This is a genomic window from Streptomyces sp. NPDC046349, from assembly GCF_055587885.1.
In genome coordinates this window covers 740639-798309 of the sequence record NZ_JBVJFK010000001.1, presented here as the reverse complement: position 1 = coordinate 798309, position 57671 = coordinate 740639, and the positions used below count along the sequence as shown (strand labels likewise).

Sequence of the window (57671 nt, the reverse complement as noted above, 5' to 3'; positions counted from 1 at the left end):
GACGGCTTCGAGGACGGCTCGTACGAGGTCGTTTTTCTCCGCGTCGGTGGTGGTGGGCGACTCACCGGTGGTGCCGTTGACGATCAGGCCGTCGTTGCCTGCGTCCACCAGGTGGACGGCGAGCTGCTGCGCGCCGTCGAGGTCGAGTGCGCCATCCGCCGTAAACGGCGTGATCATGGCGGTGAGGACCCGCCCGAAGGGGGTCTGCGGAGTCGAGATCGGAGCCATGGGTAACACGCTACTCGCTGCCATGCTCGCGGTGTCCCCTCGGGGGACGTCAACGGGGTGTTGGACGCCGGCACTGCCTGCTCGGGGGTTCAAGCAGTGCCGGGTCCGTTTGATCAGCCTAGATGAAGTTTACGAAACGTCGCAATACGGACACCTAGGACTTGACTCCGTACATCTGTACGCCACGGGTGTAACGGCCCTTACGGGGCAACGCGCCCGTTGCTGTTGTACGCCGCGTACGTCAGCGGCATGAGCTTGGCCCAGTGCTGCTCCATCTTCTCGCCGACCATCTCGATCTCCCGCTGCGGGAAGGACGGGACGGCCGCGAGCTCGTGCTGGGTGCGCAGGCCCAGGAAGTGCATCAGCGAGCGGGCGTTGCAGGTGGCGTACATCGAGGAGAAGAGGCCGACCGGCAGGACCGAACGGGCGACCTCCCGGGCCACGCCCGCGGCCAGCATCTCCCGGTAGGCCTCGTACGCCTGCACGTAGGAGTCCTCCATGACGCGGGCGGTCAGCTCCTGCTGCGCCTGGGTGCCCTCGACGAAGACGTACTTGCCGGGACGGCCCTCCTGGACGAGCTTGCGCTCGGCGTCCGGCACGTAGAAGACCGGCTCGAGCTCCCTGTAGCGGCCCGATTCCTCGTTGTACGACCAGCCCACGCGGTGACGCATGAACTCCCGGAAGACGAAGATCGGGGCGCTGATGAAGAAGGTCATCGAGTTGTGCTCGAACGGGCTGCCGTGGCGGTCCCGCATCAGGTAGTTGATGAGGCCCTTGGAGCGCTCCGGGTCCTTCTGCAGCTCCTCCAGGGACTGCTCGCCGGCCGTGGAGACGCGGGCCGCCCACAGCACGTCGGAGTCGGCGGCGGAGTGCTTCACCAGCTCCACCGTCACGTCGCTGCGGAAGCTGGGTTTCAGATCTGAAGCGGCGGTCTCGCTCACCGGGGGTCCTTCCAAACGTGCGTCCTGGGGCGCGCCCACTCTACGGCGCCCCTCGCGGGTCCCCGCGCATGCTCACCTGCCGCCGGGGCACTCGCACAGCTGACGCACAGCCACGAATTTTGGTTAATGTCCCGAAATCCGGCACGGATTGGGCGGCCCGTGCGTCCTACAGACAGAACGCACCCGCATCGAGCCCGAGGAGATTCCCTCTCATGTTTCGCCGGCGCGAACCCGTTCCGTTCGCCTTCGTCGCCGAGGCCGACCGTTTCCGCAGCAATGTCACTCCACCGCCGCGCGAGCGCTTGGGCAAGGCCCAGTTGGCCGCCCGTAGTCTGGTCGGGCTGACCGTGGTCGCGGGACTCGCCGGCTCGCTGCTCTTCGGCATACCGGCGCTGCAGCCGAACAAGGCACCGGAGAAGTCGCAGCAGTCGACCGCGTCCGAGGGGCGGTAGCCTCACGGGCACAGCCCAACCGAACGTGCATGTGAGTGAGGTCCAGCCGTGCCCCTGTCCTTCCTGACGGCCGACGGCGCATCCGATGCGGATGACGATGTCGACGAGGTCCTGGCCCACGCCGATCACGACCGCTGGCGGCGGCCCTACCGGCCCGGCCCCTGGCGCGTGGCCATCTCCGCGGTGCTGCTCCTGCTGTCCGCCTTCATGCTCCTGGCCACCATGATCGTCGCCTTCGCCGGCGGGGGCTGGGCCGGGGCGGGCGCCTGCCTGGTCGCCGCCCTGGCCGTCCTCGCGTCGGCGCTGCAGATGCTGCGGGTCGGCGTGTGGGTCAGCCGCACGGGTCTGCGCAGGGTCGGCTTCTTCGTGACCCGGACGATCGCCTGGAACGAGGTCACCGAGATCCGCACGGTGCAGCAGCCGGTGCGCTGGCTCGGGCTGCCGCGGACCGTGCAGGGGCAGGCGCTGACGGTGTCCGCCCGGGGCGTCGACGAGCAGCCGGTGCTGCTGACCGACCACAACGCCGACTTCCTGTCGCGGCCGGAGGCATTCGACCGGGCGGCGGACACGGTCGAGGCCTGGGCCGAGGAGTACCGGCCCGTGCCCGCCTGACACCCGGGTCGCCGGGTACGACGGGACGCGCCTCGAGGAGCCCGTACAGGTGTCAGACCTGTACGGGCTTCTTGTCGTGCAGGGCGATCGCCCGCTGCATGGCCTTGCGCGCCCGCGGGGTGTCCCGTGCGTCGTGGTAGGCGACGGCGAGCCGGAACCAGCTGCGCCAGTCCCCCGGTGCGTCCTCGGTCTCGGCCTTGCGGCGTGCGAAGACCTCGTCGGCGGAGTCCCGCAGGATCCGGCCGTACTGGTCGCGCTCCAGCTCGTCCACGGGCAGGCCCCCCTCGGCCTCGAGCTCGCCGGCGAGCTGGTTGGCCCTGGTGACGAACTGCGTGTTCTTCCAGAGGAACCAGATGCCGATGAGCGGCAGGACGAGCACGGCCACCCCGAAGGTGACGGTGAGCAGGGTTCCCTGCTGGATCAGCAGCAGGCCCCGGCTGCCGACCAGGACGAAGTAGACGACCAGGACGGCGGCCGTGATGAAGTACGTGATCTTCGCGCGCATCGTGAATCAGTCCGGTCAGCCCAGGTCGAGGAAGTTTTCCAGGCCGAAGGTGAGGCCCGGGGTCTGCGTCACGCGGCGCGCGCCGAGCAGGATGCCCGGCATGAAGCTGCTGTGATGCAGGGAATCGTGACGGATGGTCAGGGTCTCGCCCTCGCCGCCGAGGAGGACCTCCTGGTGCGCGAGCAGACCGCGCAGGCGGACGGCGTGCACCGGGACGCCGTCGACGTCGGCGCCGCGCGCGCCGTCGAGGGCGGTGGCGGTGGCGTCGGGCTGCGCGCCGAGGCCGGCCTCGGCGCGGGCGGCCGCGATGAGCTGCGCGGTACGGGTCGCGGTGCCGGAGGGGGCGTCGACCTTGTTCGGGTGGTGCAGCTCGACGACCTCGACGGACTCGAAGTAGCGGGCGGCCTGGGCGGCGAACTTCATGGTGAGGACGGCGCCGATGGAGAAGTTCGGCGCGATGAGCACACCGGTCTTGGGGGAGGCGGCGAGCCAGGTGTCGAGCTGGGCGAGGCGGTCCTCGGTCCAGCCGGTGGTGCCGACCACACCGTGGATGCCGTTGCGGACGAGGAACTCGAGGTTCTCCATGACCGAGGCGGGGGTGGTCAGCTCGACGGCGACCTGGGCGCCGGCCTCGGCCAGCGTCTCCAGCTTGTCGCCGCGGCCGAGCGCCGCGACGAGTTCCATGTCCTCCGCGGCCTCGACCGCCTTGACCGCCTCGGAGCCGATACGGCCCTGGGCGCCGAGGACTGCCACGCGCAGCTTGCTCATAGTTGCTTCCTAACGTGTGTACGGAACTAGGCGACGACCTCGTCGAGGCGGGCGGCCTGCTTCTCCTTCAGCGGGCCGATCACCGCCAGCGAGGGCCGCTGGGCCAGTACATCCTGTGCGACCGAGCGGACGTCGTCCGGGGTGACCGCGGCGATCCGGGCGAGCATCTCGTCGACCGACATCTGGTCGCCCCAGCACAGCTCGCTCTTGCCGATGCGGTTCATGAGCGCGCCGGTGTCCTCGAGGCCCAGGACGGTCGAGCCGGAGAGCTGGCCGATGGCCCGCTTGATCTCGTCGTCCGCGAGGCCCTCCGTCGCGACCTTGTCGAGCTCGTCGCGGCAGATGCGCAGGACGTCGTGGACCTGGTTGGGCCGGCAGCCCGCGTACACGCCGAAGAGGCCGGTGTCGGCGAAGCCCGAGGTGTACGAGTAGACGCTGTAGGCGAGGCCGCGCTTCTCCCGGACCTCCTGGAACAGGCGGGAGGACATGCCGCCGCCGAGAGCCGTGTTCAGCACGCCGAGCGCCCAGCGGCGCTCGTCCGTGCGGGCGAGGCCGGGCATGCCGAGGACCACGTGGGCCTGCTCGGTCTTGCGGCTCACCAGGTCGACACGGCCGGAGGTGCGGATGCGCCGGGTACCGGTGCGCGGGCCGATCGGCTCGGCGTCGGTGCGGGTGAGGGCGCCGGCCTTCTCGAAGGCGGCGCGGACCTGGCGTACGACCTTGTCGTGTTCGACGTTTCCGGCTGCGGCCACGACGAGGTGGGTCGGGTCGTAGTGCTTCTTGTAGAAGCGGCGGATCCGGTCGGCGCCGAGGGCGTTGATCGTGTCGACGGTGCCGAGGACGGGGCGGCCGAGCGGGGTGTCCCCGTACATGGTCTGGGCGAACAGGTCGTGGACCATGTCGCCCGGGTCGTCCTCGGTCATCGCGATCTCTTCGAGGATGACCCCGCGCTCGGCGTCGACGTCCTCCTCGCGGATCAGCGAGCCGGTGAGCATGTCGCACACCACGTCGATGGCGAGCGGCAGGTCGGTGTCGAGCACCCGCGCGTAGTAGCAGGTGTACTCCTTCGCCGTGAAGGCGTTCATCTCGCCGCCGACCGCGTCGATCGCGGAGGAGATGTCGAGGGCGCTGCGCCGTCGCGTGCCCTTGAAGAGGAGGTGCTCCAGGTAGTGCGTGGCGCCGTTCAGCGTGGGCGTCTCGTCGCGGGAGCCGACATGGGCCCAGATGCCGAAGGTGGCGGAGCGGACGGAGGGCAGCGTCTCGGTGACGACGCGCAGTCCGCCGGGCAGGACGGTGCGGCGGACGGTGCCGATGCCGTTCTGCCCCTTGAGCAGGGTTTGGGTACGGGCGACGGCCCGCCCCTCCGAAGAGGGGCGGGCCGTCACACGGGAACTACGCGACGTCACTTGTCGGAGTCGTCCTTGTCAGCGTCGTCGCCGGCGGCCTCGCCGTCGATCACGGGGATCAGGGAGAGCTTGCCGCGCTGGTCGATCTCGGCGATCTCGACCTGGACCTTGGTGCCGACCGCGAGCACGTCCTCGACGTTCTCCACACGCTTGCCACCGGCGAGCTTGCGGATCTGCGAGATGTGCAGCAGGCCGTCCTTGCCGGGGAGCAGGGAGACGAAGGCACCGAAGGTGGTGGTCTTGACGACCGTACCCAGGTAGCGCTCGCCGACCTCCGGCATGGTCGGGTTGGCGATGCCGTTGATCGTGGCGCGGGCGGCCTCGGCGGCCGGGCCGTCGGCGGCACCGATGTAGATGGTGCCGTCGTCCTCGATCGTGATCTCGGCGCCGGTGTCCTCCTGGATCTGGTTGATCATCTTGCCCTTGGGGCCGATGACCTCACCGATCTTGTCCACCGGGATCTTGACGGTGATGATCCGCGGGGCGTTGGGGGACATCTCGTCCGGCGTGTCGATCGCTTCCATCATCACGTCGAGGATGTGGAGGCGGGCGTCGCGGGCCTGCTTGAGGGCGGCGGCCAGGACGGAGGCCGGGATGCCGTCGAGCTTGGTGTCCAGCTGGAGCGCGGTGACGAACTCCTTGGTGCCGGCGACCTTGAAGTCCATGTCGCCGAAGGCGTCCTCCGCACCGAGGATGTCGGTGAGGGCGACGTAGTGGGTCTTGCCGTCGATCTCCTGGGAGATCAGGCCCATGGCGATACCGGCGACGGGGGCCTTGAGGGGCACACCGGCGTTCAGCAGGGACATGGTGGAGGCGCAGACCGAGCCCATGGACGTCGAACCGTTGGAGCCGAGGGCCTCGGACACCTGGCGGATCGCGTAGGGGAACTCCTCGCGGGTCGGGAGGACCGGCACGATCGCGCGCTCGGCGAGCGCGCCGTGGCCGATCTCGCGGCGCTTCGGCGAACCGACGCGGCCGGTCTCGCCGACGGAGTACGGCGGGAAGTTGTAGTTGTGCATGTAGCGCTTGCGGGTCACCGGGGAGAGGGTGTCCAGCTGCTGCTCCATGCGGAGCATGTTGAGGGTGGTGACGCCCAGGATCTGGGTCTCGCCACGCTCGAACAGCGCCGAGCCGTGCACGCGCGGGATGGCCTCGACCTCGGCGGCGAGGGTGCGGATGTCCGTGATCCCGCGGCCGTCGATGCGGACCTTGTCCTTGATGACGCGCTCGCGCACCAGGGCCTTGGTCAGGCTGCGGTACGCGGCCGAGATCTCCTTCTCGCGGCCTTCGAAGGCCGGGAGGAGCTTGTCGGCGGCGAGCTCCTTGACGCGGTCCAGCTCGGCCTCGCGGTCCTGCTTGCCGGCGATGGTCAGCGCCTGGGAGAGCTCGCCCTTGACGGCGGTCGCGAGGGCCTCGTACACGTCGTCCTGGTAGTCCAGGAAGACCGGGAACTCGCCCTCGGGCTTGGCGGCCTTGGCCGCCAGGTCCGCCTGGGCCTTGCAGAGGACCTTGATGAACGGCTTCGCGGCGTCGAGGCCCGCGGCGACGATCTCCTCGGTCGGCGCCTCGGCGCCGCCCTTGACGAGGGCGATGGTCTTCTCGGTGGCCTCGGCCTCGACCATCATGATCGCGACGTCGCCGTCCTCGAGGGTGCGACCCGCGACGACCATGTCGAAGACCGCGTCCTCGAGCTCGGTGTGCGTCGGGAAGGCGACCCACTGGCCGCGGATCAGCGCGACGCGGACGCCGCCGATCGGACCGGAGAAGGGCAGGCCGGCGAGCTGGGTGGACGCGGACGCGGCGTTGATCGCGATGACGTCGTACAGGTGGTCCGGGTTGAGCGCCATGACCGTGGCGACGACCTGGATCTCGTTGCGCAGCCCCTTCTTGAAGGACGGGCGCAGCGGGCGGTCGATCAGGCGGCAGGTGAGGATCGCGTCCTCGGAGGGCCGGCCCTCACGGCGGAAGAAGGAGCCGGGGATCTTGCCGGCCGCGTACTGCCGCTCCTCGACGTCCACCGTCAGGGGGAAGAAGTCGAGCTGGTCCTTGGGCTTCTTCGACGCGGTGGTGGCGGAAAGCACCATCGTGTCGTCGTCCAGGTAGGCAACGGCGGAGCCGGCGGCCTGGCGGGCCAGACGGCCCGTCTCGAAGCGGATGGTGCGGGTGCCGAAGGAACCGTTGTCAATGACGGCCTCGGCGTAGTGGGTCTCGTTCTCCACTAGCGTTTTCTCCATTTTCGTCGTCTCCGTCCGCCGCCCGTGTGGCGGAGGACGGTTGCGGAGAAGCGCTCCTGGGGTGCTGGCCGGTCTTCGATCGAAGCACCCGGTTCGTTGCCCGTGGGGCATTCCGGGTGCCACTACCGAGGACCGGCGGCGTGGGAGGGCGCTCCTCCTCTTCAGTTGTGCACGTCTCGTCGTCGGACGTACACGTGCGTCCGTTCCAGACTACAAAGGGACCGGTCCGTATCGCACGTACAGCAAAGGGAGCGGCCCCCGGATGTGGGAACCGCTCCCTTCACGGCGTCTTACTTGGCGCCGGCCGCACCGCGGCGGATGCCGAGGCGCTCGACCAGCGTACGGAAGCGCTGGATGTCCTTCTTGGCCAGGTACTGCAGCAGGCGGCGACGCTGGCCGACCAGGATCAGCAGACCACGACGGGAGTGGTGGTCGTGCTTGTGGGTCTTGAGGTGCTCGGTCAGGTCCGAGATGCGGCGGGAGAGCATCGCAACCTGGACCTCGGGGGAGCCGGTGTCGCCCTCCTTGGCACCGAATTCGGTGATGATCTGCTTCTTCGTAGCGGCGTCGAGCGGCACGCGTACTCCTCGTTCAGGTCTTCGTTGCCACCGAGTGCCCCAGGTCTGAGTCTCTGGGGAGCTTCCGTTACTCGGGAGGCGGGGTCCGCTGAGCGCAGTCCACAGACCCTTCGAAAGGAATCCGGGGACGCGTACACAAACGGCCGTCACACAGCGTACCAGGCTGCCGCTCCGCCCCGTCTCAGCTGGTGAGAGCGCGGGCCCGGGCATACACGTCGAGCACGGCCAGGGTCAGGGGCACCAGGCTGAGCAGGACCGCCGCCTCGGTGAGGTCGAGCAGCCTTCCCCAGAAGGGTGACAGGCCCTTGCGGGGGATGACAAGCGCAATTCCCGCGAGGAGCGCCGCGCCGGCGCCGACGGCGGCGGTGAGCCAGATCGTACGGAGGTCCAGGCCGCTGCGGTCCTGCTCCACGACGAGGGCTTCGAGCAGCGCCTGCGGCGGGTGCAGGGACAGGCCGAGGATCAGCAGCGCGACGGCGGCGAGGCCTGCGGCCAGGGCGCAGACCACTTGGGAGGTGTAGCGGAAGAGGCGGGCGCGCAGCAGCATGGCGAGCCCGGTGGCCAGGGCCAGGAGGCGGCCCCAGGTGTTGTCGGAGAAGCCCAGGACGGCGGCGGCGGCCACGGCGACCGCGGCGCAGCCGCCGACCAGGCCCAGCAGCATCTCGTGCCCGCGGCGGGCCTGGGCGGCGATCGCCTCGGCGTCCAGCGGGGCGCCCTGCTCGTGCTGCTCGGCGTCGGCCTGGTCGCCGTACGGGGCGGTCTCGTAGCGGTCCGGGGTCTCGTAGTCCTCGGTGGCGCTCTGCGGGGCCGCGTAGCCGATGGGCAGGCGGGCGAAGCGTGCGGAGAGGCCGGGCAGGAAGGCGACGAGGCCGATGGCGACGGGCGCGCAGACGGCTGCGGTGTAGGTCGCGGAGGCCTCGGTGGCGATTGCGGCGAAGGTGGCGAGAGTGCCGGTGGCGGCGACGAAGGTGGCCGCGACGAAGGGGGCGTCGCCGCTGGGGGTGAGCGCGACCAGCGCGACGGAGGCGACCAGGACGCAGACGCAGCCGAGGAGGAACTGGAGTCGGCCGGGTCCGTGGCCGACGGCGGGGCCGATGATCCCGGATCCTGCGATCAGCAGGTGCGGGAGGGCTCCCAGGCCCAGGGCCACGGCGGACAGACGGTCCCGGTAGACGCGGGCGCGCACCCCCGCCACGGCGGTGAGCAGGATCCCGACGGCGCCCGCGATGATTCCGGGCAGGCCGTGCATGTCGTGGCGGACGGGGTCGGCGTACCAGAGGACGAAGCCCAGCATCACGAGCAGCACGGCGGAGCCGGCGAGGCCCGCGCCGCGCAGCATGTCGTCGCTCCAGCGGTGCCGGTCGCGGACGACGGCGGAGGCGACCGCGTCGGAGACGTCGTCGAAGACGGCCGGCGGCAGGGACTCGGCGAAGGGGCGCAGGCTCAGCACCTCGCCGTCGAGGACCTGCTGGGCGGCGAGGGTGCGGGCCCCGTCGAGGACGGTCCCGGACCGGCGGACGAGGTGGAAGCCGGTCGGGGCGCCGACGGGCTGGGTCTGGCCGGTGAGGCGCAGCAGCTCGGGGTAGACGTCGGCGACGGCGATGTCCTCGGGGAGGGCGACGTCGATGCGGCTGTCGGGGGCCACGACGGTGACCCTGCAGAAACCCGTCGTCCCGGCCGTACTCACCTGCGTGACCCCCTTGGTTGGTGTCCGCGCCCGTGCTCGATTCGCGGATGCGCATGCTGCGCGCGACACCCTACCGGGCGTATGAGCGACAGTCGGCAAGTAGGATCACCGTCGCGCTGGGGATACCCCCTGCGCGCCCGGGACTTGGGGGCGCCGGTTGCGACGTCCCGTCCGTTTTCGAGGGATTGATGCTCCGGTGAGCCAGATCGTCGTCAAACGCCCGCCGCGGTCCCTGCCGCCCGAGGTTCCCTCGGAGGAGCTGAGGCTGGAGGCTCCTCCCGAACTTCCGCGCGGGCAGCAGGAGGGCATGCTGATGCAGCTCCTGCCGATGCTCGGCATGGGCTCCTCCGTCGTCTTCTTCTTCATGCCGGGCGCGGCCCCTTTCATGCGCATCATGGGTGTGCTGATGCTGGCCTCGACGGTGGGCATGGTCGTGGTGCAGCTCGTGCGCTACCGGCGCGGTACGCAGGGGCAAATGGCCGATGTGCGCCGGGACTACCTCAAGTACCTCGCCCAGACGCGCCGTCAGGTGCGGCGGACCGCGCGGACGCAGCGCGACGCGCAGCTGTACCTGCACCCGTCCCCGGAGCAGTTGTGGTCGGTGGTGGCGGACGGTTCGCGGCTGTGGGAGCGGCGGATCGGCGACCCGGACTTCGGGCAGGCCCGGCTGGGGCTGGGTGCGCAGCGCCTGGCGACCCCGCTGGTGGCGCCCGAGACGGCGCCGGTGGACGAGCTGGAGCCGCTGACTGCGGGCGCGATGCAGCGCTTCCTGAAGGTGCACTCCTCGTTGGACGGGCTGCCGATGGCGGTGTCCTTGCGCGCCTTCTACCACGTGGCGGTGTCCGGGGAGCCGGAGTCGGCGCGCAGCGCGGCGCGGGCGATGGTCGCGCAGCTGGTGACGCTGCACTCCCCCGAGGACCTGATGGTGGCCGTGGTGGCCGCGCCGGGTGCGGTGCCGTCGTGGGACTGGACGAAGTGGCTGCCGCACACGCAGCTCCCCGGGCAGGTCGACGGGGCCGGCACCAAGCGGCTGTTCGGCGACGACCTGGCCGAGCTGGAGGGGATGCTGGCGTCCCGGCTGGAGGGGCGGCCGCGGTTCAGCCGCGACGTGTCCCCGGTGCTGGACCAACCGCACCTGGTGGTGGTGCTGGACGGTGGCATGGTCCCCCCGGACTCGGTGTTCGCGGCGGCCGAGGGCCTGCAGGGCGTCACCATCATCGAGGTGGTCGCGGGCGAGCTCGACGAGCCGCGCGGCGGTCTGTCGGTCGTGGTGCGTCCGGGCCGGCTGCGTCTGGAATCCGGCGGCGGGGTGGCGTACGAGGGTGTCCCGGACACCCTGTCGCTGCCCGCGGCGGAGGCTCTGGCGCGGCAGCTGGCGCCGCTGCGCACGGGCGGCGGGGACGACGACGAGCCGCTGCTGGCGAACCTGGACTTCACGGACCTGCTGAACCTGGGCGACGCGGCCGCCGTCGACGTGGCGCGGACCTGGCGGCCGCGGTCCGCCGGTGAGAGGCTGCGCGTGCCGATCGGCGTGGGCGAGGACGGCGGCCCGGTGATGCTGGACCTGAAGGAGGCCGCGCAGGAGGGCATGGGCCCGCACGGCCTGTGCGTGGGTGCGACCGGTTCCGGCAAGTCGGAGCTGCTGCGCACGCTGGTGCTGGGTCTGGCGGTCACGCACACCTCGGAGACGCTGAACTTCGTGCTCGCCGACTTCAAGGGCGGTGCGACCTTCACGGGCATGGGCCAGATGCCGCACGTCGCTGCTGTCATCACGAACCTGGCGGACGACCTGACGCTCGTGGACCGCATGGGCGACTCGATCCGCGGCGAGCTGCAGCGCCGGCAGGAGCTGCTGCGTTCGGCGGGCAACTACGCGAACATCCACGACTACGAGAAGGCCCGCGCGGCCGGCGCACCGCTGGAGCCGCTGGCGTCGCTGGTGCTGGTCATCGACGAGTTCAGCGAGCTGCTGACGGCGAAGCCCGACTTCATCGACATGTTCATCCAGATCGGCCGCATCGGCCGTTCGCTGGGCGTGCACCTGCTGCTGGCCTCGCAGCGGCTGGAGGAGGGCAAGCTGCGCGGCCTGGACACGTACCTGTCGTACCGGATCGGTCTGCGGACCTTCTCCGCGGCGGAGTCGCGGACGGCGATCGGTGTGCCGGACGCCTACCACCTGCCGTCGGTGCCCGGTTCGGGCTATCTGAAGTTCGGCACGGACGAGATGGTGCGCTTCAAGGCAGCGTACGTCTCGGGCACCTACCGCTCGGGCGGTCCGGACCTGTCGGTGGGGCAGTTCCCGGTGGAGCGGCGGCCCGCGCTGTTCACGGCGGCGCCGGTGCCGGTGGTGTACGCGGCCCCGGACCCGGCGTACCTGGCGGCGCGGTCGGGGCGGGAGGACGACGCGCTCGCGGACACCGTGCTGGACGTGATCGTGAGCCGGCTGGAGGGCCAGGGGGTGCCGGCGCACCAGGTGTGGCTGCCGCCCCTCGACCAGGCTCCGCCGCTGGACCAGCTGCTTCCGGCGCTGGCGCCGAGTGCGGAGCGCGGGCTGCACGCGGAGGGCTACACGCGGCCCGGCGGGCTGATCGTGCCGCTCGGCCTCATCGACAAGCCGTTCGAGCAGCGGCGCGAGGTGCTGTACCGCGACTTCTCGGGTGCGGCCGGCCACCTGATGGTGGTGGGCGGTCCGCAGTCGGGCAAGTCGACGCTGATGCGGACGCTGGTGTCGTCCTTCGCGCTGACGCACACCCCGCGCGAGGTGCAGTTCTACGGGCTGGACTTCGGTGGCGGAAGCCTTTCGGCGATCGCCGACCTGCCGCACGTGGGCGGTGTCGCCTCGCGTCTGGACCCGGAGCGGGTGCGGCGCACGGTCGCGGAGGTGGGGGGCATCCTCAACCGCCGCGAGGAGTTCTTCCGCGCGAACAACATCGACTCGATCGGAACGTACCGGCGCCGGCGGGCGGCGGGCGACCTGCCGCACGAGCCGTGGGGCGACGTGTTCCTGATCGTCGACGGCTGGGGCAACTTCCGCGGCGAGTACGAGGTCCTGGAGCAGATCGTCACGGACATCGCCTCCCGCGGTCTGGGCTACGGCATCCACGTGGTGATCACCGCTGCGCGGTACATGGAGGTGCGGGCCGCGCTCAAGGACCAGATGCTGGGCCGGCTGGAGCTGCGGCTCGGCGACACCATGGACTCCGAGTTCGACCGGAAGGTCGCCGCGAACGTCCCGCAGGGGATGCCGGGCCGCGGCCAGGTGCCGGAGAAGCTGCACTTCCTGGGCGCGCTGCCGCGGATCGACGGCTCTCATGAGGCCGCCGACCTGTCGGAGGCCACGACGGCCTTCGTGGAGGCGGTCCGGCAGAACTGGACGGGGCCGGCGGCTCCGGGCGTACGGCTGCTGCCGCGGCTGCTCCATTCCGACCAGCTGCCCAAGGGCGGGGAGTTCCCCGAGCGCGGGATCTCGATCGGCATCGACGAGACCGATCTGGAGCCGGTGTTCGTCGACTTCGAGACCGATCCCTTCCTGCTGGTCTTCGGCGAGAGCGAGTCGGGCAAGACGAACCTGCTGCGGCTCATCGCCAAGCAGATCGCGGAGCGGTACACGCCCGAGCAGGCGCGGCTGGTCGTGGGCGACTACCGGCGGACCCTGCTGGGGGCGCTGCCGGAGGAGCACCTGTTGGAGTACGCCCCGATGGCGAGCTCCCTGCAGATGCACATGGAGGCACTGGGCGGGGTGTTCTCGAGGCGGCAGCCCCCGCAGGACGTCACTCCCCAGCAGCTGCGCGACCGCAGCTGGTGGACGGGTCCGGACGTGTTCATCATCATCGACGACTTCGACCTGGTGGCCACGAGCCAGGGCAATCCGCTGGCGCCGCTGGTGGAGTACCTCCCGTTCGCCCGCGACACGGGGGTGCGCTTCATCATCGCGCGCAGCTCGGCGGGTGCCTCTCGCTCGATGTACGAGTCGTTCATGCAGCGGATCAAGGAGCTGGGTGCGCAGGGCGTCGTCCTGTCGGGCGATCCCGCCGAGGGTGATCTGGTCGGCACGGTCCGGCCGCGTCCGATGCCGCCGGGCCGGGGCTACTTCGTCTCGCGCCGGCGGGGCACGTCGCTGGTCCAGCTCGGCAGGATGCCGGGCGGTATGTGAGCTCCGGGGGCGTCGTGCGTCGGCCGGATCGGCTGGAAAGCCGTCCCGGCCGGCGGCGCCTCCCCGATAATCGGCGGGGAAGACCGCAGCACCGAGGGAAAGGCCGCTCATGGGCACCCAGCAGGAGAAGGACGAGCTGTACGCGCTCGACATCAGCGGCGTGGAGTGGGAAGGGCCGCCGGGGACCAGCCCGGACGAGGAGCGGGTGGAGATCGCGCGGCTGCCCGACGGGGCGGTGGCGATGCGGTCCTCGCTGGACCGGGAGACGGTGCTGCGCTACACGGCCGCCGAGTGGGAGGCCTTCGTACTCGGCGCCAGGGACGGCGAGTTCGACCTGGACCGCCAGCAGCCCTGAGGCGCGGGGCGGCAGCGGACGCCGAGGGGGCGCGCCCGGTACGGGCGCGCCCCCTCGGCGTCTCGGGCCCCGGGCCACCGGGGCCCCGGCGGGCTCAGTAGGCCTCGGTGAACAGGGTCGACGCCCGCTTGTCGGTGGCCCGGTAGTCGTCCTTGCCGCGCTCGATGAGCTTGGCGACCTTCTCGAGCTCGGCGTGCATGATGTCGGCCTTGGCCTTGTACCTCTTCTGCAGGTTGACGTACTCCTGGTGCGCCTCACCGTCCCAGGTGTCCGTGACCACCTTCACGGCCTGCTCCATCTGGTCCAGGTCCTTGAGGATGTTCCCGGAGACGATCCGGATGCGGTCCGCCATCTGCTGAACGGTCTCGTACCGGACCCGGGTCCCGTCGTTCGCCGTCATGTTCTTCTCCTTCTCGCTGCGGCCGAAGTGGATGAGGTGCGTCGATCAGACGCCGTCGAGGGCCGAACGGGGCCCGGGGGCCGGCGCCGACGAGGCCTGGACGGCCTGGTTGAACGCGGCGAGCACCTCGTCGTCCTGGGCGTTGGTGAGGTTCTTGGTCTGCGCCACCGCGTGGTGCAGGACGTTGAGCAGCCGCCGGATCTCGTCGTGGCTGTCGTTGAGCGTCGTCTGGGCCTTGACGAAGCCCGAGGCGCCCACACCGGTCCAGCCGGCGCTCACGGTGGCGATGATGTCGGCCAGCTCGCGCGCCTGCTTGGAGACGGCGGTTCCCGTCTCCTGGATCTTGTTCTTCGCCTGGACGACCGGATCGTCTGCAAGTCCGAAGGTGTTCGTGCTCATCGAAGCTCCTCACTTCTCAATTCGCCGGCAGAACCGGCGGATTGCGCAGCGGGGCGGGCGTGCCTGGTGCGGATGTGAGTCACGCGCTCCGGACCGTCCCCCTCCGCTTCACGCGATCCCCCGATCACACTCGTGAAGCCTGGGGCCACTCTAGTCAGTTCACGGAGCGGCCCCAACACCGGTGGGCCGCTTCCGTGGACGAACTGTGACTGTTCACTGCAAACGGCGTCGGCGGCTGCGTGCGTCCCGGATGACCGTCGCTGTCCCCGCGATGACGGCAATCAGCACGGCAGCGATACCGAGAGCGTACGTACCGTAGCGCTCCTGCCGCTCCTGGGCCGTCTCGGTGAGCTGGAGGGGCGCGGCCTGCGGTGCCGTCGCCGGGGGCGGGCCCGGGTCCGGGACGGGCGCCTTCGGGGGCTGTTGGTCCTGGCTGAGGGCGCGCACCGGGTCGACGATTCCCCAACCCACGTAGTCGTCACGGCCTTTGACGGTGCGTTCGGCCGTGTTCTGGATCTGCCAGACGATCTGCTGGGCGGACCAGTCCTTGTGCTCGGCGCGCAGCAGGGCCGCGACCCCGGCGACGTAGGGCGCGGAGAAGCTGGTGCCGTGGTCGATGCACTGGCCGAAGCCGGGGACGGTGGAGACCATGTCCACTCCGGGAGCGGCGACTCCGATGAAGTCGCCCGGCTGGGAGAAGGCGGCCCGCTCGTTGTTGCGGTCGGAGGCGCCCACGGCGAGGACGCCGGGGAAGGCGGCCGGATAGGTCCTGCGCTTCTGGCCGTTCATGCCGTCGTTGCCCGCCGAGGCGACGACGACGATGTCGGCCGCGACGGCCTTCTGGACCGACTTGCCCAGCTCGGAGTCCGCGGACAGCTGGACGTCGGTGTCCTGCGAGATGTTGATGACCTGGGCGCCCTTGGCCACCGCGTGGTCGATCGCCTGGCTCAGGGAGAGGGCGTTGCCCTTGCCCTGCCCGTCGTTCTGCCGGATGGGGATGATCGTGGCGTCCGGGGCCAGGCCGACGAAGCCCGTGCCCGCCTGGGGGCGGGCCGCGATCAACCCGGCGACCTTGGTGCCGTGGCCGACGGTGTCGGTCGTGCCGTCACCACCCTTGGGGTCGACGAAGTCCTTGCCCGCACTGACATCGAGGGCGCCACTGAGCTGCGGGTTCGCCCGGTCCACACCGGTGTCGATGACGGCCACCCGGACGCTCGCGCCGCTCTTGTCCTTGCCCTTGGTCTGCGCCCAGAGCTCGTCGAGGAGGAGCCGCTGGAGCGCCCAGGGGCGGTCCTCGATCTGCTTCTTCATGGGGAAGGTGCACTCCCCCGCCCCATCGGGGCGCAGCTCGTACGGAGGGCGCGGCGCCGCGGTCCGGGCCGGGTCGGCCTCGGCCGCGGAGGCGGCCCCCGCCGTACCCGCCGCGCCGCCGGCGGCCAGGGCGAGGGCGAGGGCGCCTGCGAGGAGCGGGCGCCGGGGACTGCGGTTCTGGGGCATCGGCGGCTTCCTCACGAACCCTGGGGTTGACGGGCGGAGTTGGTGTCCAGCCGGGGCCCCTTGGAGAGGAACTCCGACCACGCGATGGGCACCATGGCCGGCGTGACGCCGCCGTAGCCGAGCCTGACCTGCGCCTGGCTGGCCTCGGGGCGGCCGTCCCCGCCCGTCTTGGACTGGTCGGGAGCGCCGATCCTGGACTGCTCGGAGTCGCTGTCGCCGTTGGCCTGGACGGCGTACCGCAGGCCGGTGTCGGTGACCAGGAAGAGGGAGCCGCCGGCGGTGGTCTGCTTGCCCTGCACCTGGGTGTAGAGCAGGCCCGAGCCGGGGGTGACGTAGGCGCTCGTGCCGCTGGCGGTGATGTCGATGGGGTAGCCGGTGCCGGCCCACGTGCTCAGCGTCTGGTTGCCCTGGCCGTCGACCGAGCGCAGGACGTTGCAGACGGTGTCGCGGTTGTTGGAACCGCCGGCCTGGGTTCCGGCGGGCGGCGTCGTCTGGTTGATCCGCTCGGTCTTCCTCTGCGGCCACTTGACGTCGCCGGCGAACGGGGCGGCGTCCGGATCGAGGGACTGCAGGTCCACCTCGCGGGCCTTGCCGTGCATGTTGAGGCCGTCGGTCGCCGGCGCCGAGATCAGCAGCCAGGCGACGAAGTCGGAGACCGGTGCGACCTTGCCGGGGAGGACCACGTAGTGCTGGGCGCCGGAGCCGGTCTGGGCCTTGAGCACCATGCCGACCTTGTTGTCCGCGGTCGTCAGGCCCTTGACGTCGGCGGCCGCCCCGGCCTTGCCCGGGATGGTCGGGAACGCGAGGTCGTCGCCGGAGTTGAGGGTGCCGAGCCATTCCGGGCTGACCTGCTGCGGGGTGGCTCCGGTGCCGACCAGGGCGTTGGTCATCGTTCCGGCGGCCGGAGTGCCTTCGGGGAACTTGTACTTCGTGCCGGTCGCGTCGACCAGGTACCGCTCCTTGCCCGGGCCGTTGCTCTCCACGTACAGCGACTGGGTGTCGGCCAGCCGGCGGGCGTCGTCCGTCACGGACGCCTCGCGGTCCGCGAGGACGAAGGTGGCGGTCTGCACGCCGCGGCCGTTGCCGCCGGGCTGCTGGCAGACCGCCCAGCGCTTGGCCTTGCCGGCTTCGGGCTTGGAGGGGAGCCGGTCGGGGGCGTAGGGAATGCCGATGATGGGGCCGCGCGGCGGCCTGCCCGCGTCCAGGACCTTGTCCTCGACCTGCACCACCTTGAACTTCTGCGGATCCAGCAGGAGTCGGGCGGAGGCGAGGTTCAGCACCGGGTGCAGGCGCGTCTGGTCCTTGCCGCCCACCTTCGTCGTCAGGACCACGTAGCGGGTCGTCGAGTCCTTGCCGACGATGACCCTCGTTCCGGGCTCGTCCCAGCCTTTGGGGGCGGTCGGCTTGAACATGCCCCAGGCACCGAACCCGGCGAGCACGAGAGCCCCGACGATCAAGCCCGGCAGGACCGCCCGCAGGGGGCGGGGCGCGCCCTCCTCGGTACCCGTGGCGGAGGGCTGGAGGAACGCGGCCACCGTCCGCCGCTTCGCAAAGGTGTACGCGTTGAGCTCATCACGTCGTGATGCCATGACCGTCTGCTTCTCCCCGCACGGCCCGGCCGGTGAGTACGGTCCCCGGGCCTCGATAGTCGGACCGGGCACCTACTATGCCTCTTGACGGACGGTATGCAGGGGCCGGGTAGGGTGAGGCAGCCGCTCAGGGCCTTCCACACCGGGGTAATCAGGGCTTGTTGGGGTGGATTGGGGAGATTCCGGAGCCCCGCGACGGGTGTCGCGCAGCGCCGGAACTCATGATGTCTGGCCCGTGAGAGGGGAAGTGCGCGAGTGATGGCCACGGCGACGGAGCCGCAGACCGGCGCGCCCGCACCCGCACGCGGCGGGGTGACACCGCACCCCAAGTCGAGCCCGGGCCGCTTCGGCCCGTTCCGACTGCAACAACTCGTACTGCTCCAGGTCGCGTCGGCCGGGCTGCTCGTGGCGTGGGTGGTCGAACCCCTGCTCCTGGTCCCCGTCGGCGTGCTGGCGCTCGTGCTGGTGGTGCTCGCGGTCGTGCGCCGCCACCAGCGTTCCCTGCCGGAGTGGATCGGCAGCGCGCTCGCGCTGCGCGCGCGCCGCCGCCGGGCCGCGTCCTTCGCCGTGCCCGCGGGCACGGAACCGGGGCTGGCACCGCTGGTCGAGGCCGATCCGGCCCTGCGCACCCTGACGTTCAGCGACCGCGACCGGCGTCCGGTCGGGATGATCGGCGACGGGACCTTCCTGACCGCCGTGGTCCAGGTGGACACGGACGTCACCGCGCTGCGGCCCGACCGGGCCGCGCGACCCCTGCCGCTCGGCGTCGTACGGGACATCCTCGAAGTGGACGGCATCCGGCTGGAGTCGGCGCAGTTGGTGCAGCACACCCAGCCGGCGCCCGCCCCGCACCTGCCGGCCCAGTCGATGGCCGCACGCAACTACGCCCCGCTGCAGGCCCGGACGGGCACGCCCGCGGTGCGGCTGACGTGGATCGCGCTCAAGCTCGACCCGGAGCTGTGCCCCGAGGCGGTGACCGCACGCGGCGGTGGCCTGGCGGGCGCCCAGCGGTGCGTGGTGCGGGCTGCGGACCAGTTGGCGAGCCGGCTGGCCGGGGCCGGGTTCAAGGCCACCGTCCTGACCGAGCAGGAGCTGACGGCGGCGCTGGCCACCTCCTCGTGCGCGAATCCGATGGCGATCACCCAGGCCGGACGGTCGGCCAGCACCGGGCGGCGCACCGAGGAGACCTCGCGGATCTGGCGCTGTGACGACCGCCGGCACACGACGTACTGGATAGGCCGCTGGCCCCAGCTGGGCGGCGCGGGGACGGCGGCGCTGCCGCAGTTCGTGGCGCTGCTGACCTCCCTGCCCGCGCTCGCCACGAACTTCAGCCTGACGATGGCCCCGGCGGAGCGGCAGGGCGTGACCCTGACCGGACACGTACGGGTGACAGGGCGCAGCGACGAGGAACTGATCGCGGCGCGGCGGGAGTTGGAGAGGACGGCGCGGGGCGTGAAGACCGGGCTGGTCCGGCTCGACCGCGAACAGGTGCCGGGGCTGCTGGCTTCGCTGCCGCTGGGAGGCGCGCGATGAGGGGCGGTTTCGGGCTGGTCGGCCCGCGGCGGGAGCGGCATGTGGTGCCCGCGGCGGACCTGGACGCGCTGGCGGTGCCCGTCGGGGACGACGGGGTCGTCATTGGCGTGGACGCCGAAGGGCGGTCGGCGGTGCTCGGCATCAACCGGCCGACGCCGTACGAGGTGACGCTGATCGGCGGCCTGTGGACGGCGCAGGTGCTGGCGCTGCGCGCGGCCGCGACGGGTGCGCGCGTCGCGGTGGAGACCGGGCGCGGGCAGGTGTGGTCCGGGCTGGCCCAGGCCGCGGGCGGCGGGCAGCAGTGCGTGACCCTGCACGAGGTGGGGCGGATCCCCCCGCAGGGCGCGTCCGCGGGCAGCCCGGTGCTGGTGGTCCGCGACTGCGGGATGCGGCCGCCGCGCGGCCGCGTGGTGGCCGGGCCGTGGCAGTCGGTGCTGACCCTGCTGCCGTACCTGAGCCCGGCGGCACCGCGGTTGCTCCAGCAGGCTTCGCTGGTGGGCGTGCAGCGGGTGTCCCCGGACGAGGCCGAGCAGATCGGCCGCCTGATGCGGCTGCCCCGCCAGGCCGTGGCCTCCCTGCCGACCCTGGGTGACGGGGTGACCCTGTGGTGCACCCCGCGGGACCGGCAGTTCGTGATGACGCAGGGGACCGAGGCGGAGACCGGGCTGCTGGGCCCGGCCCGCCGCATCGACTGACGCGGCGCGCGCCCCGGGCCGGCCGCCCGCCCTCTCCGTGGAGCGGTACGCGGCGGACAGGGGCGACGTGCCCCGATTAGGCTGGACGCCGGCGCGGCGTGGGTGGGCGCCGGAGCAGTGTTCGACATACCAGGAGGACCAGTGAGCGGCGATCGGAACGAGAGGCGCGGCGGGACGTGGGACGTCCCGACGGACGATCAGTCCGACGCGGAGCCCGAGATGACGGGCGAGTTCACCATCGACTACACACCGCCGGCCTGGTACACGCAGAGTGCGCCGCCGGCCGGGGCCGCGCAGGTGCCGGGGCTCCCCGAGGGGAGCGGCTTCGAGCCGCACCGCCCCTCGGACCTGGAGTCGCCCTCGACGATGCGGATCGCTCCGCCGGCGCCGCGGACCCCGTCGGACGGTACGGGTACGCCCCCGCCGTTCCCGCTCGCCGGCCCGGCCGAGACGACCCCTGCGGCGCCCGAGCCGATCGTGGCGCCGGACCTGCCCTACCCGGCTCCGGCTGCGCATGCCGCGCCCGCTCCGCTCTCGGCTCCGGATCCGGTCGAGCCCGCTCCTGCGGCGCCCGAATCCCCTGCCCCGCTGCAGGCACCGGCACCGGCACCGATCCAGGTGCCCGAGCTGCCGTTCGCGGCTGCGGCCCAGGCGGCCTCCCCGGTCGGGCCCGCTCCTGCGGCGCCCGAATCCCCTGCCCCGGTTCAGGCTCCCGAGCCGCCGTACTCCGCTCCGGCCCCGGCGCCTGCCGCGGCGGAGGCTGCTCCTGCGGCGTCCGAGGCTCCGGCGTCCTTCGCGGCGGCCTCGCCCGACCCCGCCCCGTTCGACGCCGCGCCTGCGGCTCCCGAAGCCCCGGCGCCGCCCCCGGCGTTCGCGGCCCGGGCCGAGGAGGCCGCCCCGGAGCCGGCCGACGCCGTTCCCGCGCCGTCCGCGGCTCCGGTGGCGTCGGCTCCCGTGGACGAGGCCCCGTCGTACCCCGCTCCGGCGCCCGCCGCGGAGCCGGTGCCCGCCGCTACCCCGGCCGAGGGGACGCCCGTGGCGCCCGTCGCGGAGCAGGCCGCCGGGGAGAGCCCCTTCGGAGCGCCCGCCGGTGAACTGCCGCCGCTGCCGCCCCCGTACGCGACGCAGGGCTCCTACGGCTTCCCGCCGCCGGCGCCCGCGCCGCAGCAGCCCCAGCCCCCTCAGCCGCAGCAGCCCCAGCCTCCTCAGCCGCAGCCGCAGCCGCAGTACGACCCCCGCACTGCCGGACAGTGGCCCGTCGGCCCCGGCCAGCAGCCGCCTCAACCCAATCCGCAGCCGCAGCCGCACGACCCGCGGTACGCGGCCGGACCCACCGGCGCAGGCGCGCCGCTCGGCTACACCGCCGCCGTCGAGCTGTCCTCGGACCGGCTGCTGCGCAACAAGCAGAAGCCCAAGAGCAACAACGGCGGCGGGGGCGGCGGCCTGTTCCGCTTCGGCGGCAAGGCGGCCGAAGCGGAGCGGCGCCGCAAGCTGGAGCTGATCCGGACCCCGGTCATGTCCTGCTACCGCATCGCCGTCATCAGCCTCAAGGGCGGCGTCGGCAAGACCACGACCACCACCGCGCTCGGCGCCACCCTCGCCACGGAGCGCCAGGACAAGATCCTGGCCATCGACGCGAACCCCGACGCGGGCACGCTCGGCCGCCGTGTCCGCCGCGAGACGGGCGCGACGATCCGGGACCTCGTCCAGGCGATCCCGTATCTGAATTCGTACATGGACATCCGCCGCTTCACCTCGCAGGCCCCCTCCGGTCTGGAGATCATCGCCAACGACGTGGACCCGGCCGTCTCCACGACCTTCAACGACGAGGACTACCGCCGCGTCATCGAGACGCTGGGCCGCCAGTACCCGATCATCCTCACCGACTCCGGCACCGGCCTGCTGTACTCCGCCATGCGCGGCGTCCTGGACCTGGCCGATCAGCTGATCATCATCTCGACCCCGTCCGTGGACGGCGCCAGCAGCGCCAGCACCACCCTCGACTGGCTCTCCGCCCACGGGTACGCGGACCTCGTCTCCCGCTCCATCACCGTCATCTCCGGAGTCCGCGAGACGGCCAAGATGATCAAGATCGAGGACATCGTGCAGCACTTCGAGACCCGCTGCCGCGGCGTCGTCGTGGTGCCCTTCGACGAGCACCTCGCGGCCGGCGCCGAGGTGGACCTCGACATGATGCGGCCCAAGACCCGCGAGGCGTACTTCAACCTCTCCGCCCTCGTGGCCGAGGACTTCCTCCGCGCCCAGCAGCAGGCCCCCCAGAACCACTGGGGAGCGCCGCAGCAGCCCCACCAGCCCCACCCCCAGCAGCCGCAGCACCACCCCCAGCCCCAGCCCCAGCCCCAGCCCCAGCCGTACGGTCAGCCCCAGGGCCAGCCCCCGTACCAGCAGCCGCCGCAGCAGCCGGGTCCCTACGGCCAGCCCTATCCGCAGCAGCCGCAGCCGGGCCCGCCCTGGCAGCAGCCGCCGGCCGCCCCGCCCCAGCAGCCGCAGCAGCCGCCGCGCGACCCGCGCCTCGGCTGACGGCCGCACCGACCGCACCGACCGCAACAGGAAGGGCCCGTACCGCCCCGGATTCCGGGGCGGTACGGGCCCTCGCCCGTTCCCGCGTCAGCGCTTCGTGTCGTACGTGTCGGTCAGCACCCGCGCCCGCTTCACGTCGTCGGCGATCGCCTCCAGCAGCCCGTCCAGCGACTCGAACCTGGCCATCCCCCGCACGTACGCGAGGAAGTCGACGGCCACGTGCTTCCCGTACAGGTCCAGCCCGACCCGGTCGATCGCGTACGCCTCCACCGTCCGCTCGGTCGCGTCGAACTGCACGTTCGTCCCGACCGAGATCGCCGCGGGCATCCGCTCGCCGTCCGCCGTCAGCCATCCCGCGTAGACGCCGTCCGCCGGGATCGCGGTGTGCGGCTGCGTCTCCACGTTCGCGGTCGGGTAGCCGAGTTCACGCCCGCGCTGCGCTCCGCGCACCACCACGCCCTCGACCCGGTGCGGGCGCCCCAGGACCTCCGCCGCACCGTCCATGTCGCCCTCGGCGACGAGCCGGCGCGCCAGCGTCGAGGAGAACGGCACGCCGCCGCCGGCCTCGCCGCGCTCCACGAGGTCCACGACCTCGACCCGGTAGTCGTAGGTGGATCCCAGCTCGCGCAGGAAGTCGACGTTCCCGGCGGCCCGGTGGCCGAATCGGAAGTTGGGGCCTTCGATGACGGCCAGGGCGTGCAGCTTGTCGACGAGCACCTTCACGATGAAGTCGGCCGGGGACAGCTGCGAGAACTCCGCGGTGAACGGCAGGATCAGCAGCGCGTCCACACCCAGTCCGGCCATCAGCTCGGCGCGCCGGTCGTAGGGGGCCAGGATCGGCGGGTGGCTGCCGGGGCGGACGACCTCGCTCGGGTGGGGGTCGAAAGTGACGACGACGGAGGGGACGCCGAGCTCGCGCGCCGTGGCCACGGCCCGTCCGATGATCAGCTGGTGTCCCCGGTGCACGCCGTCGTAGGAGCCGATGGTGACGACGCTGCGTCCCCAGTCCTGGGGGATGTCCTCCAAGCCACGCCACCGCTGCACTGTGACCGCTCCTCGCCCGAACCCGGTTGGTCCTTGAACTGATTGCCGATTGCAGGTCTAAGACTGCCATGCCGCGGGCCGGTGGCCCGCATCGGCATCCGGGCGGGAGGGGCCCGGCGGGCCGCGGGCGGGCATCCTCATCTCACATCCGCGGCGGCCCTGCCGAGGGTCTCCACCGTCCGCCGGGCGCCGGGCCCCAGGAGGGCCGCGGCCTCCGTGGCCGCCTGCGCCAGCCGGCGGGCCACGAGCGCTGCGAAGGCCGGCTGGGCGTGCGCCAGCTCCACCGTGCGCCGCTCGAAGACCGCGGGCCCGCCGGGTGCCCGCAGCAGCTGCCGCCCGGTACGGCGCAGCAGCTCCCGGGTACGGTCCTCCGGGCGCGCCGCAGCACCCGCCGCGACAGCCCCGAGGAACGCGTCCAGCACCTGCGGGTCCCTTTCCTCGCGCAGCAGTACGCCGGCCAGCTCGGCGCGCAGCGCGTACGAGGGCTCCCCACCCGGCGCGCCCAGTACGGCGGCGAGCTCGGCCCGCACCCCGGCGGGCGCGGTCCGCAGCAGGTCCAGCACGACCGGGCGCAGCGCGGGGCCGGCGGCCGGCCCCTGCTCCAGCCGCCGGTCCACGAACGCCGCGGCGTGCGGCGCGTCCCCGGGGCTGCGCGCGAGGTGCTCCCGTACGAGCCCGGCCGCGCGTCGGGCCAGCCCCGGCGTGTTCAGCGCGGCCAGGGAGCGCAGCACCCCCCGTCGGCGCGATCCCGCAGGGCGGCGAACACCGAGTCCTGCTCCGGCAGTACGGGCAGGGCCGCGACCAGCGCGTCGGCGGGGAGCCGGGAGCCGGGCTCGGCGTCGCGGAAGGACGCGAGGGCGTCGGGCAGGTAGCCGGCGCGGACCTGCGGGTCGCGCAGCAGCACGGCCCGGGCGCTGCCGTGCAGGGTGACGTCGGCGGGGCGGGCCAGCAGCGCCCGGGCTGCGTCGCGCAGCAGCTCCCGGTCGGCGGGAGTGCGCACATGCGGGGCGGTGGCGGCGCCGTAGGCGGCGGCAGCGACCCTGCGCGGGGGGCGTGCGTCGCGTGCCCAGCGGTCCACGGCCCGGCAGCGGACGGAGGGCTCCTCTTCCGCGAGTACGGCGAGCAACTCGTCGGCGCGGGGATGCGCGGCGGCAACGAGCGCCTCGGTGAGCTCGTCCGGCGCGAGGCGGCGGTGGGTGTGCAGCAGGGCCTGCGCGGCCGTGGCGACGGTGGCCCCCGGGCGGCCGCGCAGCCGGCGGTCGTCGGCGAACCAGGCGCAGAGCAGCGGCTGGACCCGCCGGGGGTCCCGGGCCAGTCGGCGGGCCACGGCGTCGAGGTAGCGGTCACCGGGGACCGCCTCGGCGGGGTCGGCGGGCAGGAGCCGGCGCAGCAGGCCGAGGCGGTCGGGCTCGGCCAGCCGGAGCCGGTTCCGGAACCGGCCGCCGAACCCACCCGGGCCGGCTCGGGCCACGTGTTCGGCGAGGGCGTGCAGGACGGGGAGGTGCGGGTGCGCATCGGGGAGGCTCGGCAGGGTCTCGCCCAGCAGCCGGGCGGCCCACCAGGCGCGGTCGGCGTCACCGTCGCCGGCGGGGGCGGGGGCGGGGGCTTCGGCGAAGCCGTTGAGCGCGTCGACCAGCCGGGCCAGTTCCTCGCGGAGCCGGTCCGGGGGAGTCGGCGCAGGGCTTCCAGGACGGGCCCGATCCGGTGCCGGGGCACGGGCAGCCCGGGCCGGGCGGGGCCGTGCACGAGGACGCCGAGCGCCGTCGGGACGTCGAGGTGGCCTGCCTGGATCCAGTCGGACAGCTCCTCGTGGGCGAAGCGGTAGCCGGACCCGGCGGGCACCAGCAGCCCCTCGGCGAGGACGGCGGAGGCCCAGCCGGTGCGCCACGGGAACGGTTCCTCGAAGGAGGCTCGGTCCAGCTGTCCCCGCCTCGGTCCCAGGCAGCGCCTGGCGGCCTCGTGCACGCGGCCGGCGACGCGGGCGGCGAGCCGCCTGACACCGGGCCCGTGCACGCGGGCGCGCCCGGCGTCGGTGCAGGCGGCGGCGAATGCGGACCGCGCTGCGCAGGCACAGCAGGTCGAGATGGGCGGCGAAGACCTCGTCCCGGCCGGGGCGGCCGGCGGTGACCCCCGCGGCGCGGATCCCGGCAAGCAGGTGCAGGGTGAGCGGGTGCCGGGCGTCGGCCTCGCGAACGGCGTCGGCGGGGATGCCGAGGCGGGCCCGGAGGGCGGCGAGGGGGCCCTCCGGGTCGGAGTCGGCCGCCGCCCGCAAGGCCACCGCGAAGCCGCCGGAGCGGTGCTCCGCGCGCAGAGCGGTGCCCAGTACCGCGAGCACCGCCCCGGTGGCGGCGTCGAGAACCGGCGCCCCGCAGGCCTCCCCGCCCTGCGCGAGCGCGTCGCGGCCGTCCGTGCCGATCGCCAGTTCCACCGCGGTCCCCGCGGGCAGCGCGTACAGCCCGCCGCCCGCCCGGTACGCGACCTGAGCGCCCGCGCCTGCCGCCAACCCCGCGCGGGCAGCCGTACGTAGGTCCCCGGATCGATCACTTCGCGCTGGGCCATCGGCAGCGGCCGCACCCCGAGTCCGTCCGTGCGGACGAGGGCCAGCGCCAGGCCGGGCAGCACGGTCACGTCGGCCGCCTCGGCCGGCCAGGTCCGCCCGGGGGCGTGCAGCACCAACCGGGTCAGGCCGTCGACGGCCTCGTGAGCGGTGACGACCGTCCCGCGGTCGTCCGCGACGAACCCGCTGCCGCGCTCCCGCCCGGCCGGATCGCAGATTTTGACGAGTTCCGCCATGGCCGCACCACTCCCCGCAACGCCCCGTGTTCACGACGGTGGGCAGGTGAAGATCAGCACGAAAAGCACACGTGGCGAACGCGCCCCCTTACGCTCCCTCCATTCACTCCGAGCGCCTGCTCGGACGGGTGAATAGCGGCGTCCGGATGGATAGAGACCTACCCGAGGGGGGTCGTGGAGCGGTGAGCGGCACGGCATGTGCGCTCACCGCTCCACGTCGACGATCAGACGAAGACCGCGAGGGACTTGGCCTTTCCGTTCTTGCTTTCGACGAGCCCGAGGAGCTGGCCCTGCGGCCCGAAGACCGCGACGGTGCGGCCGTCCCCGTACTCCTGCGGCATGTCGATCCGCACGCCGTTGGCGAGCAGCGAAGCCCGCCGGGCGTCCAGGTCCCAGCGCGGGAAGGCCGCGGCGGCGGCCTCACCGATCGGCATGACGGTCAGCTCCTCCTGGAGCTGGTCCAGGGTGCGCGCGCGGTCCAGCTTGTACGGGCCCACCCGTGTGCGGCGCAGCGCGGTCAGGTGTCCGCCGACGCCGAGGTCGGCGCCCAGATCCCGGGCGAGTGCGCGGATGTAGGTGCCGCTGGAGCAGACGACGGAGACGACGAGGTCGACGACCTTGGTGCCGTCCTCGGCCTCCGCCTCCCGCATGTCGTACACCTGGAAGGACGAGACGGTCACCGGCCGTGCCGGGATGTCGAAGTCCTCGCCGTCGCGGGCGCGCTTGTAGGAGCGCACGCCCTTGATCTTGATGGCGCTGACCTTGGACGGGACCTGCATGATGTCGCCCGACAGCTTGGCGACGCCCGCGTCCACGGCGTCCCGGGTGACCCCGGTGGCGTCCGTGGAGGAGGTGATCTCGCCCTCGGCGTCGTCCGTCAGGGTGTTCTGGCCCAGGCGGATCGTGCCGAGGTACTCCTTCTCCGTGAGCGCGAGGTGGCCGAGGAGCTTGGTGGCCTTCTCCACGCCGAGGACCAGCACGCCCGTCGCCATCGGGTCGAGCGTGCCGGCGTGGCCGACGCGGCGGGTCCTGGCGATCCCGCGCATCTTGGCGACCACGTCGTGCGAAGTGAAGCCGGACGGCTTGTCGACGATGACAAGGCCGTCCGGAGTCTTCCCTGCATTGGTGCTCATTGCGCGGCTGCGTCCTCGTCGTCGTCCTCGCCGGGCTTCTTGTACGGGTCGGCGTCGCCGGCGTACTGGGCGCCGGAGGACACTTCGCGCACCTGGGCGTCGGAGGTCCGCGCCTTCTCCAGGAGGTCCTCGATGGTCTTGGCGTTCTCCGGGAGGGCGTCCGCGACGAAGGTCAGGGTGGGCGTGAACTTGGTCCCCGCCGCCCGGCCCACCGCGGAGCGCAGGACGCCCTTGGCGCTCTCCAGACCCGCCGCCGCACTGGCGCGGTCCTCGTCGTCGCCGTAGACCGTGTAGAAGACCGTGGCCTCCCGCAGGTCGCCGGTGACGCGGGTGTCCGTGATGGTCACGTGCGTACCGAGGCGGGGGTCCTTGACACCGCGCTGCAGCTTCTCCGCCACCACCTCCCGGATGAGGTCCGCCAGCTTCTTCGCCCGCGCATTGTCGGCCACTGGTCCGTCTCCTTCTTTTCTTGCAGACAAGCAATCAGTCTTCATCACCGTGGAAGCGCCGTCGTACCGACAGCAGCTCCACTTCCGGACGTGCCGCGACCAGCCGCTCGCAGCGGTCCAGTACGTCCGAGAGGAACCCCGCGTCCCCACTCACCAGCGCGACCCCTATGCGGGCCCTGCGGTGCAGATCCTGGTCGCCCACCTCGGCCGCGCTCACGGAAAACTTTCGCTGGAGCTCGGCGACGATGGGCCGGACGACGGAGCGTTTCTCCTTCAGCGAGTGGACGTCGCCGAGGAGCAGGTCGAAGGACAGAGTCCCCACGTACATGCAGTTCCGGATATCCCGCCGGTGCGGGTTCGGTGGCCTGCCGGGCCGTCGCCCGGCAGGATCACCCGGCGCTCGCGCGGCCGGGTCACCAGAACCGTACACGCAACGGCCGGGGCCGATCGACGGATATTCCGCCGACCGGCCCCGGTGTGACGAGTTACGACACGGTGCGAACCGCCTCGCGCTTACGCGCGGGGCTTCTCGCGCATCTCGTACGTCGCGATGACGTCGTCGATCTTGATGTCGTTGAAGGAGCCGAGGTTGATACCGCCCTCGAAGCCTTCGCGGATCTCGGTGACGTCGTCCTTGAAGCGGCGCAGACCGGAGATGGTGAGGTTCTCCGCGATGACCTTGCCATCGCGCAGCAGGCGCGCCTTGGTGTTGCGCTTGACCTCGCCGGACCGGATGAGGACACCGGCGATGTTGCCCAGCTTGGACGAGCGGAAGATCTCGCGGACCTCCGCCGTACCGAGCTCGACCTCTTCGTACTCCGGCTTGAGGAGACCCTTCAGGGCCGCCTCGATCTCCTCGATGGCCTGGTAGATCACCGAGTAGTAGCGGACGTCGACGCCCTCGCGGTCCGCCATCTGCGCGGCGCGGCCGGCAGCACGGACGTTGTAGCCGATGACGATGGCGTCGGAGCCCATCGCCAGGGCGATGTCGGACTCGGTGACCGCACCCACACCGCGGTGCAGGACCCGGATGTCGACCTCTTCACCGACGTCGAGCTGGAGCAGCGAGGACTCGAGAGCCTCGACCGCACCGGACGCGTCGCCCTTGATGATGAGGTTGAGTTCCTGGACCAGACCGGCCTTGAGCACGGAGTCGAGGTCCTCGAGGGACACGCGACGGACGCGCTTGGCGAAGTTGGCGTTGCGCTCGCGCGCAGCACGCTTCTCGGCGATCTGGCGGGCCGTGCGGTCCTCGTCGACGACGAGGAAGTTGTCGCCGGCGCCGGGGACGTTGGTGAGACCCAGGACCAGGACGGGGGTCGACGGACCCGCTTCCTCGACGTTGTTGCCCTTGTCGTCGAGCATGGCGCGCACTCGGCCGTAGGCGTCGCCCACGACCATCGTGTCGCCGACGCGGAGGGTACCGCGCTGGACGAGGACGGTGGCGACGGCGCCGCGGCCGCGGTCGAGGTGGGACTCGATCGCAATACCCTGAGCGTCCTGCTCCGGGTTGGCGCGCAGGTCGAGCGAGGCGTCGGCGGTGAGGACGACGGCCTCGAGCAGGGAGTCGATGTGCAGACCCTGCTTGGCGGAGATGTCGACGAACATCGTGTCGCCGCCGTACTCCTCGGCGACCAGACCGAACTCGGTGAGCTGACCGCGCACCTTGGTCGGGTCGGCACCCTCGACGTCGATCTTGTTGACCGCGACGACGATCGGGACGCCGGCGGCCTTGGCGTGGTTGAGCGCCTCGATCGTCTGCGGCATGACGCCGTCGTTGGCCGCCACCACGAGGATCGCGATGTCGGTCGACTTGGCACCACGGGCACGCATGGCGGTGAACGCCTCGTGACCGGGGGTGTCGATGAAGGTGATGCGACGCTCTTCGTCGTTGACCTCGGTGGAGACCTGGTACGCACCGATGTGCTGCGTGATGCCGCCGGCCTCGCCCGCGACGACGTTCGTCTTGCGGATGGCGTCGAGCAGTCGGGTCTTACCGTGGTCGACGTGACCCATGACGGTCACGACCGGCGGACGCGGCAGGAGGTACTCCTCGCCGCCCTCGTCCTCGCCGAACTCGATGTCGAAGGTCTCGAGGAGCTCGCGGTCCTCCTCCTCCGGGCTGACGATCTGAACCTGGTAGTTCATCTCGCCCGCGAGGAGCTGGAGGGTCTCGTCGGAGACGGACTGCGTGGCAGTGACCATCTCGCCGAGGTTCATCATGACCGCGACCAGCGACGCCGGGTTGGCGTTGATCTTCTCCGCGAAGTCGGTGAGGGACGCACCGCGCGACAGGCGAACGGTCTCGCCGTTGCCGCGGGGCAGCATCACGCCGCCGACGGACGGGGCCTGCATGGCCTCGTACTCCTGGCGCCTCTGACGCTTCGACTTGCGGCCGCGACGGGCCGGACCGCCGGGGCGGCCGAAGGCACCCTGCGTACCACCACGGGCACCGGGACCGCCGGGACGACCGCCGAAGCCGGGACGACCGCCGCCACCGGCGCCGGCCGGGCCGCCGCCGAAGCCGCCGCCACCCGGACGGGGACCGCCGAAGCCGCCGCCGCCCGCGGGACGCGAGCCGGGACCGGCCGGACGGCCGGCGAAGCCGCCGCCGCCGGGACGACCGGCGCCACCGGGACGGGGACCGCCCGCACCGGGACCACGGCCACCGGGGCCGCCGCCGGGACGGGGACCGGGACCGCCGGCAGCGGGACGCTGCGGCATCATGCCCGGGTTGGGACGGTTACCGCCGGGAGCACCGCCCGGACGCGGAGCGCCGCCCTGCGGACGGGGCATGCCGCCCGGGGTCGGACGGGCGCCGCCGGGACCCTGCGGACGCGGAGCGCCGCCGGGACCGCCCTGCGGGCGGGGAGCACCCTGGCCGCCGGCGCCGGGGGCACCGGGACGCGGGGCGCCGGCCGGACGGGGCGCCTGCGGGCGCGCCATGCCGGTGGAGCCACCAGAGGTGAACGGGTTGTTGCCCGGACGGGGACCGGCCGGACGGGAGCCCTGCGGACGCGGTGCCTGGGCACCGGGGGTGCCGGCGGGGCGCGCCGGGGCACCGGGGGTGGCACCGGCCGGACGCGGGGCGCCGGGACGGGCACCGCCCTGACCCGGGCCGGCCGGACGCTGCTGCGCCGGACGGGGGCCGGGGGCCGCGGCGGGACGCGCCGGGGCGGCGGGGGCCGCCGGAGGCGCGGAGAACTCGGTCGCCACGGGCGCCGCCGGAGCGGGCTTCGGGGCGGCCGGAGCCTTCGGGCCGGGACGCGGGCCGGGGGCGGCGGGCGTCACGGGGGCTGCGGCCGGGGCCTCGGCTGCGGCCGGCTTGGGGGCCGGTGCGCCGGGCTTCGGGGCAGCAGGACGTGCCGCAGCGGCCGGGGACGGCGCTGCGGGCTTGGCGGGCGCGGCCTTGCGGGGCGCGCCGGGCTTTGCAGCGGACTTGCCGGCGTTGCCGCCGGGCCCCTGCAGTGCGTCAGTCAACTTGCGTACAACCGGCGCCTCGATCGTCGAGGACGCCGAACGGACGAATTCACCGAGTTCTTGGAGCTTGGCCATGACGACCTTGCTCTCGACCCCGAACTCCTTGGCGAGTTCGTATACCCGGACCTTAGCCACTTCGCTCCTTTTAGGTCCGGGTTACGCCGGACCGTCGCTACTTCATGGGCGTACTCATCGCGTACTCATCGAGTGCTCATCGCAATCTCGACCTACTTCCAACTCGCGAGGTACCTGACCGCACGGGGTATCCGTGCCGTACTACTTCATTACGCCGTGGTCCCGGCTTTCCCGGCCACGGCATTGCGCAGGTTCGCCGTGTCGAGCGCTCCGGCGGACCGTAGGGCCCGGGGGAACGCCCGGCGGCGAACCGCCTGGTCGAGGCAGACCACGGCGGGGTGCACGTACGCACCCCGGCCGGGCAGCGTACCGCGAGGATCGGGGACGCATTCGTCCTCGATCGCCACGATCCGCAGCAGATCGCTCTTGGCCGCTCGCTCCCGACACCCCACACAGGTGCGTTCGGGGCATGCGCGGGCTTGCGTCCGGCCAGACACGCCTAAGTCTACCTCCCCGCACCGACCTCTCCCCCGACAAGTGCGGTGGGAAAGATCGAACGGCTGTCGTGTTGTCTTGATCCGCTGCCTGGGCAGCGGCCGTGTGGACCCTGTCTACCGTCGGGACAGCCCCGGCGGGTACCGGTTTTATTCCCCGCCCCGGTCCCGGTCCGCGTCCGGGGACGCCTCGGTGTCGGGGCGGATGTCGATGCGCCAGCCGGTGAGCCGCGCGGCGAGGCGGGCGTTCTGGCCCTCCTTGCCGATGGCCAGGGACAGCTGGTAGTCGGGCACGGTCACCCGGGCGGACCGGGAGTCCCAGTCGACGACCTCGACCTCGCTCACCCGGGCGGGTGACAGCGCGTTCGCGACCATCTCCGCCGGGTCGTCCGACCAGTCGACGATGTCGATCTTCTCGCCGTGCAGCTCGGCCATGACGTTGCGCACGCGGCTGCCCATCGGGCCGATGCAGGCGCCCTTGGGGTTCAGGCCCGAACGGGTGGACCGGACGGCGATCTTGGTGCGGTGACCGGCCTCACGGGCGATCGCCGAGATCTCGACGCTGCCGTCGGCGATCTCCGGGACCTCCAGCGAGAACAGCTTCTTCACCAGGTTCGGGTGGGTGCGCGAGAGGGTCACGGACGGGCCGCGGACACCCTTCGCCACGCGCACGACATACGCCTTCAGGCGCAGGCCGTGCGGGTACTCCTCGCCGGGGACCTGCTCCTGCACCGGCAGGATGGCCTCCAGCTTGCCGATGTCGACGAGGACGTTCTTGGGGTCCTTGCCCTGCTGTACGACGCCGGTGATGACGTCGCCCTCCCGGCCGGCGAACTCGCCGAAGGTCAGGTCGTCCTCGGCGTCGCGCAGACGCTGGAGGATCACCTGCTTGGCCGTCGTCGCGGCGATCCGGCCGAAGTCCGACGGCGTGTCGTCGAACTCCTTGGGCTCCTGGCCCTCTTCGAGATCCCTCGGGTCTTCCGTCGCCCACACGACCACGTGACCGTTGGTGCGGTCCAGCACGACGCGGGCGCGGCGGAAGCTCCCCTCGGTCCGGTGGTACGCGATGAGGAGGGCCGACTCGATCGCCTCGACGAGCAGGTCGAAGGAGATCTCCTTCTCCCGGACCAGACCCCGCAGGGCACTCATGTCGATGTCCACGGCTACGCCTCCTCTTCCTTCTTGTCCTTGCGGTTGAACTCGATCTCGACACGCGCCTTGGCGATGTCGGTGAAAGCGATGCGGCGGGCGGTCGCCTTGCGGCCCTTCACGCCCGGTACTTCGAGGTCCATGCCCTCGTCGTCGACGTCGAGGATCCGGGCGACCAGTTCCCCGGCACCCTTCCCGTCCTCGGCGGACAGCTGGAACTTCACGAGACGGCCGACGGCCCGTACGTAGTGGCGGTGCTCGGTCAGCGGGCGGTCGGCGCCCGGGGAGCTCACCTCGAGGACGTACTCGTCCTCGCCCATCACGTCGGATTCGTCGAGCTGGTCGGAGACCTCACGGCTCAGCTCGGCACACGCGTCCAGCTCCACGCCCTCGTCGGAGTCCACGATGATCCGCAGCATCCGGCGCTTGCCCGCCCGCGACAGCTCGATCTCTTCGAGGTCCAGGCCCTTGGCGGCGACGAGCGGCTCCAGCAGTCCGCGCAGCCTGTCGCTCTGGGTGGTGCTCATCCGGGTGACTCCTCGGCCGCGTGTGCTGTTGTGGTTTCCGTCGTGTGTCAGGTCAAAGGGTATCCGGTGTCGGAGGGTGTTGCCGTCCGCCCTGCGACCAGGGCCCCGGGTACCGTGATCACACCCTGCCCCGCCCCCCACCACGAGGACGTCGCCGTGCCCTGGACCCCGCCTTCCAGACCTTCGCGCAGGAGCCTGCTCGTCGGTGCCGCCGGCGCGGCCGGTGCCGCGCTGCTGCCCGGGTGCACCGTCGGCCGTCCCGCGGACGCCGATCCGGTGATGTCACTCGAACGGCGGATGCGGGAAGCGGCCGCTCGTGACAGCGACCGACTGCTGGAACGTTACGACGCCACGGCCGCCGCCCATCCGGACCTGGCCGCGCGGCTCGCTCCGCTCCGCGCCGCCGTCGCCGCGCACACGGCCGCCCTCTCCCCCGCCGCTTCGGACTCGCCGTCCCCCACGGCGTCGCCGTCCGGCGGTACGGGGGCCGCCGCGCCCACGGCGAGCGCTGAGCCGGTGCCCGCGAAGCCCGCCGAGGCCCTGACCGCGCTCGCCGACGCCGAGCGGAGCCTGTCCGAGGCCCGGACCATCGACCTGGCCGGGGCGCCGGGGGAGCTGGCCCGGTTGCTCGCCTCGGTGGCCGCCTGCGGCGCCGTGCACGTGCATCTTCTGACCTCGACCCCCGGAGCCACGCCGTGAAGCCCGAACCCTCCCCCGCCGGCCGGGCCCTGGAGGCCGCGCAGGCGGCCCTCGCCGCCGAGCACGCGGCCGCCTACGGATACGGGGTGATCGGCGCACGGACCACCGGCGCACGTGCCACCGAGGCCCGGGAGGCGTACGGCGGTCACCTCGCGCGGCGCGACGCGCTGGCCCGGACCGTGCGCGAGCTGGGCGGCGCGCCCCGGCCCTCGGAGGCGGCGTACGCCCTGCCGTTCGAGGTGCGCAGCCCCGCCGACGCCGAGCGGCTGGCCGCGGTGATCGAGGACCGGGTGGCCGGCGCGTACTCCGATCTGGTGCGGGCGGCGGAGGGCCCGCTGCGCCGCGAGGCGGCCGACGCGCTCAGCGCCGCAGCGGTGCGCGCGGCACGCTGGCGCGGTGTCGGCGTAGCCTTCCCTGGGCTCACGGAACGCGCATAGCGAGCCCTCACCAGCTGAAAGGGACCACGCACGCATGGCTTTCGAACCGCCGCAGCGGCTTGTACGGGCGCTCGGCGAGCTGCCGGAGACGGCGCAGGACGCGGACTGGCTGGGGCAGTTGCCCGAGCTCACCGAGGCCGCGCTCGCCCGGCGGGGCGTACGGGCCCAGCGGGTGCAGGCCCCGGGCGGCCGCAGCAGTCTGGTCGTCCTCGTCGCCTACGCGGACGGCACCCCCGCCGCCCTGAAGCTGGCGCCCCCGCACGCCCGGCCCGACCGGGAGCTGGCCGCGCTGGCGCACTGGGGCGGTTTCGGCGCCGTACGGGTCCTCGACACCCGCCACCACGAGGAGGACGGGGCCCTGCTGCTGGAGCGGCTGCACGCGGAGGTATCGCTGCGGTCCCTGCCGGAGGCGAAGGCACTGCTGGAGGCCAGCGGCACGCTGCGGCGGCTGTGGGTGGCGCCGCCGGCCGGGCACGGTTGGGAGACGGCGGCCGAGCGCACCGCGCGGCAGTCACAAGCCCTGCGGGCGGCCCCGGCGGAGGCCCGGGCCCTCGCCGACACCGCCCTGGCGGCGCGGGAGGAGCTGGTGGCGGCCCCGCCGGAGGAACTGCTGCTGCACGGCAACTTCCGGCAGGGCAAGGTCCTGGCGGGCGAACGGGCACCCTGGCTGACGGTGGGCCCCGACCCGCTGGTCGGCGAGCGGGCGTACGACCTGGCGCGGCTGGTCCGGGACCGGCTGGAGGACCAGGTGGCCTCGTCGGCGGGAGCGGCGGGGGCCCGGCGCCGGGTGAACAAGCTGGCGGACGCGCTGGACGTGGACCGGGAGCGGCTGCGGGGCTGGACGCTCTTCCGGGCGGTGGAGTCGGGCAACCGCGCCCTGGCCGCCGGACGCCGCCGGGACGCGGAGCTCCTGCTGGAGTTCGCCTCCTGGCTGTAGGAGGTGTCCGGCGCAGCATGAGGTGTCCGGCGCTGTAGGAGGTGTCCGGCCTGATCGACCGGACACCGAGTGGGGCATACCGTAGAGAGGAAGGTATGTCCGGCAGGGGGCCGTCATGGTCGAAGAGCTGCTGACAGCGGTGGTCGCCGCAGGCGTGGGTGCCGCGGTCTACATGGGCGCCGCGGCCCGCGTGGTGAAGCAGTACGAGCGGGGCCTGGTCTTCCGCTTCGGCCGGCTGCGGGACGAGATTCGCCCTCCGGGCTTCACGGTGATCGTTCCCGTGATCGACCGGCTCCGCAAGGTCAACATGCAGATCGTGACGCTGCCGGTGCCCGCACAGGAGGGCATCACCCGGGACAACGTCACGGTGCGGGTGGACGCGGTCGTGTACTTCAAGGTCGTCGACCCGGCGAGCGCGGTGGTGGCGGTGGAGGACTACCGCTTCGCCGTCTCCCAGATGGCGCAGACCTCGCTCCGGTCGATCATCGGCAAGTCCGACCTCGACGACCTGCTCTCCAACCGGGAGATGCTCAACCAGGGCCTGGAGCTGATGATCGACAGCCCCGCGGTGGGCTGGGGGGTGCAGATCGACCGGGTCGAGATCAAGGACGTGTCCCTGCCGGAGACGATGAAGCGGTCGATGGCCCGGCAGGCGGAGGCCGACCGTGAGCGCCGGGCCCGTGTGATCAACGCGGACGCGGAGCTGCAGGCCTCGCACAAGCTCGCCGAGGCGGCGGAGGTCATGTCGGAGCAGCCCGCGGCGCTCCAGCTGCGCCTGCTGCACACGATCGTGGCGGTCGCCGCCGAGAAGAACTCCACGCTGGTACTGCCGTTCCCGGTGGAGCTGCTGCGCTTTCTGGAGCGCGCCGCCCCGCCGCCCCCGGCGGCGCCCGCGCGGGAGGAACCGGCCCCGGCCGGCCCGGCTTCCGAAGGCCCCGGGCCGGCCGAGGTCGACACCGCGGGGACGGACGGCCCTGCCGCCGTCGACCCGGCGGCGCGGGAGCCGGCCGAGGTCGAAACCGCGAGGACGGACGAGGCGGCGGCCCTGGACCGCGCGGCTGCGGAGCCGTCCCTGGGGGCCGCGGAGCCGGCGCCGTACCCGGACGAGTCCCCGCCGTAGCCCCCTTTGCCGCCGGGGCGCCGGAACCCGGCCCCGGCCGGCCCGGCTTCCGAAGGCCCCGGGCCGGCCGAGGTCGACACCGCGGGGACCGACGGCCCTGCCGCCGCTGCCCCGGCGGCGCGGACCCGGCCCAGGGACGGCGCGATCCGCACCACCGGACGAACCGCGGACGTAGCGGGGCGCCGGCGTACGCGGCGGGGCGGCGGGCGCCGAGGATCCGCCTGCTCACCCCGTTTGCCCCGGTAGCTGCCGCTGTGGACGCGGGCGGCCTCGTCGAAGCAGCGCAGCACGGCCCGGGCGGGAACGTCGACGCCCAACGCCCCGGACCGCAGCCCGACCCCCTTGTTGTCGTGGGCACAGCCGTGGCGCAGCTCCAGCAGGCGCAGCCGAACGGTCTCCCCATTGCCGGTGGAAGATCCGCCGGAAGGCGGTCGGCTCCGCCTCGAACGGTGCGCGCGCCTGCGCCGCACCCGCGGCGATGCGGGTGACGGCGGTCAGCAGGTCCTCGGGAGCGCTGCTGATGTACGAGGCGGTGAGGTCGAACCGCTGGGCCCCGCCCCCACCGTGCGGTCGGCCCAGCCGCGTCCGGACAGCGTCCAACGGGCGGTCAGGCCCGGCTGCTCGTCGCGGTGTTCGCCGGAGGGGACCACAGACGCGCGCCGGCGGTGTCAGGCCGTGGCCGTCAGGCGGGCGAGGGCCTCGGCCAGGGGGAGTTCCTCGCGGGTGCCGGACGCGCGGTCCTGGAGTTCGACCACCGACTCCGCAGAGCGCCGGCCCGCCACGAGGATCCACGGCACGCCGATCAGCTCCGCGTCCGTGAGCTTCACGCCCGGGGAGAGGCCCGCACGGTCGTCCAGCAGGACCCGGAGGCCGGAGCCCGCCAGGGCCTCGGCCGCCTCCTCCGCCAGGGCCAGCGGCACCGCCTTGCCCGCCGCCACCACGTGGACGTCGGCCGGGGCCACCGCCGCCGGCCAGCACAGCCCGCGCTCGTCCGCGGTCTGTTCGGCCAGGGCCGCCACCGCGCGGGAGACGCCGATGCCGTAGGAGCCCATGGTGACCCGCACCGGCTTGCCCTCGCGGCCCAGTACGTCCAGCCCGAAGGCGTCCGCGTACTTGCGGCCTAGCTGGAAGATGTGGCCGATCTCGATCGCGCGGTCGAGACGGAGCCCGGCCCCGCAGGAGGGGCAGGGGTCGCCCGGCTCCACGACCACCACGTCCAGGTAGCGGTCCACCTCGAAGTCACGGCCGCAGACCACGTTGCGGGCGTGCGTGTCCGGCCTGTTGGCGCCCGTCACCCAGGCGGTCCCCGGCGCGACCCGCGGGTCGGCCAGGTAGCGGACCTTCTCCAGGCCCTGCGGGCCCACGTAGCCGCGTACCAGGTCGGGCCGGTCCGTGAAGTCCTCGGCCGTGACGAGCTCGACGACCGCGGGCGCCAGGTGCTCGGCCAGCTTGCCGAGGTCGACCTCCCGGTCCCCCGGCACGCCCACGGCAACGATCTCGCCGTCGACCTTCACCAGGAGGTTCTTCAGCGTCGCCGAGGCGGGCACCCCCAGGTGCGCGGCGAGGGTCTCGATCGTCGGGGTGTCGGGGGTGTCGACCTCCTCCAGCGGCGGGTGCTCCGCGGCCACGGGGGTCAGCGCGAGGGTCACGGCCTCCGTGTTGGCCGCGTAGTCGCAGGAGGGGCAGTCCACGAAGGTGTCCTCGCCCGCCTCGGCCGGGGCCAGGAACTCCTCGGACGCCGATCCGCCCATGGCCCCCGACACCGCGGACACGATCCGGTGGTCCAGGCCCAGCCGCTCGAAGATGCGGACGTAGGCCTCGCGGTGGAGCCGGTAGGACTCCTCCAGCCCCTCGTCGGAGACGTCGAAGGAGTACGAGTCCTTCATCTGGAACTCCCGGCCCCGCAGTACGCCCGACCGGGGCCGCGCCTCGTCGCGGTACTTGGTCTGGATCTGGTACAGCATGACCGGCAGGTCCTTGTACGAGGTGCACTGGTCCTTCACCACCAGGGTGAAGATCTCCTCGTGGGTCGGGCCGAGCAGGTAGTCCGCGCCCTTGCGGTCCCTGAGCCGGAACAGCAGGTCCCCGTATTCCGACCAGCGTCCGCTGACCTCGTACGGCTCCTTGGGCAGCAGCGCCGGGAGCAGCACCTCCTGGGCGCCGATCGCGTCCATCTCCTCGCGGACGACGCGGCTGACGTTGTCCAGGACCCGCTTGCCGAGCGGCAGCCACGTCCACACCCCGGCCGAGCTGCGCCGGACGTAACCTGCGCGGACCAGGAGCCGATGGCTGAGGGTTTCGGCGTCGGCCGGGTCCTCGCGGAGGGTCTTGGCCATGAGGCGGGACATGCGCTGTACGTGATGTGTGGACATGCCGGGAGGTTACCGGGGCCCCGCCGGAGCCCGTTAACCCGTTTCAGGGCCTGTTCAGCGGCAGTGTGGCGCCCATGACGGCGTACGGGAGGCTCGCGCTCGGGAAGTGCACCTGGCGGGCGAGGTCGACGTAGCCGAGAGCCCGGTAGAGGCCCCGGGCGGGGCTCTCGGTGTCGATGGCGGAGAGGATCGAGCGGGGCTCGGCGGCGGCGTCGGTGAGGGCGGTGATCAGGGAGCGGCCGACGCCGTGGCCCTGGAAGCCGGGGTGCACGTGGAGTTCGGTGATGACGAATGAGCCGTCGAGCCAGTGCTCGTGGCCGCCGGCCCGCAGGTACGGCTCGACGATGGTGGACCACCAGTGCGTGCGGTCGTTCGGCATCCCGTACACGAATCCGGTGAGCGCGCCGTCCTCGGCGAAGGCCCCCAGGGCGCGAGCGCCCTTGCAGGTCATGTGGCGCTGGACGATGTAGCGCCGGATGCCGACCTCCTCCTCGCTGAGGCCGAAGGCGACGGCCTGCACGCGCAGGGCCTCGTCCACCCGGGCGGCGAGGTCGAGGGGGCCGATACGGACACCGGAAGGCAGCATGCGGTGACCTTACTTCGCGGTAAGGGTGTGCCGGAATGCCGCGACCCCGGTCTCCTGCCGGTTCAGAAGAGCACACTCATGAACGCGCCGACCTCACGGAAGCCGACGCGGCGGTACGCGGCCCGCGCGGCGGTGTTGAAGTCGTTCACGTAGAGGCTGACCACGGGTGCCACGTCGCGCAGCGCGTATTCGACGACGGCGGCTATCCCGGTCTCCGAGTGGCCGCGGCCGCGGAACTCGGGGGCCACCCAGACGCCCTGGATCTGGCAGGCGCGGGAGGTGGCGGCGCCGATCTCCGCCTTGAAGACGATCTTGCCGTCCTCGACGCGGGCGAAGGAGCGGCCGCCGGCGACGAGCTCGGCGACGCGGGCCTGGTACAGCAGACCGCCGTCGCCGGCCATCGGCGAGACGCCGACCTCCTCGGTGAACATGGCCACGCAGGCGGGCATGATCAGGTCCATCTCGTGCTTGCGGATCCGGCGGACCTGCGGGTCCGGTTCGACCGTGGTGGACGGGCGCTCGATGACCATGAGGGGCTGGTGGGCGCGGACCTCGCGGGCCGGGCCCCAGCTGGGCTCCAGGAGCTGCCACAGCTGCCGGGTTGGCTCGGCCGGACCCACGATGGAGGAGCAGCGGCGGCCGGTGCGGCGGGCCCGGTCGGCGAAGGCGCGTACGGCGTCGGGCTCGGCGCAGACGGGGACGAGGTTGGCTCCGGCGTAGCAGAGCGAACGGAGCTCGCCGTCGGCGTACCAGCCCCACATCTCGCCGCCCAGGCGCCAGGGGTCGAGTCCGGCGACCTGGACCCGGGAGGTGACGAAGGCGTTCTCGACCGGCTCGCGTCCGAGGATGTCGAGCGCGGCGTCGAGATCACTGGGCTCAAGGACCCGGGTCGTGGTCTGCGTCAACACTGGGGCCTCACCATGCAAGTCTGCTGATCTCCGCACTGTACCCGGCGGCGCAGGACGATGCCGCGTCCGCAGGTCACGAAAAGGCCCCGGCCCCGCTCCCGAACTGCGGGAACGGGGCCGGGGCCGGACGTCTGCGGCGCGCTCGGCAGAGACCGCGGGCGGCATTCCGGCGCGGCACGCGGCACCGGGGATGCCCTGCCTCGATCGCCGGCGGACGGGAAGGTTCCGGACCGTGCGCCGGACGGGGCGGTCAGACGCCGATGGCGACGGACGGCTCGCCGCTGGCGACGCCGTCGGCCTCCATCTGCGCGGCGATCTTCATGGCCTCTTCGATGAGGGTCTCGACGATCTTCGACTCGGGGACGGTCTTGATGACCTCGCCCTTCACGAAGATCTGGCCCTTGCCGTTGCCGGAGGCGACGCCGAGGTCGGCCTCGCGGGCCTCGCCGGGGCCGTTGACCACGCAGCCCATGACGGCGACGCGCAGCGGGACCTCCATGCCCTCCAGGCCCGCCGTGACCTCTTCGGCCAGCTTGTAGACGTCGACCTGGGCGCGGCCACAGGAGGGGCAGGAGACGATCTCCAGGCGGCGCGGCTTGAGGTTCAGGGACTCCAGGATCTGGATGCCGACCTTGACCTCCTCCGCCGGCGGGGCGGAGAGGGAGACGCGGATGGTGTCGCCGATGCCCTCGGAGAGCAGGGCGCCGAAGGCGACGGCGGACTTGATGGTGCCCTGGAAGGCGGGGCCGGCCTCGGTGACGCCCAGGTGCAGCGGGTAGTCGCAGGCCGCGGCCAGCTGGCGGTAGGCGTTGACCATGACGACGGGGTCGTTGTGCTTGACCGAGATCTTGATGTCGCTGAAGCCGTGCTCCTCGAAGAGGGAGGCCTCCCACAGCGCGGATTCGACGAGCGCCTCCGGGGTGGCCTTGCCGTACTTCTTCAGCAGGCGGGCGTCGAGGGAGCCGGCGTTGACGCCGATGCGGATCGGGGTGCCCGCGTCGTTCGCGGCCTTCGCGATCTCCTTGACCTTGTCGTCGAACTGCTTGATGTTGCCCGGGTTCACGCGGACGGCGGCGCAGCCGGCGTCGATCGCGGCGAACACGTACTTCGGCTGGAAGTGGATGTCGGCGATGACCGGGATCTGCGACTTCTTGGCGATCACGGCGAGGGCGTCGGCGTCGTCCTGCGTCGGGCAGGCGACGCGGACGATGTTGCAGCCGGAGGCGGTCAGCTCGGCGATCTGCTGGAGCGTGGCGCCGATGTCGGAGGTGCGGGTCGTGGTCATCGACTGCACCGAGATGGGCGCGTCACCGCCGACGGCCACGGAACCGACCTGGATCTTGCGGCTGACCCTGCGGTCGGCAAGCTTCGTCGGCACGGACGGCATTCCGAGAGAGATGGCAGTCATCTGCTGTGCAACCCCAAGGTGTGGATCAAGGTCCCGAGATCGGCGGGCTCCAGGCTTCGAGATTACGCCAACCACGGCACGCCCCGTGCATCCGAGGGGGCGTACCACCCGAACGTAGGGAGCCGGGCACGATGCGTGCCCGGCTCCCGTCGGTCCTGTGCGGATCTCCGTGGCGACTAGGTGATCTTGATGGGGTTCACCACGTCGGCGACCATCACCAGCAGGGTGAAGCAGATGAACAGGCCCGCGACCACGTACGCGACGGGCATCAGCTTCGCCACGTCGAACGGGCCGGGGTCGGGGCGGCGGAAGATCCGTGCCACGCCGCGCCGGACCGACTCCCACAGGGCGCCGGCGATGTGCCCGCCGTCGAGCGGGAGCAGCGGCAGCATGTTGAAGAGGAACAGCGAGAGGTTGAAGCCGGCGAGCAGGTTCAGGAAGAACACCAGCTGGTGCTGGGCGGGGATGTCGAGGGTGAAGATCTCACCGCTGACGCGCGCGGCGCCCACGACGCCCATCGGGCTGTCCTGCTTGCGTTCGGCCCCGTTGAAGGCCGCGTTCCACAGGTCCGGGACCTTGGACGGCAGGGCGACCAGCGACTGCACGCCGGCCTCCATCATCTCGCCCATGCGTTCGGCGGACTGGCCGAAGGACTGCGGTACGTAGCCGGAGGCGGGTGCGAAACCGAGGAAGCCCGCGGTGACGTACTCGTCCTTGACGTAGTTGCCGCTGCCGTCGGTCTTGGCGACCTTGTTCTCGATCAGGTTCGCCTTGAGGTCGAGGCGCTCGCCGGCGCGGACGACGGTGATCGTGGCGGGTCCGACGGTGGCGCGGATGTCCTTCTGCAGGGCGGACCAGTCGTCGACCGGGCGGCCGTTGAAGGCGACGATCCTGTCGCCCGCCTTGAGGCCCGCGGCCCGGGCGGGTGCGGCCGGATCGCCGGGCAGGCACTTGTCCCGCTTCTCGCTCTGCTGGATGACACAGTCCGAGACGGTGGCGACCGAGGTGGTCTGGGTGTTCAGCCCGAAGGTCATCAGGGTGGTGAGGAAGATCGCCACGGCCAGGACCAGGTTCATGAACGGGCCGGCGAACATCACGATCACGCGCTTCCACGGCTTGCGCGTGTAGAAGAGCCGGGTCTCGTCGCCGGGCTGTAGCTCCTCGTACGCCGCCGAGCGCGCGTCCTCGATCATCGACCGGAACGGCGAGGTGGACCGGGCCGTGACCTTGCCGTCCTCGCCGGGCGGGAACATCCCGATCATGCGGATGTAGCCGCCCATGGGGATGGCCTTGATCCCGTACTCGGTCTCGCCCTTCCTCCGCGACCAGATGGTCGGGCCGAAGCCCACCATGTACTGCGGCACGCGGATGCCGAACAGCTTGGCCGTGGAGAGGTGCCCCAGCTCGTGCCACGCGATGGAGACCAGCAGGCCGACCGCGAAGATCACGATTCCGAGCACCGTCATCAGAAGTGTCATGCGCGCGCCTCCGCGGCGGCCCGCGCCGCCATCTCCCGCGCCCGGGCCCGGGCCCAGGCCTCTGCTTCAAGGACGTCCTCGACGGTCAGGGAGGTTCCCGACTGCGGTGTCCCGTGCTCGTCGACCACGGCAGAGACCGTATCCATGATTGCTGTGAACGGCAGCCGACCGGCCAGGAACGCCTCGACGCACTCCTCGTTCGCTGCGTTGAACACGGCCGGGGCGGTGCCGCCGAGGGCGCCCACGTGCCGGGCGATGCCCACGGCGGGGAAGGCCTCGGTGTCCAGCGGGAAGAACTCCCAGGTGGAGGCCTTGGTCCAGTCGAAGGCCGGGGCCGCGTCCGGGATCCGCTGGGGCCAGCCGAGGCCGATCGCGATGGGGCCGCGCATGTCCGGCGGAGTGGCCTGGGCGAGCGTGGATCCGTCGGTGAACTCCACCATCGAGTGCACGTACGACTGCGGGTGGACCACGACCTCGATCTGCTCGAACGGGAGGTCGTAGAGCAGGTGCGCCTCGATGACCTCCAGACCCTTGTTGACCAGGGTCGCCGAGTTGACGGTGATCACCGGGCCCATGGCCCAGGTGGGGTGGGCGAGGGCGTCCTGGACGGTGACCTCGGCCAGCTCGGCGCGGGTGCGGCCGCGGAAGGGGCCGCCGGACGCGGTCACCACGAGCTTGCGGACGTCGGCGCGGGTGCCGGCGGCCAGCGCCTGGAAGAGCGCCGCGTGCTCGGAGTCCACGGGGATGATCTGGCCGGGCTTCGCGAGGGCCTTGACCAGCGGGCCGCCGACGATCAGCGACTCCTTGTTGGCCAGGGCCAGGGTGCGGCCGGCCCTCAGGGCGGCGAGGGTCGGCGCGAGGCCGATGGATCCGGTGATGCCGTTGAGGACGGTGTGGCAGGGGGAGGCGGCGAGTTCGGTCGCGGCGTCCGGCCCGGCCAGGATCTCGGGCAGTGCCTCGCCCGGACCGTACTGGGCGCTCAGCGCCTCTTTCAGGGCCGGCACCACGTCTTCGCGGGCGACGGCCACCTTCTCGACCCTCAGCAGCCGGGCCTGCTCGGCCAGCAGCGCCACCCGGCCGCCGGCGGCGGACAGGGCGGTGACCCGGAACCGGTCCGGGTTGCGCACGGCGAGGTCGATGGCCTGGGTGCCGATGGAGCCGGTGGCCCCCAGGATCACGATGTCCCGGCGGCCGGCCGCGGGGTCGAAGAGGAGGTGCGGGTCGGCGAGGGGGGCTGGACGGTCGCTCATGCCCCCATTGTTGCCGCAACTCAGGGGCGCCCCGACACGGAGCCCCCTTCCGTGACCCGCAGAAGGAGGTGCGGGAGCGTTCCGGCGAAGTCGGGGAGCGCGCGGGCGGTGCGCCACCAGGCCTCCGGGTCCTCTCCGAGGGCGACGGTGAGCAGCCGGTACGCCTCGGCGTGGGCGGCCAGGACGGCGCGGGGGTGGTCGTGCCGGTCGGGGTGGTCGACGTCGCCGAGCCAGTGGTCCTCGTCGAGGGCCCAGCAGGCCGGCAGCTTGTGCCGGATCACGTCGATGCCGGTGAGCAGGCCGCGGTCGAGGCAGTCGCGCACCCAGCGGATGTCCTCCTCCACGCTCTCCATGGGCACGGCGAGGCTCGCGAGGGCCAGTTCGCGCTCCACGCCGCCGGAGGGCTCGGCGGCCCTCGGGGTCAGGTGGCGCACGGCCCGGGCGAGTTCGGGCTCCGGCTCCCGCGAGGCGTCCGGTCCGGGCAGGGTGCCGTCGACGACGCCCGCCACGAGTGCGGGCAGCGGACCGGGGTGCCCGGGGGCGTGCCGCAGCAGCTCCGCCCACATCCTGGGGTCGTCCCCCAGCGGGCGCAGGGCCCGCATCACGGCGGTCTGCATGCCGGCCTGTTCGGGCAGGGTCCAGCGCAGGGCACGACGGCCGGAGAGGTGACCGAGGAGCAGTGTGTGGCGGGCGGGGGCGACGTGGGCGACGAGTTCCTCGTGCGTGAGCCGGCCCATCCGTACGGCGCGGACGGCGGGCCGGTGCCAGGAGCGGTCGTCCGCCGGCGCCGCGGCGGTGGTGAGCAGCCCGCAGACGGTCTCCCGTGGCAGGTCGGCGGCGAGCAGCAGGGCCTCGACGGAGCCGGCCGGCAGCGGCAGGCGGGCGTGCTCGGCGAGCAGCGCCCCGGGTTCGGCCCCGTGGGGCAGCGCAAGGATGTCCAGCGGGACCCGCGGTCCGCGCCTGCCGTGCCGGCGCAGCAGTCCGGCGAGCTCGGCGGCGGTGAGGGGCCGTTCCCCCGGGTCCCGGCCGAGTTCGGCGCGCAGGACGGGCAGCAGCTCGGGGGGTGTGCGGCGGCGGGCGTAGCGGGCCGGGCCGGGCAGGCCCGGCAGCGGCCTGCCCACGACGCGGGGGTTGCGGGCGATGTAACCGCGGTCGGCGGCGCCGCCGTGGCGCAGCAGCAGGGTCACGGTGGAGGCCGCCAGCCATTCGTCGCGGCAGAGGTACTTGAGGGCCGGCCCGTCGAGCCGGCGGGTCATGTCGACGACGACGTGGTCCGGTGCGTGGCGCAGCAGGTGCGCCACGCACCAGGCCAGCCGTCGGCTGGTGCGGTCCTGCTCGGCCGTCGGCATGGTTCGTCCGCCTCGTGCTGTGCTCGTACGCGTGCCGGGTCCGCACGCGTACTCATCCTCGTACGTCTGTCCGACGTGCGGCGATGATCGCAGGTCAGCTGATGGGACGGTGCACGTTTTTCCGGTTCGAGGGGCCGGGGGCGGCATCCGCGATCCAGGGGCCGTCGCCCGAGGGGTCGAGGACGCCCTCCTCGAGCCAGGCGTAGGTCCCGGACAGGACGCCGGCGACCACCTTGCGGTCGAGGTCGTCGGTGTTGGACCAGAGCCGTCCGAAGAGCTCCTCGACACGCAGCCGGGACTGCTCGCAGAAGGCGTCGGCGAGCTGGTACGCCTCACGGCCGTGCTCGCCCGCGGCCCGCAGGTGCTCGGCGCGGACGCAGGCCGCGCTCATCGCGAAGAGCTCGGCGCCGATGTCGACGATCCGGCCGAGGAAGCCCTGTTTGGTCTCCATGCGGCCCTGCCAGCGGGACATGGCGTAGAAGGTGGACCGGGCGAGTTTGCGGGCGCTGCGTTCCACATGGCGCAGGTGGGTGGAGAGGTCGGGGTGGCCGGCGGGGTGGAAGGCCCGGTAGGCGCCGGGGACGTGGCCGGGGCCGGTGGCCAGCTTGGGCAGCCAGCGGGCGTAGAACCCGGCGGCGCGGGCGCCGGCCCTGGCCTTGTCGCCGAGTGCCTTCTCGGGGTCGATGAGGTCGCCGGCCACCGACAGGTGGGCGTCGACGGCCTCGCGGGCGATCAGCAGGTGCATGATCTCCGTCGAGCCCTCGAAGATCCGGTTGATGCGCAGGTCGCGGAGCAGCTGCTCGGCGGGGACGGCGCGCTCGCCGCGGGCGGCCAGGGACTCGGCCGTCTCGAAGCCCCGCCCGCCGCGGATCTGGACCAGTTCGTCGGCCATCAGACAGGCCATCTCGGAGCCGTAGAGCTTGGCGAGGGCGGCTTCGATGCGGATGTCGTTGCGGTCCTCGTCGGCCATCTGGGAGGCGAGGTCGACGACCGCTTCGAGGGCGAAGGTGGTGGCGGCGATGAAGGAGATCTTGGCGCCGACGGCCTCGTGCCTGGCCACCGGACGCCCCCACTGCTCGCGCACGCCGGACCACTCGCGGGCGATCTTCAGGCACCACTTGCCGGCGCCGACGCACATGGCGGGCAGGGAGAGCCGGCCGGTGTTGAGCGTGGTGAGGGCGATCTTCAGCCCTGCCCCTTCGGCGCCGATGCGCTGGTCGGCGGGGACCCGGACCCGGTGGAAGCGGGTGACGCCGTTCTCCAGGCCGCGCAGGCCCATGAAGGCGTTGCGGTGCTCGACGGTGATGCCGGGCGAGTCGGCCTCGACGACGAAGGCGGTGATCCCGCCGCGGTGGTTCTCCGATCTCGGCACCCGGGCCATGACCACGAGCAGGTCCGCGACGACCCCGTTGGTGGTCCACAGCTTCACGCCGTCGAGGATGTAGGCGTCGTCGCCGTCCGGGACCGCGGTGGTGGCCAGGCGCGCCGGGTCGGAGCCCACGTCGGGCTCGGTGAGCAGGAAGGCGCTGATGGCGGTGGTGGCGCAGCGCGGCAGGTAGGCGTCCTTCTGGGCCTGCGTGCCGAACATCTTCAGGGGCTGGGGCACGCCGATCGACTGGTGGGCGGAGAGCAGGGCCCCGATGGCCGGGCTGACCGAGCCGACGAGGGCGAGCGCCTTGTTGTAGTACACCTGGGTGAGGCCGAGGCCCCCGTACTTGGGGTCGATCTTCATCCCGAGGGCGCCGAGTTCCTTGAGGCCGCGCACGGTCTCGTCGGGGATCTTCGCCTCGCGCTCGATGAGGGCGCCGTCGATACGGGTCTCGCAGAACTCGCGCAGCCGGGCGAGGAAGGCCTCGCCCCGGCGGACGTCCTCGTCGGCGGGGAGCGGGTGGGGATGGATCAGGTCGAGCCGGAACCGTCCCAGGAAGAGTTCCTTGGCGAAACTGGGTTTGCGCCAGTCCTGTTCCCGGGCCGCTTCCGCGACCTGTCGTGCCTCGCGCTCGGTCACCTTGGGCTGTGTGCCGCTGGGCTGTACGGGCTGTGTTGCGGACATGCGGGGACTCACCTCGCCGCCGGAGTCGGTGGTACCGGCCTACTGGCCGGTGCTACCTGTGAGTCGTACCCCGCCCGGCTCCGCGGGAAAAGCCGGGGCGGACCAGTCGGGGGAATCGCCGGGTCCGGGGGGGCGGGCCATGGGCCGGACCCGGCCCGGGAAAGGGGGACGGCCGGAGCCCCCGCACAGTAGGCTCCGGCCGTCGGCTTTTGGGCCGTGCCGAGGTCAGATGTCGAGGCCGGTCAGGACCAGGACCCGCTCGTACGTGTAGTCGTCCATCGCGTAGCGGACGCCCTCGCGGCCCACACCGGACTGCTTGACGCCGCCGTACGGCATCTGGTCGGCGCGGTAGGACGGCGCGTCGCCGATGATCACACCGCCGACCTCGAGCTCGCGGTGGGCGCGGAACGCGGTCTGTACGTTGCGGGTGAAGACGCCGGTCTGCAGGCCGAACTTCGAGTCGTTCACCGCGGCGAAGGCCTCGTCGGTGTTCTCGACCCGCAGCAGGGTCAGGACCGGGCCGAAGACCTCCTCGGTGGCGAGCTTGACGCCTTCGGGCACGTTCGCGAGGACGGTGGGCTCGTACGAGGCACCCTCGCGCTTGCCGCCGGTGAGCAGCTTGGCACCGGCGGATACGGCCTCGTCGACCCAGGACTCGACACGCTGGGCGGCGGCCTCCGAGACGAGCGGGCCGACGTCGGTGGCGTCGTCGTTCGGGTCGCCGGTGACCTGCGCCTGGACCTTCGCGACGACCTTCTCGACGAGGCGGTCGTAGACGGAGGCGTCGGCGATCACGCGCTGCACGGAGATGCAGGACTGGCCGGCCTGGTAGTTCGAGAAGGTCGCGATGCGGGTCGCGGCCCAGTCGAGGTCGGCGTCGGAGGACCAGTCGTCGAGGACCACGGCCGCTGCGTTGCCGCCGAGCTCCAGGGTGCAGTGCTTGTGGGGCACCGACTGCTGGATGGCGTAGCCGACGGTGTCGGAGCCGGTGAAGGAGATGACGGGGAGGCGCTCGTCCTTGACCAGGGCGGGCATCTTGTCGTTCGCGACCGGCAGGACCGACCAGGAGCCGGCCGGGAGGTCGGTCTCGGCGAGCAGCTCACCCAGGATCAGGCCGGACAGCGGCGTGGCCGGGGCCGGCTTGAGGATGATCGGCGCGCCGACGGCGATGGCCGGGGCCACCTTGTGGGCGCACAGGTTCAGGGGGAAGTTGAACGGCGCGATGCCGAGGACCGGGCCCTTGACGAAGCGGCGGGTCAGCGCGAGACGGCCGACGCCGCCGGCGTCGGTGTCGAGGCGCTGGGCCTCGCCGCCGTTGAAGCGGCGGGCCTCCTCCGCGGCGAAGCGGAACACGGACACCGCACGGCCGACCTCACCGCGGGCCCACTTGATCGGCTTGCCGTTCTCGGCGGAGATCAGCCGGGCGATCTCCTCGGTGCGCTCGACGAGCCGCTTGGACACGTGGTCCAGGGCGGCGGCGCGTACGTGGGCGGGGGTCGCGGAGAACTCCGCCGTCACGGCGTACGCCGCGGCCACGGCCTCTTCGACCTGCTCGTCGGTGGGCACGCTGACGGCGCCGACCAGTCGGCCGTCCCACGGGGAGTGGACGTCGAAGCTGTCCTCGCCGGTGGCCTGGCGGCCGGCGAGCCAGAAGGCGTGGGTGGAAGTCATGCGAATCCCGGCCCTTCGAAATGTGTGCGGTGGGTCCTGACCCCTCCACCGTAGGACTCCGCGGGGGATTCGGCGTTTGTCCGGGGTGTAGTACCCGCCGTCGGGGTCGCGCCGGTTTGTCACTGTCGCATCCCGGCGGGCCCGCTGAAGGCAGTTCTAGGTGGGAGTGGAGGTGGCCTTGAGGGCGAGCCACAACTCCATCCGGACGTCCGGGTCCTCCAGGGAGCGGCCGAGGATCTCCTCGACCCGCTTCATCCGGTAACGCAGGGTGTGCCGGTGCACGCCGAGGTCGGCGGCGGCGGCGTCCCACTGGCCGTGGCGGGAGAGCCAGGCCTGGAGCGAGGCCACCAGGTCCCCGCGCCCCGTCGCGTCGTGTTCCCGCAGCGCGCGCAGGGTGCCGTCCGCGAAGGCCCGTACCGCGTCGTCGGCCAGCAGCGGCAGGACCGAGCCGGCCGCCATCTCCTCGTGCTCCACCATCGGGCGGCCGCGCCGGCGGGCCACGGCGAGGGCCTGGTCGGCCTGTTTCAGGGCCGCCGCGACGCCGCCGGGCCCGGCGGGCGCGGACAGCCCGATCACCAGTTCGTCGGGCTCCGGACCGGCGGCGTCCCGGCCGCGCCGGGCCTCCAGGGCCTCCGCGTGGCCGGTGCACGCCTGTACGGCCGAGCCGGCGTCGGACGCGAGGACCACGAGCCGCCCGGGCTCCGGAACCACGAGCAGCGCCTCCCCGGTGCGGGCGGCCGCGGACTCCACGGTGTCGCTCAGCAGTGCCAGGCCCTCCGGCTGCGCCGTCCCCGCGAGTGCCGGCTCGGCCACGACCAGCCGGAACGGCGCGTCCAGGAGGGACCCGTACAGGTCCCCGGCCACCGCCCGGGCGTGGTCGGGTTCGTCCGCCAGCAGCATCCGCAGCACCGCCGCCCCCAGCCGGGACTCGGCGTCGTGCAGCGACCGCGACCGCTCGGTGGTCAGCGTCAGCAGCGCGACCGCGGAGTGGACGGCGTACCGTTCGGCCGTGCCCAGCGGGGCCCCGGTGCCCACGGCGAGCGCGCCCCGCGCCCGCCGGCCGGTGCCCAGGGACTGGAGCTCGACGCGGTCCTCGGAGCCTCCGACCACGGCGCTCGCGGGCGCGGGCCGCTCCCGCAGCCGCTCCACATCGGGGGTGAGCCGGGCGGCGCGGCGCGCGGCCCAGTCCGGGGCGGCCGCCACGACCGCACCGGAGGTGTCGTAGAGCGCCGCCCAGCCGTGCACGTGCGCCGCGAGCTTCGCGAGCAGCTCGGCGGGGCCGTCGGCGGAGAGCGCGGCGCGGGTCAGTTCGCGCTGCGCCTCGAAGCCCGCGGTCACCGCCCGGTACTGGTCGGCCGCGAGGGCCGCGGAGACGGCCTTGCTGATGGCGAGGAAGGGCGTGCGGCGCGGCACCTCCAGCAGCGGCATGTCCTCGGCGCGCGCCGCTTCGACGAGCGCTTCGGGGACCGCCTCGTAGTTGACGCCGATCGCGAAGCCGATGCCGACCACTCCGGCCGCGGCGAGGCGGCGTACGTAGGCCCGCATCTCCTGCGGGTCGTCGGCGTTGAGCTTCATCGCTGTGATCAGGAGCAGTTCGCCGCCCTCCATATAGGGGACGGGGTCGGCGAGCTCGCTGACGTGGGCCCAGCGCACGGGGGTGTCCAGGCGGCTCTCCCCCGCCCGGACGCTGAGCTTGAGCGCCGAGTGCTGGACGAGTGAGGCGAGGGTAAGCGGCATCGGTTACCAGGGGCCTTAGCGGGAGGGGGCGGTGGGGACGCGGGAGCCGTCGACGCTTTTTCGCCGTGTCGTACGAACGACCCCCCTCGATTCTGCCACCTCGTACGGGTCGCGGCGCGGGTCAGGCCGTTCCGGCCAGCCGGACCAGCAGCGGCGCCGCCCGCTCCCCCTTCACCGACGTGAGGGAGAGCACCGCGTGCCCCGGCGGCACGGCGTGCGCCAGGTCCGAGGCGGACCACCGCTCCCGTTCCACCTGCCGGACGGTCACCGCGTCCGTGGTGACCGCCTTGCCGGTGACGAGCTTGCGGAAGGCGTGGATCGCCCGGGTCAGCGGCTGGTCGGCGAAGACCGTGCGGTGGGTGACGTCGCGCGTCTCCACCCACTCGGTGCCCCAGGCCTCGGCGAAGCGCTTGCCGTCCCAGGTGGTGACCCCGGAGAAGGCCATCCGGCAGCCGACCGCTCCGAGCAGGGGCGTGCGCAGCGCCTCCGGTACGTCGTCCAGCGAGCGCAGGGTGAGCAGTACGCCCGCGTGCGCCGAGCGCAGCCGCTGCACACCGCGCACGGTCTCGGCGGTCAGGGTGTGCGAGGCGTCGTCGAGGGCCAGGAAGGCGAAGAGGGAGCGGTCGGCTCGGGCGGCCGCGGCGGCGTTGAACTGCGCGAGCAGCAGCCGGGCCAACATGCGGGAGGCGTCGGCGTGCCCCCGCTCGGGGAGGTCGACCCGGACCCGGATCGGGTGCTCCAGGGCGCGCAGCGAGAACGGCCGGCCCTGGCCGGTGGTGTCGAAGAAGCCGGCGAAGGCGGGCCGGTCCAGCAGGGCGACCCGGTCGGCGAGGGCCGGCCCGGGGTCGCCGTGCGCCCCGTGCTGGCGGGTGCGGGCGTCGAGCTCGCGCAGCATCGCGGGCTGTGCGCCGTCGGCTGCGAGTTCGCGGCGCAGGGCGTCGAAGGCGGCCGGCACCTGGTCGAGCAGTTCGCGCAGCTCGGGCACGGCGGGGAAGCGGCCGTACGCGGCCCGGAACGGCCCGAGCAGCTGGGCGAGCGCGGTGGCCGCCCGGCGTACGTCGATCCCGGGAACGTCTCCGACGAAGGCCTCGGCGAGCAGGGTGGCGGCCTCGTCGGGGTCGGCGGCCCCGCCGTAGAGGTCGAGGTCGTAGACGGAGGCGGGGTCGCCGATGCGGACCACGACGTCGTAGGCGGCGTCGGGCCCGAGCTGGGCCCCGGCCGCGCCGACGGCGACGACGGCGGCCTGGCCGGCGAGCGCCTGGAGGGCGAGGGACTCCACGACGGGCCGTACCAGGCGCTGGGTCTTGCCGGTGCCGGAGGGGCCGACGGCGAGCAGGGAGGTGCCCAGCACGTCGGGGTCGAGCGCGAGGGAGGTGCCGCGGCGGGCGTACGGGTTGCGAACCCCGTCCTCGACGGTGCCGAGGAGCACCTGGCGGGCCAGCAGGTCGTGCCGGGCGGCACGCACGGGCAGGTCCCGGTCGCCGGAGGGGTGCACACAGGCCCCGGCCCCCTTGTCGCGGACGGAGTCGGCGAAGGCCCGCATGCGGGAGGGGTCGAGGCGCACGGATTCCCAGGCGCGGCGGATGCGCGCGTAGTCCACGTCGTTCATCCGCCCGCCCCCGGCCTCCCCTTCGAGCCGATCGGCCGCCTCCGCCAGCCCGGCCCCCCGCAACTGCGGCCACCGCACGGGATCGTCCTCGCTGCCGGCCTGGGGGGCGGGCGGGTGCGGCGGGTCCGCGCTCGCGGTTCCCGCCGCTCCACCGGCTCCCGCGAAGCGGCGGACCAGGCCCACGACGCCGCCGAGGAGGGCGAAGGCGAGGACGAGGACCACGTCGATCACGGTCCGGGTGGTGTCCATGAGGGCCCTGTTGGCCACCGGATCACCCTCGAAGGTGAGGAATCCCTCCACCAGCTGCCGGATCGGCAGCTGGTAGTTGTGCACGAGGAGGATCGTCACGTAGGCGAGGGGAACCACCGCGAGGGCCTGCACGACGGGGCCGCGCGCGACGACCAGCCGCGTCCAGACCGTCCGCCAGTTGCCCAGCCGGCCGAAGCCGTAGAGAAGCGCTGCGACGAAGAGCAGCTCGTAGATCGGCTTGGCCTGTACGCCACCCGTCTTCGCGACGGGTTCGCCGTTGGCGGCCCACCAGCTGTCGGGTGTGAACAGCTTGAGCGGTGTGTCCCAGAACGGGATGTAGGTGTTGCGCATGAGGGACCAGACGAGAACGCAGCCCAGGAAGGAGATGAGTGCGCCGCTCGCGAGGGCCCGGTCGGGGGCCTGCTCGGGCTCCGCCGCCGGCCGCGCGGTGTGGCCGTAGCGCCATACGCCCGGCTCGGCGGCCGGGCGCGGGGTGCTGATCCAGTCGGCGAGGGGCGGCTGCCCGGGGGGGCCGCCGGGCGCGTGGAGGGGTTTTGGAGGGTGCTCGGGGGAGGTGGCAGGCCTTGGTACGTGACCCGCTCGGGTCGCCTGTCCGTCGTACGTGCCCTCGGTGTCCATGAACCCCTGCCCCCTGCCCATCCCTTGCCCTGCGGCGCTCAATGTAGTGCCCGGTCCGGGGGTTGGGGGCGCGCTGCGCCCGTACCCGGTCCCGATCCACGAGACACGGCTCGCGTCCTTCCTATGGCCGTCGCGGACAAGGACACGCTGAGATCACTACCGAACGGAGCATGCAGGACCCCCGCTCGCGGGCCTAGCCTGCGGACAAAGACACAAGTGCGTCCGAAAACACCCCCCAGGAGCCCTCTATGACCGCTGTCCCGCAGGAGCGCAAGATCGTCACCGCGATCCCCGGCCCCAAGTCGCAGGAGCTGCAGGCCCGCCGCCTGCAGACCGTGGCCGGTGGCGTGGGCTCCGTGCTGCCCGTCTTCACGGCCCGCGCGGGTGGCGGCATCATCGAGGACGTCGACGGCAACCAGCTGATCGACTTCGGCTCCGGCATCGCCGTGACCTCGGTCGGCGCCTCCGCCGAGGCCGTCGTGCGGCGCGCCTCCGCGCAGCTCGCCGACTTCACCCACACCTGTTTCATGGTCACTCCGTACGAGGGCTACGTCGAGGTCTGCGAGGCCCTCGCCGAGCTGACCCCGGGCGACCACGCCAAGAAGTCGGCCCTGTTCAACTCCGGCGCCGAGGCCGTCGAGAACGCCGTCAAGATCGCCCGTTCGTACACGAAGCGCCAGGCCGTCGTCGTCTTCGACCACGGCTACCACGGCCGCACGAACCTGACGATGGCGCTGACCGCGAAGAACATGCCGTACAAGCACGGCTTCGGTCCGTTCGCCCCCGAGGTCTACCGCGTCCCGGTCGCCTACGGCTACCGCTGGCCCACCGGTGCCGAGAACTGCGGCCCCGAGGCCGCCGCCCAGGCGATCGACCAGATCACCAAGCAGATCGGCGCCGAGAACGTCGCCGCGATCATCATCGAGCCGGTCCTCGGCGAGGGCGGCTTCATCGAGCCGGCCAAGGGCTTCCTGCCGGCGATCGTGAAGTTCGCCAACGAGAACGGCATCGTCTTCGTCGCCGACGAGATCCAGTCCGGCTTCTGCCGCACCGGCCAGTGGTTCGCGTGCGAGGACGAGGGCATCGTCCCGGACCTGATCACCACCGCCAAGGGCATCGCGGGCGGTCTGCCGCTGGCCGCCGTGACCGGCCGCGCCGAGATCATGGACGCCGCCCACGCGGGCGGCCTGGGCGGCACCTACGGCGGCAACCCGGTGGCGTGTGCCGGTGCGCTCGGTTCCATCGAGACCATGAAGGAGCTCGACCTCAACGCCAAGGCGAAGAAGATCGAGTCCGTCATGAAGGCCCGCCTGTCGGCCATGCAGGAGAAGTACGACATCATCGGCGACATCCGCGGCCGCGGCGCCATGATCGCGATCGAGCTCGTCAAGGACCCGGTCTCCAAGACCCCGTTCCCGGAGGCGGCCGGCGCGCTCGCCAAGGCCTGCCACGCCGAGGGCCTGCTCGTCCTCACCTGCGGCACCTACGGCAACGTGCTCCGCTTCCTCCCGCCGATCGTCATCGGCGAGCACCTGCTGAACGAGGGCCTGGACCTGATCGAGGCCGCGTTCGCGGCGATCGGCACGGACATCTGAGCCGGTCGGTCCGACCGCCTGCTCGAACGTCTAGAACGTCCGAGCGCAGCACACGCCCCGTGTACCGGCGGTAACGGGCGGGCGCTGTGAAGAAGCTGTGGGGGGCCGATGGCGGGAGCGCGTTCCTGCTGTCGGTCCCCCTTCCCCTGCCGTACGGTTTCTGCAGATGAGTGAAACAGCCCGCTCCCGGGAAACCGGGGGCGATACCGGTACCGGGCTTCCCCAGCGCCGTGCCGGGCATGCGTTCGCGCACACTCCTCACCGATCGGACGGCCGACCGCCCCAAACCCCCCGGGGCGTCCGGCAACCCGGTCCGGGCGGCCGTCCCGGAACCATCCCCCCTGTTCCGGGACGGCCGGCCACCCTTCTCGGCGAGTTCGCCGTCTCCGCGCTCTGCGCGCTCCTCTTCGCCCTGATCACCTGGCAGGTCCTGGTGCGGGGCCCTCTGCTGTCCTGGGACGTCCGGCTCAGCGGCGCGCTCGTGCGCGCCGTCCCCGACGCGGTCACCGAAGCCCTCTCCGACCTGGGGAACGTCCCGGTCGCACTGCCCGTGCTGCTCCTCGCCGCCGTGTACGCCGTCCGGCGCGGCGACCGCCGTGGCGCCGCGGCCGCGCTGGTGGCGATGGGCCTGGTGCCCGCCCTCGTCGTCCCGTTGAAGGTGTGGACCGCCCGCCCCGGCCCCCTGGAGCCGTGGGCCGCCGGCTATTTCCCCTCGGGCCACACCGCGACGGCCTTCGTGGCCTACGCCGGCGCGGCCCTGCTCCTGCGACCGTATGCGGGCCGGGTGTGGCCGGCGGCCGCCGCCCTCGTGCTCACGGGCGCGACGGCCGCCGGGTTGGTGCTGCGGGGGTTCCACTGGCCGCTCGACGTACTGGCCAGTCTGCTGATGTGTACGCCGCTGCTGCTGGCGGTCAGGCGGTCCTGCCGCCGTACGCGTCGAAGTTCCGGCTGAACTCCCAGCAGCCGAAGCGGTCCCAGTTGATCGACCCGGTCATCAGGCCGCGCAGGCCGGGCCAGGTGCCGTGGGTCCGGTAGGTCCCGCAGTCGGTCTTCTTCGTCAGGCAGTTCAGGGCCTTGGCCACCTCGGCCGGCGGGGTGCGGCCGTTGCCCGCGTGGGCGGTGGCGGGCAGTCCGATCGCGACCCGGTCGGGGCGCAGGGCCGGGAAGAACGGGGGCGGGGTCGCCCGCGACCGGGAAGCCGGCGAGCAGCATGTCGGCCATCAAGGGGTCCGGGCCTCCCCCACCACCGCCCGTGCGGCCGCCTCGTGCATGGCGAGCTCCAGCAGGACCGGGTCCGTGAGCGTCCCCTCTCCGTCCGGGAGGACCGCCCAGCGCACTTTGCAGGTCACCCGGCCCGGGTGGGGGACCGTGATCCACGCCCCGCGCCCGGCGGCCCGTACGCCCGTGCCGACCCAGTGGGAGGCGGTGCCCGGCGGCACGAAGAAGCCCAGCCGCGATGCGCCGAGGTCGGCGAGCACCGGGCCGGGCCGGGCGACGAGCGGATCGAGTACGTGGAGGGTGGCCTGCCCCAGCTCCCCCGGCAGGACCAGCACGTCCCAGAGCCGTCCCGCGGGCAGCAGGGCGATCCCGAGGGGGTTGCGCTCCCATGCCCGCCGGCAGGCGCCGGGATCCGGCGCCGCCGACACGAGCCAGTCCACCGCGGCCTTCTTGCCCGGGGTCGTCATCGCCCGGCCTCCGTTCCCTGTAGGTGAGGTGTCCTCACCCGCAGAGAGCGGGGCCGGGCGCGGCTATGACGCGGGTTGCCCTGCTCCGTGGTGGTGAATCGGGTCACACGGCATCGGGTCGCACGGCAACCGGGGTGCGCGCCGGGCGCGGTCTCAGCTGTCGAAGCCGAGG

General features: G+C 72.7%; 47 protein-coding genes and 2 pseudogenes (2 of these 49 running past the window's edge). 13 read left to right on the top strand and 36 right to left on the bottom strand.

All coding sequences use genetic code 11. The features are described from left to right. Window positions 1-228, bottom strand: the 5' end (the start) of a protein-coding gene (gene dapA, locus ACZ6JS_RS03715) for a 4-hydroxy-tetrahydrodipicolinate synthase (RefSeq protein ID WP_469295503.1). 672 nt of this gene lie to the left of the window's left edge; 228 of the gene's 900 nt are visible here — the first part of the coding sequence; its start codon is at window positions 226-228; its stop codon lies off the left edge, out of view. A gap of 200 nt (window positions 229-428) precedes the next feature. Beyond that, complete coding sequence (thyX, locus tag ACZ6JS_RS03710; RefSeq protein ID WP_469295501.1) at window positions 429-1169, bottom strand: FAD-dependent thymidylate synthase; 741 nt, start codon at window positions 1167-1169, stop codon at window positions 429-431. Between the two features lie 212 nt (window positions 1170-1381). Between thyX and ACZ6JS_RS03705 the strand changes: the two genes are divergently transcribed. Then, window positions 1382-1621 carry a hypothetical protein gene (locus ACZ6JS_RS03705; protein ID WP_030651221.1) on the top strand — a complete coding sequence of 80 codons (240 nt, stop codon included), beginning with the start codon at window positions 1382-1384 and terminating at the stop codon, window positions 1619-1621. Between the two features lie 48 nt (window positions 1622-1669). Then, window positions 1670-2233 (top strand): hypothetical protein, encoded by a 564-nt coding sequence (locus ACZ6JS_RS03700; RefSeq protein WP_469295499.1) that lies wholly within the window; start codon window positions 1670-1672, stop codon window positions 2231-2233. A 52-nt stretch (window positions 2234-2285) separates the two neighbouring features. Here ACZ6JS_RS03700 and ACZ6JS_RS03695 read toward each other — a convergent pair whose 3' ends face one another. The 6 genes from ACZ6JS_RS03695 to eccD all read right to left on the bottom strand — a co-directional run bounded on the left by ACZ6JS_RS03695 (window position 2286) and on the right by eccD (window position 9411). Beyond that, entirely contained in the window at window positions 2286-2738 is a 453-nt protein-coding gene (locus ACZ6JS_RS03695) for a hypothetical protein (RefSeq protein WP_469295497.1), read from the bottom strand. Window positions 2739-2753: 15 nt separating this feature from the next. Continuing rightward, on the bottom strand, window positions 2754-3506 hold the full coding sequence (gene dapB, locus ACZ6JS_RS03690) for a 4-hydroxy-tetrahydrodipicolinate reductase (RefSeq protein WP_469295495.1): 753 nt from the start codon (window positions 3504-3506) through the stop codon (window positions 2754-2756). A gap of 26 nt (window positions 3507-3532) precedes the next feature. Further along, complete coding sequence (locus ACZ6JS_RS03685) at window positions 3533-4912, bottom strand: M16 family metallopeptidase (protein WP_469295494.1); 1380 nt, start codon at window positions 4910-4912, stop codon at window positions 3533-3535. After that, a complete protein-coding gene (locus ACZ6JS_RS03680) occupies window positions 4909-7131 on the bottom strand; it encodes a polyribonucleotide nucleotidyltransferase (RefSeq protein WP_469295566.1) in 2223 nt (740 codons plus the stop codon). Before ACZ6JS_RS03680 ends, ACZ6JS_RS03685 begins: the two co-directional genes overlap by 4 nt. 305 nt (window positions 7132-7436) lie before the next feature. After that, entirely contained in the window at window positions 7437-7724 is a 288-nt protein-coding gene (gene rpsO / locus ACZ6JS_RS03675) for a 30S ribosomal protein S15 (protein ID WP_030011220.1), read from the bottom strand. Between the two features lie 181 nt (window positions 7725-7905). After that, on the bottom strand, window positions 7906-9411 hold the full coding sequence (gene eccD / locus ACZ6JS_RS03670; protein WP_469295492.1) for a type VII secretion integral membrane protein EccD: 1506 nt from the start codon (window positions 9409-9411) through the stop codon (window positions 7906-7908). A gap of 196 nt (window positions 9412-9607) precedes the next feature. Between eccD and eccCa the strand changes: the two genes are divergently transcribed. Together eccCa and ACZ6JS_RS03660 are read left to right on the top strand one after the other, a co-directional pair. Then, window positions 9608-13564, top strand: a complete 3957-nt coding sequence (eccCa, locus tag ACZ6JS_RS03665) for a type VII secretion protein EccCa (RefSeq protein ID WP_469295491.1) — start codon at window positions 9608-9610, stop codon at window positions 13562-13564. A gap of 109 nt (window positions 13565-13673) precedes the next feature. Further along, window positions 13674-13919, top strand: a complete 246-nt coding sequence (locus ACZ6JS_RS03660) for a DUF397 domain-containing protein (protein WP_136234495.1) — start codon at window positions 13674-13676, stop codon at window positions 13917-13919. Between the two features lie 94 nt (window positions 13920-14013). Here the strand turns inward: ACZ6JS_RS03660 and ACZ6JS_RS03655 are convergent, their stop codons facing one another. From ACZ6JS_RS03655 to eccB, 4 genes are all read right to left on the bottom strand, one after another. Further along, window positions 14014-14319 (bottom strand): WXG100 family type VII secretion target, encoded by a 306-nt coding sequence (locus ACZ6JS_RS03655; protein WP_469295490.1) that lies wholly within the window; start codon window positions 14317-14319, stop codon window positions 14014-14016. A gap of 45 nt (window positions 14320-14364) precedes the next feature. Continuing rightward, window positions 14365-14718, bottom strand: coding sequence for a WXG100 family type VII secretion target (locus tag ACZ6JS_RS03650; protein ID WP_469295488.1), 354 nt, complete (start codon window positions 14716-14718; stop codon window positions 14365-14367). 213 nt (window positions 14719-14931) lie between these two features. Further along, entirely contained in the window at window positions 14932-16215 is a 1284-nt protein-coding gene (gene mycP, locus ACZ6JS_RS03645) for a type VII secretion-associated serine protease mycosin (RefSeq protein WP_469295486.1), read from the bottom strand. A gap of 11 nt (window positions 16216-16226) precedes the next feature. Continuing rightward, a complete protein-coding gene (gene eccB, locus ACZ6JS_RS03640) occupies window positions 16227-17804 on the bottom strand; it encodes a type VII secretion protein EccB (protein ID WP_469295485.1) in 1578 nt (525 codons plus the stop codon). Window positions 17805-18062: 258 nt separating this feature from the next. On the opposite strand from eccB, the gene eccE reads away from it, so the two are divergent. The 3 genes from eccE (at window position 18063) to ACZ6JS_RS03625 (ending at window position 22573) form a co-directional block, all read left to right on the top strand. Further along, a complete protein-coding gene (gene eccE / locus ACZ6JS_RS03635) occupies window positions 18063-19337 on the top strand; it encodes a type VII secretion protein EccE (protein ID WP_469295484.1) in 1275 nt (424 codons plus the stop codon). Next, window positions 19334-20032 (top strand): hypothetical protein, encoded by a 699-nt coding sequence (locus tag ACZ6JS_RS03630; protein ID WP_469295483.1) that lies wholly within the window; start codon window positions 19334-19336, stop codon window positions 20030-20032. The genes eccE and ACZ6JS_RS03630 overlap by 4 nt, the downstream gene beginning before the upstream one ends. A 141-nt stretch (window positions 20033-20173) precedes the next feature. Continuing rightward, window positions 20174-22573: an SCO5717 family growth-regulating ATPase gene (locus ACZ6JS_RS03625; RefSeq protein ID WP_469295481.1), complete on the top strand. Its 2400-nt coding sequence runs from the start codon at window positions 20174-20176 to the stop codon at window positions 22571-22573. An 87-nt stretch (window positions 22574-22660) separates the two neighbouring features. On the opposite strand, the gene ACZ6JS_RS03620 is transcribed toward ACZ6JS_RS03625, so the two are convergent. From ACZ6JS_RS03620 to rimP, 10 genes and pseudogenes are all read right to left on the bottom strand, one after another. Beyond that, a complete protein-coding gene (locus ACZ6JS_RS03620) occupies window positions 22661-23617 on the bottom strand; it encodes a bifunctional riboflavin kinase/FAD synthetase (protein WP_469295480.1) in 957 nt (318 codons plus the stop codon). Between the two features lie 137 nt (window positions 23618-23754). Continuing rightward, entirely contained in the window at window positions 23755-24348 is a 594-nt protein-coding gene (locus ACZ6JS_RS03615) for a hypothetical protein (protein ID WP_469295479.1), read from the bottom strand. 572 nt (window positions 24349-24920) lie between these two features. After that, window positions 24921-26410 (bottom strand): annotated as a pseudogene (locus ACZ6JS_RS03610) (trypsin-like peptidase domain-containing protein); the annotation flags it as partial. A 224-nt stretch (window positions 26411-26634) separates the two neighbouring features. Further along, window positions 26635-27543, bottom strand: coding sequence for a tRNA pseudouridine(55) synthase TruB (truB, locus tag ACZ6JS_RS03605; RefSeq protein ID WP_469295478.1), 909 nt, complete (start codon window positions 27541-27543; stop codon window positions 26635-26637). Continuing rightward, window positions 27540-27992 (bottom strand): 30S ribosome-binding factor RbfA, encoded by a 453-nt coding sequence (gene rbfA, locus ACZ6JS_RS03600; protein ID WP_469295477.1) that lies wholly within the window; start codon window positions 27990-27992, stop codon window positions 27540-27542. Before rbfA ends, truB begins: the two co-directional genes overlap by 4 nt. Before the next feature lie 34 nt (window positions 27993-28026). Further along, window positions 28027-28320, bottom strand: coding sequence for a DUF503 domain-containing protein (locus ACZ6JS_RS03595; RefSeq protein WP_030030358.1), 294 nt, complete (start codon window positions 28318-28320; stop codon window positions 28027-28029). A gap of 185 nt (window positions 28321-28505) precedes the next feature. Continuing rightward, complete coding sequence (infB, locus tag ACZ6JS_RS03590; protein ID WP_469295476.1) at window positions 28506-31607, bottom strand: translation initiation factor IF-2; 3102 nt, start codon at window positions 31605-31607, stop codon at window positions 28506-28508. 149 nt (window positions 31608-31756) lie between these two features. After that, window positions 31757-32044: a YlxR family protein gene (locus tag ACZ6JS_RS03585; RefSeq protein ID WP_030844383.1), complete on the bottom strand. Its 288-nt coding sequence runs from the start codon at window positions 32042-32044 to the stop codon at window positions 31757-31759. A 147-nt stretch (window positions 32045-32191) separates the two neighbouring features. Next, a complete protein-coding gene (gene nusA, locus ACZ6JS_RS03580) occupies window positions 32192-33202 on the bottom strand; it encodes a transcription termination factor NusA (RefSeq protein ID WP_469295474.1) in 1011 nt (336 codons plus the stop codon). Window positions 33203-33204: 2 nt separating this feature from the next. Next, complete coding sequence (rimP, locus tag ACZ6JS_RS03575) at window positions 33205-33717, bottom strand: ribosome maturation factor RimP (RefSeq protein WP_469295473.1); 513 nt, start codon at window positions 33715-33717, stop codon at window positions 33205-33207. Between the two features lie 114 nt (window positions 33718-33831). On the opposite strand from rimP, the gene ACZ6JS_RS03570 reads away from it, so the two are divergent. The 4 genes from ACZ6JS_RS03570 to ACZ6JS_RS03555 all read left to right on the top strand — a co-directional run bounded on the left by ACZ6JS_RS03570 (window position 33832) and on the right by ACZ6JS_RS03555 (window position 36910). Continuing rightward, the gene (locus tag ACZ6JS_RS03570; RefSeq protein WP_469295472.1) at window positions 33832-34416 is read left to right on the top strand and encodes a hypothetical protein; all 585 of its coding nucleotides are present in this window, start codon (window positions 33832-33834) and stop codon (window positions 34414-34416) included. Then, a complete protein-coding gene (locus tag ACZ6JS_RS03565) occupies window positions 34413-34853 on the top strand; it encodes a ferritin-like domain-containing protein (RefSeq protein WP_469295471.1) in 441 nt (146 codons plus the stop codon). The genes ACZ6JS_RS03570 and ACZ6JS_RS03565 overlap by 4 nt, the downstream gene beginning before the upstream one ends. A 34-nt stretch (window positions 34854-34887) precedes the next feature. Then, the gene (locus ACZ6JS_RS03560) at window positions 34888-35790 is read left to right on the top strand and encodes an aminoglycoside phosphotransferase family protein (RefSeq protein WP_469295469.1); all 903 of its coding nucleotides are present in this window, start codon (window positions 34888-34890) and stop codon (window positions 35788-35790) included. 115 nt (window positions 35791-35905) lie between these two features. Then, window positions 35906-36910 (top strand): slipin family protein, encoded by a 1005-nt coding sequence (locus tag ACZ6JS_RS03555; protein WP_469295468.1) that lies wholly within the window; start codon window positions 35906-35908, stop codon window positions 36908-36910. A gap of 668 nt (window positions 36911-37578) precedes the next feature. Here the strand turns inward: ACZ6JS_RS03555 and ACZ6JS_RS03550 are convergent. The 11 genes from ACZ6JS_RS03550 to ACZ6JS_RS03500 all read right to left on the bottom strand — a co-directional run bounded on the left by ACZ6JS_RS03550 (window position 37579) and on the right by ACZ6JS_RS03500 (window position 54219). After that, window positions 37579-39282 (bottom strand): proline--tRNA ligase, encoded by a 1704-nt coding sequence (locus ACZ6JS_RS03550; protein WP_469295466.1) that lies wholly within the window; start codon window positions 39280-39282, stop codon window positions 37579-37581. Between the two features lie 43 nt (window positions 39283-39325). Then, window positions 39326-39868: a GNAT family N-acetyltransferase gene (locus ACZ6JS_RS03545; protein ID WP_469295465.1), complete on the bottom strand. Its 543-nt coding sequence runs from the start codon at window positions 39866-39868 to the stop codon at window positions 39326-39328. 62 nt (window positions 39869-39930) lie between these two features. Further along, on the bottom strand, window positions 39931-40776 hold the full coding sequence (locus tag ACZ6JS_RS03540) for a GNAT family N-acetyltransferase (protein WP_469295463.1): 846 nt from the start codon (window positions 40774-40776) through the stop codon (window positions 39931-39933). Window positions 40777-41026: 250 nt separating this feature from the next. Beyond that, the gene (ispG, locus tag ACZ6JS_RS03535; RefSeq protein ID WP_469295462.1) at window positions 41027-42184 is read right to left on the bottom strand and encodes a flavodoxin-dependent (E)-4-hydroxy-3-methylbut-2-enyl-diphosphate synthase; all 1158 of its coding nucleotides are present in this window, start codon (window positions 42182-42184) and stop codon (window positions 41027-41029) included. A gap of 176 nt (window positions 42185-42360) precedes the next feature. Next, window positions 42361-43662 carry a M50 family metallopeptidase gene (locus ACZ6JS_RS03530; RefSeq protein ID WP_469295461.1) on the bottom strand — a complete coding sequence of 434 codons (1302 nt, stop codon included), beginning with the start codon at window positions 43660-43662 and terminating at the stop codon, window positions 42361-42363. After that, a complete protein-coding gene (gene dxr / locus ACZ6JS_RS03525) occupies window positions 43659-44912 on the bottom strand; it encodes a 1-deoxy-D-xylulose-5-phosphate reductoisomerase (RefSeq protein ID WP_469295460.1) in 1254 nt (417 codons plus the stop codon). Before dxr ends, ACZ6JS_RS03530 begins: the two co-directional genes overlap by 4 nt. A gap of 20 nt (window positions 44913-44932) precedes the next feature. Then, a complete protein-coding gene (locus tag ACZ6JS_RS03520) occupies window positions 44933-46261 on the bottom strand; it encodes a serine/threonine-protein kinase (protein ID WP_469295458.1) in 1329 nt (442 codons plus the stop codon). Between the two features lie 94 nt (window positions 46262-46355). Next, entirely contained in the window at window positions 46356-48314 is a 1959-nt protein-coding gene (locus tag ACZ6JS_RS03515) for an acyl-CoA dehydrogenase family protein (protein WP_469295457.1), read from the bottom strand. A 225-nt stretch (window positions 48315-48539) separates the two neighbouring features. Beyond that, window positions 48540-49985, bottom strand: a complete 1446-nt coding sequence (locus ACZ6JS_RS03510; RefSeq protein WP_469295456.1) for an aldehyde dehydrogenase family protein — start codon at window positions 49983-49985, stop codon at window positions 48540-48542. Window positions 49986-50141: 156 nt separating this feature from the next. After that, entirely contained in the window at window positions 50142-51722 is a 1581-nt protein-coding gene (locus ACZ6JS_RS03505; protein ID WP_469295454.1) for a PucR family transcriptional regulator, read from the bottom strand. A gap of 121 nt (window positions 51723-51843) precedes the next feature. Then, entirely contained in the window at window positions 51844-54219 is a 2376-nt protein-coding gene (locus ACZ6JS_RS03500; protein ID WP_469295452.1) for an ATP/GTP-binding protein, read from the bottom strand. 248 nt (window positions 54220-54467) lie between these two features. Here ACZ6JS_RS03500 and gabT point away from each other — a divergent pair, with 248 nt between their 5' ends. Both gabT and ACZ6JS_RS03490 read left to right on the top strand, forming a co-directional pair. After that, window positions 54468-55814, top strand: a complete 1347-nt coding sequence (gene gabT, locus ACZ6JS_RS03495) for a 4-aminobutyrate--2-oxoglutarate transaminase (protein ID WP_469295450.1) — start codon at window positions 54468-54470, stop codon at window positions 55812-55814. A gap of 433 nt (window positions 55815-56247) precedes the next feature. After that, entirely contained in the window at window positions 56248-56766 is a 519-nt protein-coding gene (locus ACZ6JS_RS03490; RefSeq protein ID WP_469295448.1) for a phosphatase PAP2 family protein, read from the top strand. Here the strand turns inward: ACZ6JS_RS03490 and ACZ6JS_RS03485 are convergent. The 3 genes and pseudogenes from ACZ6JS_RS03485 to ACZ6JS_RS03475 form a co-directional block, all read right to left on the bottom strand. Next, window positions 56726-57035 (bottom strand): annotated as a pseudogene (locus tag ACZ6JS_RS03485) (chitinase); the annotation flags it as partial. The gene ACZ6JS_RS03490 and the pseudogene ACZ6JS_RS03485 overlap by 41 nt on opposite strands. Continuing rightward, window positions 57035-57499 carry a hypothetical protein gene (locus tag ACZ6JS_RS03480; protein WP_469295446.1) on the bottom strand — a complete coding sequence of 155 codons (465 nt, stop codon included), beginning with the start codon at window positions 57497-57499 and terminating at the stop codon, window positions 57035-57037. The pseudogene ACZ6JS_RS03485 and the gene ACZ6JS_RS03480, both read right to left, overlap by 1 nt. Before the next feature lie 153 nt (window positions 57500-57652). Beyond that, window positions 57653-57671: the end of an NAD(P)/FAD-dependent oxidoreductase gene (locus tag ACZ6JS_RS03475; RefSeq protein ID WP_469295445.1), read on the bottom strand. Its footprint extends 1400 nt past the window's final position; 19 of the gene's 1419 nt are visible here — the last part of the coding sequence; the start codon falls outside the window, past its right edge; it ends in the stop codon at window positions 57653-57655.

Bases quoted from the DNA above. Each gene is read 5' to 3' on its own strand.
- ACZ6JS_RS03530 (WP_469295461.1), bottom strand. From the start codon at position 43,662: ATGACACTTCTGATGACGGTGCTCGGAATCGTGATCTTCGCGGTCGGC.
- ACZ6JS_RS03555 (WP_469295468.1), top strand. From the start codon at position 35,906: ATGGTCGAAGAGCTGCTGACAGCGGTGGTCGCCGCAGGCGTGGGTGCC.
- ACZ6JS_RS03695 (WP_469295497.1), bottom strand. From the start codon at position 2,738: ATGCGCGCGAAGATCACGTACTTCATCACGGCCGCCGTCCTGGTCGTC.
- ACZ6JS_RS03550 (WP_469295466.1), bottom strand. From the start codon at position 39,282: ATGTCCACACATCACGTACAGCGCATGTCCCGCCTCATGGCCAAGACC.
- ACZ6JS_RS03630 (WP_469295483.1), top strand. From the start codon at position 19,334: ATGAGGGGCGGTTTCGGGCTGGTCGGCCCGCGGCGGGAGCGGCATGTG.
- ACZ6JS_RS03500 (WP_469295452.1), bottom strand. From the start codon at position 54,219: ATGGACACCGAGGGCACGTACGACGGACAGGCGACCCGAGCGGGTCAC.
- ACZ6JS_RS03480 (WP_469295446.1), bottom strand. From the start codon at position 57,499: ATGACGACCCCGGGCAAGAAGGCCGCGGTGGACTGGCTCGTGTCGGCG.
- ACZ6JS_RS03650 (WP_469295488.1), bottom strand. From the start codon at position 14,718: ATGAGCACGAACACCTTCGGACTTGCAGACGATCCGGTCGTCCAGGCG.
- eccB (WP_469295485.1), bottom strand. From the start codon at position 17,804: ATGGCATCACGACGTGATGAGCTCAACGCGTACACCTTTGCGAAGCGG.
- ACZ6JS_RS03510 (WP_469295456.1), bottom strand. From the start codon at position 49,985: ATGACTTCCACCCACGCCTTCTGGCTCGCCGGCCGCCAGGCCACCGGC.
- gabT (WP_469295450.1), top strand. From the start codon at position 54,468: ATGACCGCTGTCCCGCAGGAGCGCAAGATCGTCACCGCGATCCCCGGC.
- ACZ6JS_RS03595 (WP_030030358.1), bottom strand. From the start codon at position 28,320: ATGTACGTGGGGACTCTGTCCTTCGACCTGCTCCTCGGCGACGTCCAC.
- ACZ6JS_RS03515 (WP_469295457.1), bottom strand. From the start codon at position 48,314: ATGTCCGCAACACAGCCCGTACAGCCCAGCGGCACACAGCCCAAGGTG.
- ACZ6JS_RS03660 (WP_136234495.1), top strand. From the start codon at position 13,674: ATGGGCACCCAGCAGGAGAAGGACGAGCTGTACGCGCTCGACATCAGC.
- ACZ6JS_RS03520 (WP_469295458.1), bottom strand. From the start codon at position 46,261: ATGCCGACGGCCGAGCAGGACCGCACCAGCCGACGGCTGGCCTGGTGC.
- dxr (WP_469295460.1), bottom strand. From the start codon at position 44,912: ATGAGCGACCGTCCAGCCCCCCTCGCCGACCCGCACCTCCTCTTCGAC.
- ACZ6JS_RS03560 (WP_469295469.1), top strand. From the start codon at position 34,888: ATGGCTTTCGAACCGCCGCAGCGGCTTGTACGGGCGCTCGGCGAGCTG.
- ispG (WP_469295462.1), bottom strand. From the start codon at position 42,184: ATGACTGCCATCTCTCTCGGAATGCCGTCCGTGCCGACGAAGCTTGCC.
- mycP (WP_469295486.1), bottom strand. From the start codon at position 16,215: ATGCCCCAGAACCGCAGTCCCCGGCGCCCGCTCCTCGCAGGCGCCCTC.
- dapB (WP_469295495.1), bottom strand. From the start codon at position 3,506: ATGAGCAAGCTGCGCGTGGCAGTCCTCGGCGCCCAGGGCCGTATCGGC.
- truB (WP_469295478.1), bottom strand. From the start codon at position 27,543: ATGAGCACCAATGCAGGGAAGACTCCGGACGGCCTTGTCATCGTCGAC.
- ACZ6JS_RS03705 (WP_030651221.1), top strand. From the start codon at position 1,382: ATGTTTCGCCGGCGCGAACCCGTTCCGTTCGCCTTCGTCGCCGAGGCC.
- ACZ6JS_RS03655 (WP_469295490.1), bottom strand. From the start codon at position 14,319: ATGACGGCGAACGACGGGACCCGGGTCCGGTACGAGACCGTTCAGCAG.
- rimP (WP_469295473.1), bottom strand. From the start codon at position 33,717: ATGAGCACCACCCAGAGCGACAGGCTGCGCGGACTGCTGGAGCCGCTC.
- ACZ6JS_RS03545 (WP_469295465.1), bottom strand. From the start codon at position 39,868: ATGCTGCCTTCCGGTGTCCGTATCGGCCCCCTCGACCTCGCCGCCCGG.
- eccE (WP_469295484.1), top strand. From the start codon at position 18,063: ATGGCCACGGCGACGGAGCCGCAGACCGGCGCGCCCGCACCCGCACGC.
- ACZ6JS_RS03505 (WP_469295454.1), bottom strand. From the start codon at position 51,722: ATGCCGCTTACCCTCGCCTCACTCGTCCAGCACTCGGCGCTCAAGCTC.